The sequence below is a fragment of the Rhizobium sp. RM genome, from assembly GCF_013390595.1.
In the GTDB taxonomy this organism is placed as follows: domain Bacteria; phylum Pseudomonadota; class Alphaproteobacteria; order Rhizobiales; family Rhizobiaceae; genus Agrobacterium.
On the sequence record NZ_JACAWV010000022.1, the window covers coordinates 56,499 to 110,915 of the forward strand.

The 54,417-nt window shown below is 58.0% G+C and carries 60 protein-coding genes and 1 riboswitch (1 of these 61 cut by a window edge); of the genes, 33 read left to right on the forward strand and 27 right to left on the reverse strand.

Annotation, left to right across the window (positions count from 1 at the left end; genetic code table 11):
- Positions 1-1,015: 1,015 nt before the first annotated feature.
- Positions 1,016-2,032, reverse strand: coding sequence for a tRNA dihydrouridine(20/20a) synthase DusA (dusA, locus tag HWX89_RS16700; protein WP_138795020.1), 1,017 nt, complete (start codon positions 2,030-2,032; stop codon positions 1,016-1,018).
- 617 nt (positions 2,033-2,649) lie between these two features.
- On the opposite strand from dusA, the gene HWX89_RS16705 reads away from it, so the two are divergent.
- Positions 2,650-3,546 carry a hypothetical protein gene (locus HWX89_RS16705; protein WP_138795019.1) on the forward strand — a complete coding sequence of 299 codons (897 nt, stop codon included), beginning with the start codon at positions 2,650-2,652 and terminating at the stop codon, positions 3,544-3,546.
- A 329-nt stretch (positions 3,547-3,875) separates the two neighbouring features.
- Here the strand turns inward: HWX89_RS16705 and HWX89_RS16710 are convergent, their stop codons facing one another.
- Positions 3,876-4,958 (reverse strand): ATP synthase F0 subunit B, encoded by a 1,083-nt coding sequence (locus HWX89_RS16710; protein ID WP_138795018.1) that lies wholly within the window; start codon positions 4,956-4,958, stop codon positions 3,876-3,878.
- Positions 4,959-5,214: 256 nt separating this feature from the next.
- Positions 5,215-5,418: a CsbD family protein gene (locus HWX89_RS16715; RefSeq protein WP_138795017.1), complete on the reverse strand. Its 204-nt coding sequence runs from the start codon at positions 5,416-5,418 to the stop codon at positions 5,215-5,217.
- A 161-nt stretch (positions 5,419-5,579) separates the two neighbouring features.
- On the opposite strand from HWX89_RS16715, the gene HWX89_RS16720 reads away from it, so the two are divergent.
- Entirely contained in the window at positions 5,580-6,293 is a 714-nt protein-coding gene (locus HWX89_RS16720) for an SDR family NAD(P)-dependent oxidoreductase (protein WP_138795016.1), read from the forward strand.
- A gap of 61 nt (positions 6,294-6,354) precedes the next feature.
- On the opposite strand, the gene HWX89_RS16725 is transcribed toward HWX89_RS16720, so the two are convergent.
- Positions 6,355-7,155, reverse strand: a complete 801-nt coding sequence (locus HWX89_RS16725; RefSeq protein ID WP_246705199.1) for a DUF429 domain-containing protein — start codon at positions 7,153-7,155, stop codon at positions 6,355-6,357.
- Entirely contained in the window at positions 7,152-7,487 is a 336-nt protein-coding gene (locus HWX89_RS16730; protein WP_138795015.1) for a hypothetical protein, read from the reverse strand. The genes HWX89_RS16725 and HWX89_RS16730 overlap by 4 nt, the downstream gene beginning before the upstream one ends.
- Before the next feature lie 84 nt (positions 7,488-7,571).
- On the opposite strand from HWX89_RS16730, the gene HWX89_RS16735 reads away from it, so the two are divergent.
- The 4 genes from HWX89_RS16735 to HWX89_RS16750 all read left to right on the forward strand — a co-directional run bounded on the left by HWX89_RS16735 (position 7,572) and on the right by HWX89_RS16750 (position 9,722).
- The gene (locus HWX89_RS16735) at positions 7,572-7,730 is read left to right on the forward strand and encodes a hypothetical protein (RefSeq protein ID WP_178340807.1); all 159 of its coding nucleotides are present in this window, start codon (positions 7,572-7,574) and stop codon (positions 7,728-7,730) included.
- A 174-nt stretch (positions 7,731-7,904) separates the two neighbouring features.
- Complete coding sequence (locus HWX89_RS16740) at positions 7,905-8,495, forward strand: TetR/AcrR family transcriptional regulator (protein ID WP_138795014.1); 591 nt, start codon at positions 7,905-7,907, stop codon at positions 8,493-8,495.
- A gap of 188 nt (positions 8,496-8,683) precedes the next feature.
- Positions 8,684-9,169 carry a hypothetical protein gene (locus HWX89_RS16745; RefSeq protein WP_138795013.1) on the forward strand — a complete coding sequence of 162 codons (486 nt, stop codon included), beginning with the start codon at positions 8,684-8,686 and terminating at the stop codon, positions 9,167-9,169.
- 250 nt (positions 9,170-9,419) lie between these two features.
- Entirely contained in the window at positions 9,420-9,722 is a 303-nt protein-coding gene (locus HWX89_RS16750; RefSeq protein WP_138795012.1) for a MafI2 family immunity protein, read from the forward strand.
- A gap of 121 nt (positions 9,723-9,843) precedes the next feature.
- Here the strand turns inward: HWX89_RS16750 and HWX89_RS16755 are convergent, their stop codons facing one another.
- Together HWX89_RS16755 and HWX89_RS16760 are read right to left on the reverse strand one after the other, a co-directional pair.
- Positions 9,844-10,872 carry a methionine synthase gene (locus tag HWX89_RS16755; RefSeq protein WP_138795011.1) on the reverse strand — a complete coding sequence of 343 codons (1,029 nt, stop codon included), beginning with the start codon at positions 10,870-10,872 and terminating at the stop codon, positions 9,844-9,846.
- Positions 10,873-10,901: 29 nt separating this feature from the next.
- Entirely contained in the window at positions 10,902-11,885 is a 984-nt protein-coding gene (locus HWX89_RS16760; RefSeq protein WP_138795010.1) for a DUF1852 domain-containing protein, read from the reverse strand.
- A 222-nt stretch (positions 11,886-12,107) separates the two neighbouring features.
- A riboswitch (cobalamin riboswitch) is annotated at positions 12,108-12,310 on the forward strand.
- A gap of 99 nt (positions 12,311-12,409) precedes the next feature.
- Here HWX89_RS16760 and HWX89_RS16765 point away from each other — a divergent pair.
- Together HWX89_RS16765 and HWX89_RS16770 are read left to right on the forward strand one after the other, a co-directional pair.
- Positions 12,410-13,246 carry an acyl-CoA thioesterase gene (locus tag HWX89_RS16765; RefSeq protein ID WP_138795009.1) on the forward strand — a complete coding sequence of 279 codons (837 nt, stop codon included), beginning with the start codon at positions 12,410-12,412 and terminating at the stop codon, positions 13,244-13,246.
- A 2-nt stretch (positions 13,247-13,248) separates the two neighbouring features.
- Positions 13,249-14,136, forward strand: a complete 888-nt coding sequence (locus HWX89_RS16770; RefSeq protein WP_138795008.1) for a LysR family transcriptional regulator — start codon at positions 13,249-13,251, stop codon at positions 14,134-14,136.
- A gap of 150 nt (positions 14,137-14,286) precedes the next feature.
- Here HWX89_RS16770 and HWX89_RS16775 read toward each other — a convergent pair whose 3' ends face one another.
- Together HWX89_RS16775 and HWX89_RS16780 are read right to left on the reverse strand one after the other, a co-directional pair.
- Positions 14,287-15,891, reverse strand: a complete 1,605-nt coding sequence (locus HWX89_RS16775) for a hypothetical protein (RefSeq protein WP_138795007.1) — start codon at positions 15,889-15,891, stop codon at positions 14,287-14,289.
- Between the two features lie 238 nt (positions 15,892-16,129).
- Positions 16,130-17,041: an AraC family transcriptional regulator gene (locus HWX89_RS16780; protein ID WP_138795006.1), complete on the reverse strand. Its 912-nt coding sequence runs from the start codon at positions 17,039-17,041 to the stop codon at positions 16,130-16,132.
- Between the two features lie 75 nt (positions 17,042-17,116).
- On the opposite strand from HWX89_RS16780, the gene HWX89_RS16785 reads away from it, so the two are divergent.
- The gene (locus HWX89_RS16785; RefSeq protein WP_138795005.1) at positions 17,117-17,944 is read left to right on the forward strand and encodes an oxidoreductase; all 828 of its coding nucleotides are present in this window, start codon (positions 17,117-17,119) and stop codon (positions 17,942-17,944) included.
- A 168-nt stretch (positions 17,945-18,112) separates the two neighbouring features.
- On the forward strand, positions 18,113-18,673 hold the full coding sequence (locus HWX89_RS16790; protein WP_138795076.1) for a peroxiredoxin: 561 nt from the start codon (positions 18,113-18,115) through the stop codon (positions 18,671-18,673).
- A 231-nt stretch (positions 18,674-18,904) separates the two neighbouring features.
- Here the strand turns inward: HWX89_RS16790 and HWX89_RS16795 are convergent, their stop codons facing one another.
- The gene (locus HWX89_RS16795; RefSeq protein ID WP_138795004.1) at positions 18,905-20,242 is read right to left on the reverse strand and encodes an enoyl ACP reductase FabMG family protein; all 1,338 of its coding nucleotides are present in this window, start codon (positions 20,240-20,242) and stop codon (positions 18,905-18,907) included.
- A gap of 365 nt (positions 20,243-20,607) precedes the next feature.
- Between HWX89_RS16795 and HWX89_RS16800 the strand changes: the two genes are divergently transcribed.
- From HWX89_RS16800 to HWX89_RS16810, 3 genes are all read left to right on the forward strand, one after another.
- The gene (locus tag HWX89_RS16800) at positions 20,608-21,042 is read left to right on the forward strand and encodes a MarR family winged helix-turn-helix transcriptional regulator (protein WP_138795003.1); all 435 of its coding nucleotides are present in this window, start codon (positions 20,608-20,610) and stop codon (positions 21,040-21,042) included.
- Positions 21,043-21,095: 53 nt separating this feature from the next.
- Positions 21,096-21,842, forward strand: a complete 747-nt coding sequence (locus HWX89_RS16805; RefSeq protein ID WP_138795002.1) for an SDR family oxidoreductase — start codon at positions 21,096-21,098, stop codon at positions 21,840-21,842.
- 204 nt (positions 21,843-22,046) lie between these two features.
- Positions 22,047-22,601 (forward strand): hypothetical protein, encoded by a 555-nt coding sequence (locus HWX89_RS16810; RefSeq protein WP_138795001.1) that lies wholly within the window; start codon positions 22,047-22,049, stop codon positions 22,599-22,601.
- A 60-nt stretch (positions 22,602-22,661) separates the two neighbouring features.
- On the opposite strand, the gene HWX89_RS16815 is transcribed toward HWX89_RS16810, so the two are convergent.
- The 3 genes from HWX89_RS16815 to HWX89_RS16825 form a co-directional block, all read right to left on the reverse strand.
- Positions 22,662-23,111 (reverse strand): VOC family protein, encoded by a 450-nt coding sequence (locus HWX89_RS16815; protein WP_246705200.1) that lies wholly within the window; start codon positions 23,109-23,111, stop codon positions 22,662-22,664.
- A gap of 129 nt (positions 23,112-23,240) precedes the next feature.
- Entirely contained in the window at positions 23,241-23,639 is a 399-nt protein-coding gene (locus HWX89_RS16820) for a hypothetical protein (RefSeq protein WP_178340808.1), read from the reverse strand.
- Positions 23,640-23,809: 170 nt separating this feature from the next.
- The gene (locus tag HWX89_RS16825; RefSeq protein WP_138794998.1) at positions 23,810-24,502 is read right to left on the reverse strand and encodes a hypothetical protein; all 693 of its coding nucleotides are present in this window, start codon (positions 24,500-24,502) and stop codon (positions 23,810-23,812) included.
- Positions 24,503-24,560: 58 nt separating this feature from the next.
- On the opposite strand from HWX89_RS16825, the gene HWX89_RS16830 reads away from it, so the two are divergent.
- From HWX89_RS16830 to HWX89_RS16850, 5 genes are all read left to right on the forward strand, one after another.
- On the forward strand, positions 24,561-25,739 hold the full coding sequence (locus HWX89_RS16830) for a GGDEF domain-containing protein (RefSeq protein WP_138794997.1): 1,179 nt from the start codon (positions 24,561-24,563) through the stop codon (positions 25,737-25,739).
- Between the two features lie 234 nt (positions 25,740-25,973).
- Positions 25,974-26,840: a protein-L-isoaspartate O-methyltransferase family protein gene (locus tag HWX89_RS16835; RefSeq protein WP_138794996.1), complete on the forward strand. Its 867-nt coding sequence runs from the start codon at positions 25,974-25,976 to the stop codon at positions 26,838-26,840.
- 162 nt (positions 26,841-27,002) lie between these two features.
- A complete protein-coding gene (gene dcm, locus HWX89_RS16840) occupies positions 27,003-28,250 on the forward strand; it encodes a DNA (cytosine-5-)-methyltransferase (RefSeq protein WP_138794995.1) in 1,248 nt (415 codons plus the stop codon).
- Entirely contained in the window at positions 28,225-28,701 is a 477-nt protein-coding gene (locus HWX89_RS16845) for a very short patch repair endonuclease (RefSeq protein ID WP_286086212.1), read from the forward strand. The genes dcm and HWX89_RS16845 overlap by 26 nt, the downstream gene beginning before the upstream one ends.
- Positions 28,698-29,927 carry a type II restriction endonuclease gene (locus tag HWX89_RS16850; protein WP_138794993.1) on the forward strand — a complete coding sequence of 410 codons (1,230 nt, stop codon included), beginning with the start codon at positions 28,698-28,700 and terminating at the stop codon, positions 29,925-29,927. The genes HWX89_RS16845 and HWX89_RS16850 overlap by 4 nt, the downstream gene beginning before the upstream one ends.
- A 219-nt stretch (positions 29,928-30,146) precedes the next feature.
- On the opposite strand, the gene HWX89_RS16855 is transcribed toward HWX89_RS16850, so the two are convergent.
- Positions 30,147-30,950: an AraC family transcriptional regulator gene (locus HWX89_RS16855; RefSeq protein ID WP_210271438.1), complete on the reverse strand. Its 804-nt coding sequence runs from the start codon at positions 30,948-30,950 to the stop codon at positions 30,147-30,149.
- A 31-nt stretch (positions 30,951-30,981) separates the two neighbouring features.
- Between HWX89_RS16855 and HWX89_RS16860 the strand changes: the two genes are divergently transcribed.
- Both HWX89_RS16860 and HWX89_RS16865 read left to right on the forward strand, forming a co-directional pair.
- Entirely contained in the window at positions 30,982-31,914 is a 933-nt protein-coding gene (locus HWX89_RS16860) for an NADP-dependent oxidoreductase (protein WP_246705202.1), read from the forward strand.
- A gap of 236 nt (positions 31,915-32,150) precedes the next feature.
- Entirely contained in the window at positions 32,151-32,963 is an 813-nt protein-coding gene (locus HWX89_RS16865) for a carboxylesterase family protein (RefSeq protein WP_178340809.1), read from the forward strand.
- 153 nt (positions 32,964-33,116) lie between these two features.
- Here HWX89_RS16865 and HWX89_RS16870 read toward each other — a convergent pair whose 3' ends face one another.
- Positions 33,117-34,400 (reverse strand): cystathionine gamma-synthase family protein, encoded by a 1,284-nt coding sequence (locus HWX89_RS16870; RefSeq protein WP_138794991.1) that lies wholly within the window; start codon positions 34,398-34,400, stop codon positions 33,117-33,119.
- Between the two features lie 126 nt (positions 34,401-34,526).
- Here HWX89_RS16870 and HWX89_RS16875 point away from each other — a divergent pair, with 126 nt between their 5' ends.
- Positions 34,527-34,985 carry an Lrp/AsnC family transcriptional regulator gene (locus HWX89_RS16875; RefSeq protein ID WP_138794990.1) on the forward strand — a complete coding sequence of 153 codons (459 nt, stop codon included), beginning with the start codon at positions 34,527-34,529 and terminating at the stop codon, positions 34,983-34,985.
- Here HWX89_RS16875 and HWX89_RS16880 read toward each other — a convergent pair whose 3' ends face one another.
- Both HWX89_RS16880 and HWX89_RS16885 read right to left on the reverse strand, forming a co-directional pair.
- The gene (locus HWX89_RS16880) at positions 34,986-35,552 is read right to left on the reverse strand and encodes a pyridoxamine 5'-phosphate oxidase family protein (RefSeq protein ID WP_138794989.1); all 567 of its coding nucleotides are present in this window, start codon (positions 35,550-35,552) and stop codon (positions 34,986-34,988) included. It abuts the gene before it with no gap.
- Between the two features lie 53 nt (positions 35,553-35,605).
- The gene (locus tag HWX89_RS16885; protein WP_178340810.1) at positions 35,606-36,580 is read right to left on the reverse strand and encodes an MBL fold metallo-hydrolase; all 975 of its coding nucleotides are present in this window, start codon (positions 36,578-36,580) and stop codon (positions 35,606-35,608) included.
- A 135-nt stretch (positions 36,581-36,715) separates the two neighbouring features.
- Here HWX89_RS16885 and HWX89_RS16890 point away from each other — a divergent pair, with 135 nt between their 5' ends.
- Both HWX89_RS16890 and HWX89_RS16895 read left to right on the forward strand, forming a co-directional pair.
- Positions 36,716-37,612: a LysR family transcriptional regulator gene (locus tag HWX89_RS16890; RefSeq protein WP_178340811.1), complete on the forward strand. Its 897-nt coding sequence runs from the start codon at positions 36,716-36,718 to the stop codon at positions 37,610-37,612.
- 170 nt (positions 37,613-37,782) lie between these two features.
- A complete protein-coding gene (locus tag HWX89_RS16895) occupies positions 37,783-38,307 on the forward strand; it encodes a GNAT family N-acetyltransferase (RefSeq protein ID WP_138792315.1) in 525 nt (174 codons plus the stop codon).
- A gap of 23 nt (positions 38,308-38,330) precedes the next feature.
- On the opposite strand, the gene HWX89_RS16900 is transcribed toward HWX89_RS16895, so the two are convergent.
- The 3 genes from HWX89_RS16900 to HWX89_RS16910 are packed head-to-tail and all read right to left on the reverse strand — an operon-like array spanning position 38,331 to position 40,886.
- On the reverse strand, positions 38,331-39,434 hold the full coding sequence (locus tag HWX89_RS16900) for a flavin monoamine oxidase family protein (protein WP_138792316.1): 1,104 nt from the start codon (positions 39,432-39,434) through the stop codon (positions 38,331-38,333).
- Positions 39,431-40,138 (reverse strand): cupin domain-containing protein, encoded by a 708-nt coding sequence (locus tag HWX89_RS16905; protein WP_138792317.1) that lies wholly within the window; start codon positions 40,136-40,138, stop codon positions 39,431-39,433. Before HWX89_RS16905 ends, HWX89_RS16900 begins: the two co-directional genes overlap by 4 nt.
- 1 nt (position 40,139) lies before the next feature.
- Entirely contained in the window at positions 40,140-40,886 is a 747-nt protein-coding gene (locus HWX89_RS16910; RefSeq protein ID WP_138792318.1) for an SDR family oxidoreductase, read from the reverse strand.
- Positions 40,887-41,006: 120 nt separating this feature from the next.
- Between HWX89_RS16910 and HWX89_RS16915 the strand changes: the two genes are divergently transcribed.
- The gene (locus HWX89_RS16915) at positions 41,007-41,954 is read left to right on the forward strand and encodes a LysR substrate-binding domain-containing protein (RefSeq protein ID WP_138792319.1); all 948 of its coding nucleotides are present in this window, start codon (positions 41,007-41,009) and stop codon (positions 41,952-41,954) included.
- A 359-nt stretch (positions 41,955-42,313) separates the two neighbouring features.
- Here the strand turns inward: HWX89_RS16915 and HWX89_RS16920 are convergent, their stop codons facing one another.
- Positions 42,314-43,207 carry a LysR family transcriptional regulator gene (locus HWX89_RS16920; RefSeq protein WP_138792556.1) on the reverse strand — a complete coding sequence of 298 codons (894 nt, stop codon included), beginning with the start codon at positions 43,205-43,207 and terminating at the stop codon, positions 42,314-42,316.
- Between the two features lie 130 nt (positions 43,208-43,337).
- On the opposite strand from HWX89_RS16920, the gene HWX89_RS16925 reads away from it, so the two are divergent.
- On the forward strand, positions 43,338-44,204 hold the full coding sequence (locus HWX89_RS16925; protein ID WP_138792320.1) for an aldo/keto reductase family oxidoreductase: 867 nt from the start codon (positions 43,338-43,340) through the stop codon (positions 44,202-44,204).
- Between the two features lie 148 nt (positions 44,205-44,352).
- A complete protein-coding gene (locus HWX89_RS16930; RefSeq protein WP_138792321.1) occupies positions 44,353-44,805 on the forward strand; it encodes a hypothetical protein in 453 nt (150 codons plus the stop codon).
- A 387-nt stretch (positions 44,806-45,192) separates the two neighbouring features.
- Here HWX89_RS16930 and HWX89_RS16935 read toward each other — a convergent pair whose 3' ends face one another.
- Positions 45,193-45,525 carry a hypothetical protein gene (locus HWX89_RS16935; protein ID WP_138792322.1) on the reverse strand — a complete coding sequence of 111 codons (333 nt, stop codon included), beginning with the start codon at positions 45,523-45,525 and terminating at the stop codon, positions 45,193-45,195.
- A gap of 177 nt (positions 45,526-45,702) precedes the next feature.
- Between HWX89_RS16935 and HWX89_RS16940 the strand changes: the two genes are divergently transcribed.
- Both HWX89_RS16940 and HWX89_RS16945 read left to right on the forward strand, forming a co-directional pair.
- On the forward strand, positions 45,703-46,284 hold the full coding sequence (locus tag HWX89_RS16940; protein ID WP_138792323.1) for a TetR/AcrR family transcriptional regulator: 582 nt from the start codon (positions 45,703-45,705) through the stop codon (positions 46,282-46,284).
- Positions 46,285-46,371: 87 nt separating this feature from the next.
- Positions 46,372-47,103 carry an SDR family NAD(P)-dependent oxidoreductase gene (locus HWX89_RS16945; protein WP_138792324.1) on the forward strand — a complete coding sequence of 244 codons (732 nt, stop codon included), beginning with the start codon at positions 46,372-46,374 and terminating at the stop codon, positions 47,101-47,103.
- A 190-nt stretch (positions 47,104-47,293) separates the two neighbouring features.
- Here HWX89_RS16945 and HWX89_RS16950 read toward each other — a convergent pair whose 3' ends face one another.
- Together HWX89_RS16950 and HWX89_RS16955 are read right to left on the reverse strand one after the other, a co-directional pair.
- Positions 47,294-47,821, reverse strand: coding sequence for a GNAT family N-acetyltransferase (locus HWX89_RS16950; protein ID WP_502707609.1), 528 nt, complete (start codon positions 47,819-47,821; stop codon positions 47,294-47,296).
- A gap of 83 nt (positions 47,822-47,904) precedes the next feature.
- On the reverse strand, positions 47,905-48,435 hold the full coding sequence (locus HWX89_RS16955; protein WP_138792326.1) for a nucleoside/nucleotide kinase family protein: 531 nt from the start codon (positions 48,433-48,435) through the stop codon (positions 47,905-47,907).
- Positions 48,436-48,611: 176 nt separating this feature from the next.
- On the opposite strand from HWX89_RS16955, the gene HWX89_RS16960 reads away from it, so the two are divergent.
- The 4 genes from HWX89_RS16960 (at position 48,612) to HWX89_RS16975 (ending at position 50,883) form a co-directional block, all read left to right on the forward strand.
- Positions 48,612-48,917 (forward strand): hypothetical protein, encoded by a 306-nt coding sequence (locus tag HWX89_RS16960; RefSeq protein WP_138792327.1) that lies wholly within the window; start codon positions 48,612-48,614, stop codon positions 48,915-48,917.
- 65 nt (positions 48,918-48,982) lie between these two features.
- Positions 48,983-49,672 carry a Type 1 glutamine amidotransferase-like domain-containing protein gene (locus tag HWX89_RS16965; RefSeq protein WP_353505699.1) on the forward strand — a complete coding sequence of 230 codons (690 nt, stop codon included), beginning with the start codon at positions 48,983-48,985 and terminating at the stop codon, positions 49,670-49,672.
- 75 nt (positions 49,673-49,747) lie between these two features.
- Positions 49,748-50,422 carry an HD domain-containing protein gene (locus tag HWX89_RS16970; RefSeq protein ID WP_138792329.1) on the forward strand — a complete coding sequence of 225 codons (675 nt, stop codon included), beginning with the start codon at positions 49,748-49,750 and terminating at the stop codon, positions 50,420-50,422.
- Positions 50,423-50,490: 68 nt separating this feature from the next.
- Positions 50,491-50,883 (forward strand): GFA family protein, encoded by a 393-nt coding sequence (locus tag HWX89_RS16975; protein WP_138792330.1) that lies wholly within the window; start codon positions 50,491-50,493, stop codon positions 50,881-50,883.
- A gap of 13 nt (positions 50,884-50,896) precedes the next feature.
- Here the strand turns inward: HWX89_RS16975 and HWX89_RS16980 are convergent, their stop codons facing one another.
- Positions 50,897-51,835 (reverse strand): DMT family transporter, encoded by a 939-nt coding sequence (locus HWX89_RS16980; RefSeq protein WP_138792331.1) that lies wholly within the window; start codon positions 51,833-51,835, stop codon positions 50,897-50,899.
- A 70-nt stretch (positions 51,836-51,905) separates the two neighbouring features.
- On the opposite strand from HWX89_RS16980, the gene HWX89_RS16985 reads away from it, so the two are divergent.
- Positions 51,906-52,793, forward strand: coding sequence for a LysR family transcriptional regulator (locus HWX89_RS16985; protein WP_246705203.1), 888 nt, complete (start codon positions 51,906-51,908; stop codon positions 52,791-52,793).
- 18 nt (positions 52,794-52,811) lie between these two features.
- Here HWX89_RS16985 and HWX89_RS16990 read toward each other — a convergent pair whose 3' ends face one another.
- Positions 52,812-53,561, reverse strand: coding sequence for a GntR family transcriptional regulator (locus HWX89_RS16990; RefSeq protein WP_138792332.1), 750 nt, complete (start codon positions 53,559-53,561; stop codon positions 52,812-52,814).
- 150 nt (positions 53,562-53,711) lie between these two features.
- Positions 53,712-54,417 carry the 3' portion of a sugar phosphate isomerase/epimerase family protein gene (locus tag HWX89_RS16995; protein ID WP_138792333.1) on the reverse strand. It continues 425 nt past the right edge of the window, so 706 of the gene's 1,131 nt are visible here — the last part of the coding sequence; the start codon falls outside the window, past its right edge — the gene reads right to left on this strand; its stop codon occupies positions 53,712-53,714.

Sequence of the window (54,417 nt, forward strand, 5' to 3'; positions counted from 1 at the left end):
TCACGCCTATCCAATACCAGCGAAAAAACCACGGACTGAACATAAACAAAAAAACGAGGGCGGGCAGGCTAATAATGAAAACTGCGGCCGTCTCGCCGAAAAGTCCTAACAAAAGAAAGTATGCCAGAAGGAGCGGGAGACTAGCCGCAGCATACCAGAAAATCATCAGTACTATGGTCGGGAAAGGTCGAAAAGGCGAGTATAGTGATCGACTGAGACGAAGGGTCCAGAGCTCGCTACGATGGCGATAGTATGTAATCAATTGCCAAAGTTCCCGGCTCATTTACTGCTTGCCCCCTGCTTTCCCCAAATCCAGATATCTTCATAAGAAGGGTTGCGCTGCAATAGATTTTCGCACTCTATCGGTGCAAAAACCGTGGGGCCAATGCAGCCGCCAAAATCCGTATCTGTTTGGAATTCTTCGCTTAGCCGACGGCGTCGGTATCCAGTAGGGCGCCTATTCATTACCAAAGGTAATGAGAAACGGGAAAATCGATAAATGTAATATTCCTTCCGGTTGCGACTTGCCCATTATAATCGGTCGCGAAGCTGCTCATGCGGATAGCACGAATGCCGACAAGCGATCACAGATCACGAAGGCGCGACACGTGCGATCGGAACACCGGTTACCCTGCAGGGCTAAACAGGAACAGACTTTCCCGTCTTGGTAGCTACGTGCTGTCAGGTGCTTCTGAAAAAATCGCCACCATTCAGGAAGAGCCCCACCTGCCCGTCGCAAAGGCTGGTTTCTGTGGCGAGATGAGAAGCGGTCCATTGCGCCAGACGCTCTGACCGGACGGAAGTCCGTAGCCGCAGGCTTCGCCTTGCCCACCTGGCCGAGTAGCAACACGGATCGCAGCAAAGTTCTCGGAACCCTGCCAGCATCCGGCTAGTCCAGAACTTTCCCGCCGTGGTAGCTCCGTGCCGTCAGGCGTTTCTGAAAATCGCCGCCCTCAGGGAAGAGCCCCACCTGCCCGTTCACAACGCTGAATTCGACAGTAAGGCGACTGGCGGCTCAGCCAGCCAGTTCTTTCGCGGGGTTGAAATCGATGGCGGCGAAAGCGGCCTCGATGACTTCAGGCCCGGCACCAGGGCGCGTGGCGTCGCTGGACAGGATCTGGCGGAAGCGGCGTGCGCCCGGCATGCCCTGAAACAGACCAACCATGTGGCGGGTCACGTGGTTCAGGCGTCCGCCAGCGGCGATATACTCAGCGGCATAGGCCATCATCGTGTCGCGCAGCGCCATCCAGTCCGGTGCGCTTGCCGCATCGCCATAGATGCGGTGGTCGACATCGGCCAGAATGGACGTGTTGTGATAGGCGGCACGGCCAAGCATCACGCCATCCATATGTTCTAGATGCGCCTCGGCCTGGTCGAGATCGGAAATGCCGCCATTGATGCCGATGAAGACATCGGGGTTTTCCTGCTTCATGCGGTAAACAAGGTCGTAGTCGAGCGGCGGAACCTCACGGTTCTCCTTGGGCGACAGTCCCTGCAGCCAGGCCTTGCGGGCGTGAACCCAAACGGCATCGGCACCGGCCGCAACAACACGCTTCAGGAAGTCTGGCAGCACCACTTCCGGCTCCTGATCGTCCACACCGATCCGGCATTTGACGGTCACAGGCACGGAAGAAACAGTCTTCATCGCCGCCACGCAACGCTCCACCGTCTCCGGTTCGCGCATCAGGCAGGCGCCGAACGTGCCGGACTGCACACGGTCCGAAGGGCAGCCGACATTGAGGTTGATTTCATCATAACCGTAATCACCGGCAATACGCACCGCCTCGGTCAACTTGGCCGGATCAGACCCACCAAGCTGCAACGCCACCGGATGCTCCTGCGGATGATAGCCGAGCAGTTTCTCCCGCAGCCCATGAATAATGGCATCGGCAACAATCATTTCAGTGAACAGCAACGCACGCTTCGACAACTGCCGATGCAGAAATCTGCACCTCGTGTCAGTCCAATCGATCATAGGCGCAACCGCGAAGATCGGAGATCCGGATTGTACGGCGTCTTTGTAGAAATTCAATGTCTTATGACCGTTTGTTAGTGTATCGCTTCATCAGCGTTTTTATCTCGATGCATCGTTTTCAACATCAGACGCAATACCGTCGTTACCCGACAGAACTGCTTTGCCGACGAGAAACACGCACGAAAACAATGGATGGCTGCGCCCTATATACAGCGCTGTCCCCCGGAAAAAAAGGCGGTCATATCGTTTTAAGAAAAGCCTAGACATTCGACCGCAAGCGCGAGGCCGAACCGTGGTACGTTTTTGGGAAACTGAAATAGATAAGCCTAGTGCCATTGAACGGTGGTACGCTGACTGATTTATGTTGTCGGATGCGATAGACCGTTACGTCAAAGAGAAGGGAAAAGTCGGCACCACGAATGCATAGGTTCTCCGAACCATTAAGACACTAAAGATTGCGTCCATGGACTGCGCAGACATACGTAGTGATGATCTAGTGACATTCGCGAACAGCTACCTCGCGCTTCTTTCGTCGATCTTCAAAGTCTTACGGTGCATTGATGAACCGACCTTTTCTTGTGGATCAGGTTGTATCTTTTTCCCGTGTTCAACTTTGATTTTGCTATTTTAGGATCTAATTATACATTGATAACGAAATCGAGGAAGGAATTGGCATGAAAAGAGTGAACCTTCTCGATTATTTCGAGTTGGCAGAGAGCGTGATGTCTGCAAAGTCAGGGTTGAGCACAAATTCTTCGACTGAAGTTGCCTCGATCTATTTTGCGATCTCCGGATTGCCACCTCGGCTAAATACCTTTCTGAGCGATGACAACGGTTTTTCTGCCTCTAAACATGCTGCATCGGAACTTTTGACAGCGGTAAATGGGTGGATTGATGAGAAGGTCTTCCCGGGTGGAGGTTTTTCGACCGAGAAATTCGATAAGAAGCTAGATCCATGGGAGTGGGGCCAATTAAGAAAGAAAGTCGAGTCATTTCGCACGGTCTTCGAGGCGGAATGCCATGGTGTTGATGTTTATTCAGTTGGCCAAATATCAATTTATAAAACGCAGACCTTAGTTTCGAACGGCGCAAAAATAATTCCAGAAGAGTACCATGTCGACATTCCGACCGAGGCGCTTACCGAGTTTGATAATGCTGGTAAATGTTTAGCATTCGACTTGCCGACATCGTGCGGTTTTCATGCGTTGAGGGGGCTGGAGCTAGTTATGGATGCTTACTTGGCTGCGTTTGGCGTCAATACGAAGCGGCTGAGAAGCTGGAATATGTATATCCAGGCGGCCAAAAAACTGATCGATGATGAGAGAGCCTCTTCGAAACCGTCTCCAAAGGTCGCCGCTATGCTTGATAGAATGCGAGAATTAGATCGAAACCCTCTTATGCATCCGCGGGACACCCTTGATACCCTTTCGGCTGATCAACTTTATAAGCTGTGCGCAATTACCGTAGGCGAAATTGTTCGCGACATACGAAGAATCAAGAGTGGTGGCGCGGTGGCAAAAATCGCAAACAATGCTGGCGCATCACTTCCATCCATGCAACTCGGAAAATAGAAAATACAACTTATAATGCCCGTCGTTTTCTGTCGCATCTGGACCGCCAGATTGCGGCATTTCTTTCTGCCCGTGTGGGCTTAATCGGCGATAATAGTTTGGAGCGTCTTTTTAGACAGGCCGGGTCTTTCGACTGATGCGGGTCTTTGTCATACGCTCAGCAAACCCGTATATCGAACAACGAAAAAGGCCAGCGCGTTTCTGCACCAGCCTTCTCTTGCTTCTGTTCGCCGCCATTACATCCGTGGTCGACTTTGAAAGCCGCGGCGCTATTGCGCTGCTATGGTGTCTTTAACGTCTGGGCGACCATTCGGTTCCAGGGTGCGCAATTACTTTCTGTAGGCAATACCGCCCCAGACACGGCCTTCGTCCCTGTGACGACCGCCATGCACCGCACCGATGTAGGCAGCGGCGGCGGATACGAGAGCCGAAGCAGCCAGGAGGAAAGCGGTCAGGATACCGGCAACCCGTGCCTTTTCAGCGGCGTCGACGGCTTTTGTCTTGGCGTCCTGCAGAGCTTTTTCCGCCTCCGCCTTGAGATCATCGATCCGCTTCTGCGCCTCGTCGACCTTTTGCTGCGCCTGTGTCCTGACTGCCTGAACACGCTCAACTGTCTGGCTTACGCGCGTCTGAGCATCCGTTGGACTGATGCCAGTCCGCGCTGCAATCTGGTTTGCGAGCCACGCGCGATCGGCGTCGGAAATCTCTCCGGTTGCCAGCAGGTTGCTGAGAATACCGCTCACCTGACGCTGAAAATCTCCAGCGCCCTGATCTCCGCCAATCGCCGGTGTATCGGTGCGCAACAGAGTGTCCGTCAGGTAGTCGATCGGGTTCGACTTCAATCCCTGAGGAAGAGCTTGTTCGATACTGGGAGCCGCAGCCTGTCCTGCACCCTGCGCAATGCCACCAACAGCGTTGCCAGCACCTGATACGACACCGCCGGCCAGCTGGCCAACACCTTGCGCTGCGCCTCCCACGGCAGAACCTGTTGCCTCAACGGCAGTCTGAGCCACGCTACCGACCGCCTTTGCACCGCCCGACACCACGCTGACGGCCAGTAACGCCGATACGACAGTGCCAAGACCCCAGACGACCAGTCCGTTGATGCCATCGCGCGTTGTAAGTTCGTTCCGGTCGGCCGAGCCAGCCGGACGTCTCATGCGTCCGGTAATGTAGCCGCCCAACATGTAGGAGCCGACCATCGAGATAACGACGAACAGTCCGGTGATGATCAGCCATGTCATGCTGATCTCACCGCCATCATCCGCCGAAATCGAGCTCAGGCCCAATCCACCGGCAAAAGCCGTGAGAATGGCAACCGCCCCGGACGCGATGACTGTGCCCGCGAAGATAGCTGGCCAATCGACATAGCTACGGTTCGGGTTGGTTTCAATTGAGGTTGAATCTACCATCAGCGTAACCCCAGCAGAGAGAGAATAAACAGCACAACGACGACCAGTCCAACCAAGTAAATGATTGAATTCATGAGACCCTCCTACGGTAATCTTGTTTTCAAGACGCAGCCGATCAAATCGATGCTTTAGAGCTTCCTGCGCTTGAGGTTTTGTCCGGTCGAGTGACCGTGTTGAAAACACCTGTCGGCATCAAACGTTCCGGAAAAAGAAACCGCCAGTCATCAATGACCGGCGGCCTGTATTCTTGGTGAGCTTACCAGCCCTGACGACCGTACCAGTCATCGATGTCTTTCTTGGTCTGGTCCTTCGCGTAACCGTAGCGCTCCTGGATCTTGCCTTCGAGCTGCTCACGCTTACCGTTGATGACGTCAAGATCGTCGTCAGTGAGCTTGCCCCACTGCTCCTTGACCTTGCCCTTCACCTGCTTCCAGTTACCTTCGACGCGGTTCCAATCCATTGAAATGTCTCCTCTTTATGTTGTGACGAGTAAACGCGGCAGGTGCGGGTTGGTTCCCTGAAAAGGGACTTTGCGCTTTGGTACACTGTTCCTGCTGACAGACGTTGGATTTATACGAAGGCCACACCCGAACCATTCCACCCCCACCGCGTTAAACGCGCATGGACGCTGAACATGCCGTTTTCGGATCGCTGCCCGATGGTTTTCATGCGCTGGTTGTTGGTGCGACTGGCGGGATCGGTGGTGCTTTTTGTGATCTCTTGGAGCGGCAGCCGCGTTTGGGGGCGCTAGTGCGGGTGTCCAGAAGCGGCAGCGGGTTTGATCTGTTGAATGAGGACAGCATTGCCGAACAGGCGGCGTCTCTTTCACAACGGAAATTTCACCTGATGATCTGTGCAACCGGCGTGCTGACCACGGATGGGCGGGCGCCGGAGAAGGCGTTGCGGCAGCTTGACCCTGAAACAATAGCCATGCAGTTCCGCGTCAATGCCATCGGCCCTGCCCTCGTGATGAAGCATTTTCTGCCGCTTCTGGATCGCCAGCAGCGTTCGATTGCGGCATTTCTCTCTGCCCGTGTGGGCTCGATCGGCGATAACAGGCTGGGCGGCTGGTATGCCTACCGGGCGTCCAAGGCGGCCTTGAACCAGTTTGTTCGCACCGCATCGATTGAGCTTGCCCGCACGCATCCGCAGGCGGTGCTGGTATCAGTGCATCCGGGCACCGTGCGCACATCCCTGTCAGGCCCCTATTCCGCCGGCCACAACACCGTTAGTGCGGCGGAAGCAGCCGTGTCGATCTCTGGCGCGCTGGAGGCGCTGACACCTGAGAAAACAGGCTCCTTCATTGCTTATGACGGTAGGGATATTCCGTGGTGAGGCTCTCGCCGCTTTCCGCACCGCGGCGAAGACGGATACTCCCTCGGCCGATGACCAGAGCCTAGGGCACTGGCACCCAGATTGCCGAGATGTCATCACCATAGGCTCTTGCCCTGCCATCCAGAATAGCGGCGCCAACCCAGGCGCAGATCACCGCATCGAGCATGTCCTCGAAGGCCTTCATTTCGTATCCGCGCGCGTCCGGCGCAGGCAATGGCAGAGCAGCCAGCACACCCTGCACGCGGCTCTCCAGCAGGCTTATGATCTGCCCCCAGATTTCAATGAGTTTCTGCCGCCGCACCGTCGGCGGTTCGCCCGGCCAGTATTTTGCGACCTTGGAAGCCTTGTAAGGCAATCGCCTCTCGGCAGCCGCAAGTTCTATCAGGGCCGGATGCGGATAGACTTCAGCGATGGCGCGGCCTTCGACGGCGCTTGTCGCCAGCGGGTAACCCAGCGCGGCAAAGCCCGCACGCAGCGCATCGCTGATCTTGCCGGGGCGGGTGGCGCTGGGCGTGTGCGTGCTGGCGTGTCTTGCGCCATAAACCGTTGAAATCATGTTGTCGGATGGTCTACGCGTGATGATGGGCTGCAGGGAAAGCGGCATGTCGATGGCCACCATATCGACGGGGCAACCCGCCCTCGCCTCCGCCACAGCCAGAAGCGCCGCAGCATCCGGCACCGAGCCGCGATGGCGTGCAATGGGCTGAGAACCGGCCTCCCGCAGCAGGCCTTCATAGGACGCGGCGACCTCGACCAGCCGCCAGCCGGAACCGTCATCGCTAATCAGCGCTACGCCACTCGGTTGCTGTTCCGTCCACGCCGCATCGATGCCCAGCACGGCCCTCTTTTGCGCTGCCATCATCTGCCCGTTTCATCCGGCACCACTTCCGTCAGCCTGAGGCTGATACCGCTCTTGACCACCACGTTAAGCGTGCGGATCAGGTCGGCAGCCTCCAGCAGCGCATCGCGCCGTGCCGCCTCTTCCTGACGGTCAGATCCGGCCGCCACCTCGGCCAGACGGATAATCGCATCCTGACGGGTGCCGCTTTCGGGAATGCCCGCCTGACGTCGCAGATCACGGATCGCAACAATCGAGCGGAACAACAGGTCGTCGATGATCTCCGTGGAGGCGCGGTTGATACCGTTTGCATTGCGCAGCAGGTCAGCGACGATCTCACCAGGGTCATGTTTCAAGCTTAGAAGACCTCGCTATCCAGTCATTGCCGAAGACGACGTGAACGAAGCTAAGCGAGGAGAAGAGTCGCGGCAACCACGCACGTGGAAGATGCGGATGTTTTTGCAACCGGTCTGCGGCTGCCCCTGGGGGGGCAGGTCTCGGCCAGCCGATGCACCGTTCTCATCGGCGTTTCCCTGGAAGGTCTCGAAGAGGGTTACAACCTCAGAAAGAAAACGCCACTGGTTATGGAACTCGCCTGAACGATCGCCGAGGTTGATGGAATCGTCAGGCAAACCCTTGGAACGTAAAGTGCCCTAGGCTCGATTTTCGGTTCTGCACCTCTTCAACCAAGTCCGTCCAGGCCACGGGCCTCCATCCCATAAAACCGGTTTCGCAGAATTGACAGGCTCCCTACCAGAAGGTAGGTTGCGCGCATGAGCAATGTCGGTTCCACTTACGATCACATCCTCGCCTGCGCGCAGAAACTCATCGTTTCCGGCGGGTACAATGGTTTCAGCTACGCGGATATTGCCGATATCGTCGGCATCCGCAAAGCCAGCATTCACCACCATTTCCCCAGCAAGGTCGATCTGGTTCAGACACTTGTCAGCCGCTATCGCATCGCTGCCGAAACCGGCTTTGCCGGGATCGAGCAGAATGTGCCCCACCCGCTGGACCAGTTGCGCACCTATACCGACCACTGGGCAAAATGCATCGACGATGGCAGCCGGCCCTTTTGCGTCTGTGCCCTGCTGGCCAGCGAGCTCCCTCTCCTGCCGCCCGAGGTTGCCGTTGAGGTCAAAGCCTATTTCCAGCTTCTTTCAGGCTGGCTGACCCGAACATTCGAGCGCGCCGCAAGCCAGGGTGTCATCCACATTTCACGCGCGCCAGCGGTCGAGGCGGAATTGTTCATGGCCACCGTTCACGGAGCCATGCTTTCAGCACGCGCCTATGGCGATGCGACCAAATTCTCGGTCGTCACCTCCGCCGCATTCGAAGACCTGAGGCCGAAACACCAGGGATAACCGTGAGACATCCTTAGAGAGGCGAACGCTGGCGCCGCGCGCCAATATTCGCGCACTCTCAGCCTACCAACTAGAAGGTTGATTGTCTCTTTGGCGCCTGCTGATCGGTATCTTTCCGCGCGGAGAAAACAGAGAGAACCGGGGAGATCCCCTCCTCAAGACCCGAAATCAGATCGAAAGGAACTGACATGTTTGGAATAACACCACTCGGCTGGCTGCATACGCTGGGAAGCCTCCCGGCCATCCCTGCCGCGGCATACATGATTTTCCGGTTTGGACGCATCAAGCCAGACAGTCTGGCCGGCCGCATCTATTTCATCTGTATGCTGATCGGCAGCCTGACCATTTTCCTCGTTGCGAAGGCGCCCGTCAGCCCGGCCATCGCGCTTGTCACCTTGCTGTGTCTGATCGGCGGCTACACGGTTCACAGGCTGACCTTCCTCGGCCGCCTTCAAAAGTACGTGGAAACGCTGCTTCTGAGTCTCACGGTCTTTCTGCTGATGGTGCCTTCCGTCTCGGAGACGCTGAGACGCGTTCCCGACGGCCACCCGATCGCCGCCAGCCCCGATGCAATCATCCTGAAAATCGCCCTCGCCACCGTCGCCGCGACCTTCCTCCTCGGCCTTGCCGCACAGTTCATCTATCTCGCCCGCTACGCCGGCAAACCGCGCTGAAAAGCCGTATGGGCAGGTGGCTGCCGCATCCTCAAGCCACCTGCTCCGGTCTTAAGGTGCAACGAACCGAACACTTTCACACAGGTTGATTTTGGTCATATCAAAGGTGACCAACGGATAAGGTTCGGTTTCGCGCAGGTCGAATGCGAATGCTTTGCCGTCGCCACCGCCATTCGTTGATGGATGCTAGGTCCTGTTGACAAAGTCAGCAGTGGTAATGCGATAAGATCACTCCTATCGGAGTGATTACATGTCCAAACTTGATCGAGAAATACGACTTCGACTTGGTGTGCAACGCGCCTTGCTTGGAGCTGTATCATCGACGCTGGCCGCCGTTACGTGTGGCTGGAGTGGCAACGAGATTGTCCTCGAATTCTTGGTCGATCCCGATTTCAGCGATGATGACCGCGAACGCATGGAGGTCGTCGCCTCCGAGGTCATCGCGGATTTTGGTTATGAAACAATAATGACTGTCTTCACCTCCCCACCGTTGGAGGGACCGAAGGTTCCGGTTGATACGCGATGGTGGGCTTACAGGCGATTTGAGCCATAGCTGGGTCAGGTCGTCACGGCCAAGTTCGGACAAGGCCGCAACGATAATCAGGTTGAGGCATTGCCCGGCATCCTCAAGCCACCTGCCCCGTTTTGGGCTTGCCCCTGTAGAGCGGTCAGCGCTAGGCCGACAGTTCTCTTCGGACGATTTCCGCCCCGGCGCCCAGGGCATTCAGTTTGCCTCTTGCGATCTGACGAGACAGCGGAGCCATGCCGCAATTGGTGCAGGGGTAAAGCTTGTCGGCATCAACGAACTGCAGGGCTTTTCGCAGCGTATCGGCGACCTCTTCCGGGGTCTCGATTGTGTTGCTTGCCACGTCGATGGCCCCGACCATGACTTTTTTGCCGCGAAGGAGTTCGATCAGATCGATTGGAACGTGCGAGTTGTGGCACTCCAGCGAGATCAGATCGACGCCGGATTTCTGCAGCTTGGGGAAGGATTCCTCATATTGCCGCCACTCCGACCCGAGGGTCTTTTTCCAATCCGTATTGGCCTTGATGCCGTAGCCATAGCAGATGTGGACGGCCGTTTCGCACTTGAGCCCTTCGATTGCCCTTTCGAGCGTGGCAACACCCCAATCGTTCACTTCGTCAAAGAAGACATTGAATGCGGGCTCGTCGAACTGGATGATATCGACACCGGCGGCTTCCAGTTCCCTCGCCTCCTCATTGAGGATCGTGGCGAATTCCCAGGCCAGCTTTTCGCGGCTTTTGTAATGCGCATCATAGAGCGTATCGATCATCGTCATGGGGCCAGGCAAGGCCCATTTGATGGGCTGCGTGGTCTGCTGGCGCAGAAACCTGGCGTCTTCCACGAACACTGGTTTTGGGCGAGACACAGCGCCAACGACCGTCGGAACGCTGGCATCGTAGCGATTGCGAATCCGGACCGTCTCGCGTTTTTCGAAGTCGACGCCGCCGAGGTGTTCGACAAACGTGGTGACAAAGTGCTGGCGCGTCTGCTCGCCGTCGCTGACGATATCGATCCCCGCCTGCAACTGATCGTCGAGGGACAGACGCAGGGCATCCCGCTTGCCCTCGATCAGTTCGTCATCCTGCAGTTTCCAGGGCGACCAGAGTTTCTCGGGTTGTGCCAGCCAGGAGGGTTTGGGCAGGCTGCCGGCGGTTGACGTGGGCAACAGTCTTTTCATGTTATGCGACCTTATGTTCATGGGGTTCGTCAGCGGGCGTGATTGGCCGACCATTGTTCGAGAATGGCCCTGTAGTGTTTGATGAAGTGCTCCTCGGCAAAGCGTCCCTGTTCGACAGCCAGCCGGCTACGTTCTTCGCGATCGTAGATAATTCGCGTCAGGGAATAGTCCTGGTTCTTCAGGCTGGGCTGGTAGCAGGCCCCCGCGGCTGAGTTGGCGTTGTAGATTTCGGGCCGATAGATCTTCTGGAACGTCTCCATCGTGCTGATGGTGCTGATGAGTTCAAGATTGGTGTAATCGACCAAGAGATCGCCGACGAAATATAGGGCGAAAGGCGCGACGCTGTTCGGCGGCATGAAAAATCGAACCTGCAATCCCATTTTCTGGAAATAGAGGTCTGTCGAAGACAGTTCATCCTGCTGGTATTCGATACCCAGTACCGGATGCTGATTTCCGGTCCGACGATATGTTTTGCTGCTCGACGCACTCAGGCATATCACCGGCGGCTTCTGAAAATGCTGCCTGTAGGCATCCGAGTTCAGGAAACTTTTGAAAAGCTTGCCGTGCAGATCACCGAAATTGTCTGGCGTGCTGAACTCGGACCGCCCCCTGTTGTGCTCGGGCAGCACCACGCTGAAGTCGTAATCCCGGACATAGGAGGAGAAATTGTTTCCGACGATACCCTCGATGCGGTCGCCGGTTTTTTGATCGATGATCGTCGTCTTCAATATCTCGATCATCGGGAATGCGTCGCCGTGGTCTTCAGCGCCGACATTCATCTCGACGGATATGATATCGAGCTCGATAGAATATCGATCGCCTCTGGGGTTATCCCAGTGCGCCAGGGCGTTGAAACGGTTGTCGATCATCCTCAAGGCGTTGCGAAGATTGTCCCGCCGGTTCTCGCCCCTTGCCAGATTGGCAAAGTTGGTGGTGATCCGGGTGCTTTCAGACGGGCAATAATCCTCGTCAAAGGCAAGACGCTTGATCGTGAAGGTGAGATCTTTGGTCATGGCGTTATGGTGTCCTCATCCCGGGACAGAACCTGAATGAAGTGCTCTATCGGTTCTCTCGGTCAGCAGATGTCATGCTCTCCGTTGTTGAGAGCCATGCCTGACTTATGCCTGAGCCGCTGATCTGGAAAAATTGGTATTATCTCATCGAAGCATGAGCCAGCTTCATGAGTGGATGGGAGGTCGCGGCGGCAGATGCCTTGACCATTTCAGCGACATGCGACATTGGTTCGTCATCGTGGTTCTGCGGATGCAAATCCGGAGCTAAGAGGGAATTCGGTGAGGGTTTTGCCTGAAACCGAAGCTGCCCCCGCAACTGTAAGCGGCGAGCGAAAGTCCATCGAAGTCACTGAGGCCTGCCTCGGGAAGACGGACCGAAGCAACGACCCGCAAGCCAGGAGACCTGCCGCGATAGATAACGTCCACGGGCGGGGTGTCCCGGAGTGCCGCTTTCGCGATGGGCATTCTGCTGCCGTCGTCTCTGCGTCATGCCACTGCCCGGCCGCAACCTGATGGCAAGGCCGATGACTGAGACTTCTAAAACAGGAAAGCGTGCGCAGCACCGCTCCACAACCCGCCTCATCGATATTGTCTTTCCCGGAGACACCAACCATCACGGCACCCTTTTCGGGGGAACCGGTCTTGCTCTCATGGATCGCGTTGCCTTCATCGCGGCCACGAGGTTCGGTCGGGCACCCTTCGTCACCGCCTCCTGCGAGCGTATTGATTTCAGGCAGCCGGCCCGCATCGGGCACGTCATCGAATTCAGCGCGAAACCCGTCAAGGCAGGTCGCCGCTCCCTGACGGTCGAGGTGGAAATGGTGGCGGAAACCATTGTCGGCCGGGAGCGAAACACCTGCACGCGCGGGGTCTTCCATATGGTGGCTGTGCCGGAGGGCGAGCATGCCGCGCATTACGCCTTGCCTGCCCTGCTCCCGGAGGAACCGCCAGAGACGAGCGACGTGGTTGCCATGGTCGAGATCGTCTTTCCGGATCAGGCAAACAGCGTCGGCCGGATGTTCGGGGGCGATGCAATCGCCTACATGACCAAGGCCGCTTTCGTCGCAGCGTCGCGCTACTGCGGCCAGATGGTGGTGCTGGCGTCATCCGAGCGCATCGACTTCACGCGAGCAATCGAGATCGGTGAAATCGTCGAGGCAGAGGCACGGGTCGAACGCGTGGGGAAGAGTTCGATGTCCATCCAGACAAAACTCTGGTCCGAAAACCTGATGACGGGCGAGAAGCACATTACCGCGACCGGACATTTCACCATGGTCGCGGTCGACAGGGACCACCGGCCAGTTCCTGTCCGCGACGGCGCTTCTGCGGTGGGCGCGCTCTTTGACAAGGGGTGGGAATAATCATGCTCGACAGGCAACATCTTTCGATCCTTCGTGAAGTCGACCGCCTGGGCAGCCTGACGGCTGCGGCGGAAAGGCTGAACGTCTCGCAGTCTGCGCTCAGCCATACGATCCGCAAACTTGAAGAGCGCTACGGTGTGGCGATGTGGGAAAAATACGGTCGCAACCTGCGTCTCACCGAGGCCGGTCGCTACATCGTCCGGCTGGCGCAGCGTGTTCTTCCGCAGATCGAAAGGGCTGAGAATGTGCTGTCGGATTATCGCCATGGCCAGCGAGGCTCACTAAAGATCGGCATGGAATGCCATCCCTGCCATCAGTGGCTGATGGGGGTGACCAAGCCCTATCTCATGGGCTGGCCGGACGTCGATCTGGAACTCACGACATCCTTCGCCTTCGGTGGCGTGGCAGCCCTGACAGGCTACGAAATCGATATCCTGATCACACCCGACCCGATCGAGGCACCCGGTATCCAGTATCTGTCGGTGTTCGATTACGAACTGGTGCTCGCCGTTCCGGCCGGTCACCCGTTGGCGCAGAAACCTCACGCCGAACCTGCCGATCTGCTGGATGAGACGCTGTTTACCTATCCGGTACCGCCGGAGCGGCTGGATGTCTTCACGCAGTTCCTCGTGCCCGCCAATGCCCGCCCGCGCCACCACCGCAATGTCGAGACAACGGAAATGATGCTTCAGCTCGTCGCGGCAGGTCGCGGCGTCAGCGCCATCCCGAACTGGCTCGTGCGTCGCGAAGCCGCAACACTCGGTGTCCATCCCGTCAGTATCGGCCAACCCGGCATCCGCAAAAGCATTCATCTCGGTTTCAGGGACGGTGACGACACTGTCGATTTCATCGCAGGATTTCTCGCAACATCACGTCAGACATCGGCTTGACGCGTTGGTGGCATGAATGAGCGCTTGGGGGGGGAAGGCGACATTAGTCTGTATGAAGTAGGCTAACTTAGGAGGCTGTCCGGTGAGAGCCCGTTAAGCGCATAAAATCCAGATACGCTATTGCCTTTTATCAATCATTGTTCGTGCCATTTAATGAAGAGCCGTGCCCTCCAATAACGCCTGGAGCCGTAATCTGATGTCATCATCAATTTCGGCTTCACACAGCAAAGTTAGGGTAGCAACGGTTTCCTGCGGCCAGTCTTTCTGATCCCACTCGGACAAAGCTCGAATTGACATGTTGCGGTTTCTCACGACCGGGCTGAGTAAACCTGCAGCAATAAACGCCCAGCCCTTGCCGGGAAATTTCCCCAAATCCTGCAATATGAAACCCAAAGCACTGTGCGACGAGTACTCCGGACCGAGGCCGAGTTCGTTTCCTGGACCTGTCGCGATTTCATCAAGCGGAATTTTCTTCAATCCAAGGTCCAGTACGCGATCGATGCGGTCAGCATCGGAAGTACGCATTAGATCCCACCAATAGTCTTCACCGGCTTCAGTGCGTCTATAGAAGTATGGCCAAGGATCGATCCCGAATTCCCGGCAATCCCTGCTCGCACTCCAAAACTGTTGCCCGTTTCCAGATTGCAGAGCCTCGTGAATAATCGTGTGCCATTTTCCCTTAACAAGCAGATCGGCGAGCTTTGTGGACATTAGATCCACCTTATCGGCAGACCAATCTTGCGCCAGCTTTTCGTCCCCGGATTGATGCGCGTCGAGCCGATCCTTCAGCTTCGAGAGAAAGGAGTAATGCGAGGCAGAGTCGAATTTGTCGGTTCCGTGCTTCAGCAAAGCCGCAACAGCGGCGCAACCATGCTCATAGTCGGATAATCCTTCGGTAGGACCGCCTTCCCCGTCCAGCAACGTTTCAACAATATCAACAGCCGAGTTGAAGAGGTCATCGTCAATACGGTCAGCCTGAAGTGCTAAATGTAGATCGCCGGATCTGGCACAAATACAGGCCAAGTACTCATACATGACGTTGTTTTTAAAGCCTTCGCGAATGAGCCAGTCTTTGATTTCGGGATCGGTTGTCTTGGCTAATCGCTCGACTGTGCCGATTTTTCCCCATCCTTCTGCCGCCTTTGCAAGCTTCCAAAGGACTTTATCGCTGTAGCCTTCGTTACCTGCAATGGCGGCTGCGGCGTAGAGTGTGAATTCATCATGCCGCCCCAACGTCAGGAGAATCTCGGAGTCGTCGTGTCCCCTAAGAAGGCCCAGCAACGCTATAGAGAATTTCACCGGCTCCCTGTCGGTAGCTTGTGTCGCGAACCAGTGGGCAATCTCATAAAGTCGATCGGCATCCAAAGACTTCTCAAGCCAAATTTTTTCGGCCAAATCGTCAATAACACCTATCACATGCCCATCCTTGAGGTGAGAATAGAGGGCCGTTATGTTGCTGTCAGATGCGTTCTCAGTTGCTCTTCTCAACGTCTCATAGAGTTGTAACACCGCTTGTTCCCCCGATTTGGAAGAGCCATGGCGACTCATTATTCCATCCATGGCTCCCGGCGCGAATGAGATCCTGTTTGGATCACGGGGTTGCTCGTCGGGAAGGCGGTAACCTTCTTCGGACAAACCTGTTGGCTTTTCGGGGTCAATATGTGTGGCGATATGCGTGTAGATTGAGAGAGTGCTTCGCCAAGGCGGATTCCGTTTGCTAGGGGGCCAGACCTTCTTCTTAAAAATGTTAAACATTGCCTAGTGACTATCCAGTTTCATTTTGCATGCTATCTCGATTACAATTTGTTCATAGAATTGCAACGCAGTCTCCCTCAGCATCTTGATCACCTATCCTCAATGACTGCGGGGCAGCGATGGTAATCTTGCGACGCTGGACAATGTGTTCGCAATGGGCCGAAAGGAGCCACCGGCCAGGTCGGATTGGGCAAGAAGGTGATTGCGCCTAAGCGACCAGGGTTTCCGGGGCCCGTCGTCACGTCGCTTCGCCCAGATGTGCCCTCATCCAGCGGGCTTCCTCGGTGGCACTGCGCCCGAAATACTGGCGAAAATCGCGGCTGAAATGGGCGGCGCTCGCATAGCCGACTTCGGCTGCAACCGTGGCCACGGGACCATGGTTGCGGGCGATCATCAGGCGCGCTTCGTGCAGCCGCATCGCCTTGAGGTAGCGAACCGGCGATGTGCCTGTCAGGGCCTTGAAGTGGGCGTGGTAGGACGGAACACTCATTCCGGCCTCGGCGGCCAGAGCCGGCACGGAAAGTTCCGAGGAGAACGAGGCGCGAATGCGCGCGAGACTTTCAACGATCCGGCCGGTGGTCCCCCGCTGACGCAGGGCCGCCCGTAGAGCATTTCCCTGCGGGCCGACGAGCACCAGATAGTGCAGTTCCCGCTTCAAGCCGGGCCCGAGGATTGCACTTTCCTGCGGATCGGCGAGCACCCGAAGGGTCCTGCTCAAAAGCTCCCGCATCCTCGGTGTTATCGGGCTTGAAACAAGGCTGCGGGCCTGCTCCTGCACGGGGTTTCCCCGCTCCTCCAGCATCACGGCAATCTCTGCGGCGAGAGGCAGGTCGAATTCGACATAAAGTGCCAGCAAGGGCCGTTCAGGGCTGGCTTGCGACGCCATCCGGAATGGAACTGGCACCGACACGCCGAGGTAATGATCGGCATCGTAGCGATAGACCTGCCCGTCCAGAAAACCCTGTTTTGCACCTTGCAGCACAAAGACCGCACCGGGGCGATACAGCACGGGCACGTCCTCCAGAATGGCTTCGGAGCGCAGGATGCGCATGCCTGCCAGCGCGGTGGGAGTGTAGCCGGGGCGCGACGCGAGCTTAGACGCCTGCGCTGTGAGATCGTCAACATCAATAGGATTGAGCAATTCTATCATAGGATCTGCACTATTTTGCCTCGAACGCTCAGACTATCTGTCAATTCATCGAAAAGCAAAAGTGAGGGCTCTTTCATGACTGCCAGGACTTTCTTCATCACTGGCGCCAATTCGGGGTTCGGGTTCGCCGTGGCCCGGGCAGCACTCGAGGCCGGGCATGAGGTGATCGGCACGGTTCGCTCGGAGGCGGCGCGCTCCGCTCTCAGCGAGCGTCTTCCCCGATCCCATGCCGTATTGTGCGACGTTACCGATTTCGACCGCATCGAGGCAACCGTCCAGCAGGCCGAGGACGATTTCGGCCCGGTCGACGTCCTGATCAACAATGCCGGTTACGGGCACGAGGGAGTGCTGGAAGAATCCCCGCTGTCCGAGATGCAACGCCAGTTCGACGTCAACGTGTTCGGCGCGGTCGCTGTGGCCAAGGCTTTCCTGCCGCGGTTCCGTAAGCGGGGCTCGGGCTTCGTCGTCAACGTTACCTCCATGGGTGGTTTAATCACCATGCCGGGTATTGCCTATTACTGCGGCAGCAAGTTTGCGTTGCAGGGTATATCCGAGGTGATGCGTGCCGAGATGGCGCCATTCGGGGTGCATGTAACAGCGCTCTGCCCCGGCTCCTTCCGCACCGACTGGGCCGGACGCTCCATGGTCCGCACAGAGCGCTCCATCGCGGAGTATGACGCGCTGTTTGATCCGATCCGCGAGGCGCGACAGAACAAACACGGCGCGCAACTCGGCGATCCGGACAAACTTGCCGATGCGGTCCTGACCCTTGTCGCCTCCGAAAACCCCCCACCGCAACTGCTTCTCGGCAGCGATGCCCTTGGTCTGGTCCGCACGCGGCTTCAGGCGATGCTGCAGGAGATAGACGACTGGGAACCGCTCACCCGTTCGACAGACGGTTGACGGAACGGAGCGCCAGACCGCGCCATATCTCGGCCCGAGGCTGCGACCGCTTCGGGCCGAAAGCCAGCCAGAAAAAAAGCCGGCTACGCATCAATTCTCACACATTGCGACGGCATGGAAATTGTCTAGTTTTGCTGAACTGACAGACAGGAAGGGCAACGGGCGGTGATGGTTGAGCGCGATCAGGATGAGGCATTACTGACACCACACGATGACGGGGCAGCGAGGCATTTGTCTGGCATGGAGTTGCCTGACGTCGTGCTGGAGGCAACGGATGGTACGGCCGTCAATCTTCGCGGACCGGGCTTGTCGGTGGTCTATGCCTATCCTCGGACAAGCCCGCCCGGAGGCAAGGCGATTGATGGATGGGATGCCATTCCCGGTGCGAGAGGCTGCACACCGCAATCCTGCGCCTTCCGGGACCATTTCGCCGAATTGAAGGCCCTGGGAGCAACGCATCTGTTTGGCCTTTCCACGCAGACCACGGACTATCAACGGGAAGCGGCCGAACGGCTTCACCTGCCCTTTCCCCTCCTCTCCGACCATTCGCTTCGTCTGGCATCAGCACTTCGCCTGCCAACGTTTCAGGCTGGCGGCATGACATTGCTGAAAAGGCTGACGATGATTATCGAGACAGGCGTGATCAGGCACGTCTTCTACCCCGTTCATCCGCCAGAAAACAACGCGGATGCCGTGATTGCCTGGTTGAAAGCCAATAGAAATTCCTGAACGGATCGATGCCAGCGTTGCCAGCCCCGGCTTTCAGTGTCCTTGGAATTATGCCGGCCGATGGCATGTTTTTAAAGGGCGGACGCAAGGAACGGGTCCAGCTTTCCCGGGCTCGTATCAACGCGAGCGCCGACACGACTGTCGCGTAATATCCATCAAAAAAGACCCTTCGAGATGTGGTTCGCGAAGGGTCTGATTCATGTCTGGAGATTCTCGTTAGATGGCGGCTTATCACGCCGCCTTGCTGCGCGCCCGATCGTGGGTCGCGTTGAGCTGTCGAGCGACGATATCGTGATTGAGCCACTGCACCGGTCCGGTAGGTGCGCTGGACGATCTGAAAATCAACTGCCCCGTTGCTTCCACCACGAATGTGCTCAGGTGGTCACTGATCAGTGACTTGCCATCGCGGTGCATCTGCGTGATTTCGTGTGACGTGCCGATGGTGAGATCGGCCTGAGCCTGGCTGTTCGGCATCGGCCATGCCGAGAAATTGTAGAACGGGATCATCACATCGCTGGCCTGCATGGTTCTGATCTTGTCCATAACGTCGTCGAGGGTGACGTTGTCGGCCAGCAGAGCCTGGCATGCCTGCCATTGTTCCCGCGCCCATTCCGCGCCGCCTTCTTTTTTCAAAGCCAGGAGAAGCGGTATCAAAGGCAGTTCGATACCCGTGAACACGTCGGAAGAGTTCGTCCGGATTTCCGGGCAATTATAGACGGATGCCTTGATGCCAGCCGCCCATGCCCGCTCGGCTATACCCTCGAGCCGCATCTTTGCGTAGCCCTGCGTATAGTTGGTGTAGGTCTGCCAGCGATATTCGCCATCGATGAGGATTTCGCTGCCGTGATAACCGTAGGCCGTGTAGCGGACCTGGCAACCAGACGCTTCGACACGCTCACGAATGGCAGAGCTGAATTCGATCAGGTGGCCGAACGTATCTGCCGACACCGCATCGAAATTCTTCAGGATCAGCTTGCCCAGATCACTCTCGATGAGCGCCTGAGACGACATGTGCCTTGCCCCGGTGCCCTTGTAGATACGGTTAGCAAGAACCAGGAACACCTTTGCTTTCGGTATGCCGCCCGCCATCGTGTGCGCGAAAAACACGTTCTGACCCTTGCCGATCATCCCGTCGAGTTCGGCCATCACCTGCGTCAGCGCATCCGTGAAACGCTTGGCGGAAATGTTCTGACATTGCTCGATGTAGCTCCAGTCGAGCTTGTCGTCTTCCCAGCTCGTAAGCGACATGTCTGCCAGAAGATCGGTTGGCGTTTGTCCGCCTTCCGGGGCATCGAGATCAAAACCTGCCATGAGCGGGATATTGATGATCTTGCCGCCCAGCCGCTCTTCGGCCGCTGCCAGCTCTTCCGCGTCAAGCGGACGCAGAGTATTGTCTTCGTTGCGACGGCCGACCGTGATGCCGACAATCTTCATTCCCGCCTTGCGCGCTTCATCGAGCAGTCCCGTGGCATAACCACGTCCGAAAAGTTCGCCAAAAAGGACGAAGATATCACCGCTCTTGAAAACAGTGTTTTTGGGAAGCTGCTGCTGAGAGGACGAGTTTTTCATTTTTCAAACATTCTTCATTCAAGACTTCGAGCGTCGGCTAACCGACTTCTGGATCATGAGATGCCTAAATTCGCGCGTCTTGGGAATTCATATTGGGTTACAGAGCATCGCATAACGTGAGCGCCACCCGCACTGTTCCCTGCCCCGCCGCCCGATTGCAGGCGATCCGCGCACTGTTTTCGTGAAAATGGCACACTGTCTGCGGCGCCTGAAAACCACGTCGGAAAGGCCGTCCGAGCGGGAGATGCCACATCTTCACCTCGGTTCGAGACATGTGCACGCTCGATTCGCACAAGGCATGGACTAGGGAGATATCCTCTCGCCCGAGGCTTACGTTTACGATGCGGAAATGCTTAATACCGGGAATGACAGAACCCACAGTCGAACAAACTGAACAACTCGCCATCGCTTTTGAGCGCTTCACCCGCCGGTTCAAGGTCGCCGAGGCGGCCGCCGCGATGCATAACGGGCTTAATGCGCTCGACATCCAGGTCCTTCTGTTCATCAACGAACGTCCCGAATGCAGCCTGGGAGACGTTGCGCGCCACATTCAGGTCGCGCTGACGACAATGTCGTCCTCGGCTGACCGGCTGGTGCGCCGGGACATGATCGAGCGGAACAGGCCAGAGACCGACCGTCGATCGGTCGCTCTCACACTCACACAAAATGGGAAAGACGCTGTCGCGGGTTACATGGACGGTTACAGAGCCTCCTGCCGGGCAATGCTGGAGGCGCTCGATGATACTGATCGGATCGCGTTTCTTCGTCTGACGGACAAAATCGCAAAATACGATAATTGAATAATACGAGATTCGTAGTATATCGCTGACACCGAAACTGTCAGGGATATGAAATGAGCAAGGCACCGTCTTCCGCACTCGTCACAGGCGCAAACAAGGGCATCGGCCTCTCCATTGCCCGGCAGCTTGGCACAAATGGCCTGCTGGTCTGGCTTGGATGCAGGGATTTGTCGCGCGCAGATGCGGCGGCGCACCAATTGCAGAGTGAAGGCATTGAAGCGCGTGCAGTCCAGCTCGATGTGACGGATGAGGCAAGCGTTGCCGCCGCCGTTCAAACCATCGACGGCGAGACGGGCAGTCTCGATGTTCTGGTCAATAACGCCGGGCTCATGTTCGGACCACCGCCTTCCCTAGCGGAGGAATCGATCGATGAGATCAGGCGGATGTTCGAGACCAACGTGTTTGGCGCATTGCGCGTCACTCAGGCCTTCTTGCCGTTGCTGCGCAGATCAGAGGCGGCGCGGATCGTCATGATGAGCAGCGGCCTCAGTTCGCTCGCAGATTCTCTCGATATGCGAAGCGAGACATGGAATGTGGGGTTCGGCGGTTACTGCGCATCAAAGACGGCGCTCAACATGCTGACCGTGAAGCTGGCAAAAGAACTCGATCGCGAAGGGATCAAGGTGAATGCGGTAGATCCGGGCCTGACATCCACTGATATGACGGGGAACGGCGCCGGCCACCCGCCTGAAATTGGCGCGCGCCCGGCCGTCGCACTGGCAATGGCTCACGCGTTCGGACCATCGGCCGGTTTTTACAGCTGTTCGGCACAGGGCGAACTGGTTCAGAAAAACTGGTGAGATGCGGGTCGATACCGGAGAGCGGGACAAATCCGTTTCGCCTCCCGGTTTTCTGAACGCCCTGCCCTGTATTGAAAACGGAATATAACGTCCGCGGTGGCTATTATGTCTGGTTAGGGCCTACGGCGCTGAACGAACATCGGCCGTTGCGTTTGACAAGACACATCATTTACGATGGGGCATTGTTGTTTCCAGAGATTGATAGTGACCTTTCCGAGCATGTCTTTCCATCTGCTCGCCCCTGTGGCCATGCTCGTTGGCGCCTATCTCCTGGTCCGTTGCATCGCCATGCTGGCACGGATGATCTTTCCAAAGGTAAGGGTTCGGTTTTCGGCGGGTGAAGCCCCATGCAAACTGACGATACCCCGGCCGGACCGCTACGTTATCAACGTTCTGATCCCGCCTTTCACCTTCATCACCGGCGTGTCCCATTTCTCCGCCCGGTTTTCCGTCACTACATTTCCCGGCAAAGTACCGCTGGATTATCGATCCTACGGACGCTCGCTTTTTCGCGTTCAGAGAACTGATATGGCGGGGAAACAATCCGTGCCGCTCGGTTCATTCGAGTGCACGGCGCCAGGCGAAATCGTGATTACCTGCGACAATCCCGAGACGATACGCCCGAACTATCTGCTGGAAGTGTCTTCCCATGTCTCCGCGCTAAAGCTTGTCGCCCTTATCCTGGCAACGATCATGTCATCGGCCATGACAATCGGCGGCCTCATCATCTCCATCCTATGGATAAGCGGAAAGATCTGAGCGCCTCAGCGCCTTCAGCGGTCACGAAGAGGCTCCCGCTCTGCGCCAGCGCTAGCCGTATCATTTGATCGCCTGCTCAAGTTCAAGCAAATTGCCCTCGGGATCACGTGCGTAAGCGATCAAGTATGGGCTCTCAGGCGTCCCGAAATCCGTAATTTGTCCGATTTGCGATCCCCCGGCCTCGATTATGCTGGAAAGGGTGCTGCGGATGTCTTCCATCCGAAATGCAAGGTGCCCAAAGCCGGGTTCGTTGACCCTTGGCTCGCCACGATGATGCGTAATTCGATGCTCGTGAATCTCCAGAAAAGGATGTTCCAGTTCAGGGAACTTGAGCCAGATTGTGAGAATTTTAGAGTTGGAAAGCCCATTTCCTCGCGAGACCTTTTCACCAGATAACGTCTTAGGTCCGCGAAGGACTGTGCATTTCATAACGTTCACGTAAAATGCCGCGAGCGGTTCCGCGTTTCTGGCAACCAAGTTGATATGAGCTAGTCTCAACGCGCTTCGCATCCTCGTTTTGTATCAGCTTCGCTGCACGCGGTGAAACAATTCCGCTTTGGGCCAACGCATCACGAACGGCCTGACACCGGCGAGATATCTGCCACACGCTCACGCTGAAGACCGCTCATGGCGACGCTTTCAGATGTATGTATCGAAAGCGTCGGCCTCACTTTGAGTGGTGAAGGTGAATGTGACCAGTTCACTGTCATCGGGTTGGCGAATACCAATCGCGGTGACAATCAACCTGGCGATCTCATCCTGAGCTTCACTTCCCGACCGGGACAACTTCACCGTTTTCTCGATGGCCGGTGCGAATACCTCGCTGATGACGCCGAGGCGCATATTGTGTTTCATGATAATATCCCGGTCCTCGATGATCGCGGCCTGCTCATCCTTCGGAATTCCGGCATTGTCCATTGCGCTTATCGTGGCATTGGTCGCGAGCTTGATCGGGCCCTCCTCGAGCCACCGCTCAACCATCTGATGGAACTGGCGCATACGCGCAGCGGGGATTGTTTTCTGTACAGTAATCGACATCGGCGTTCCTTTATCAGCTTCCATGCATACTCGATACCAGCTCCCCGTATAAGGGCCGCTCGCACTCAGTAAGAACTTGCGTGAGCAGCGTGTAGGGCGTCGAGCAACAAGCTTCAATTGATTTGTGCTGAAGGTCAGTCGCCATGGAATTGGGCGAACCAAGCTTACATTCAGTAAGGGCCGAAACTATCGCCTCTTCGGAGTTCAACTGCGGGGTCATGGGGCCGCACAGTTATCGTGCGCTCGCTTCGGTAAGTTTTGCCGAGATCGGAAACAATTTCAATTTCACACATCACTTTGGCCGGAGCAACGATGGAAACCCTTATGGTTGCATCCGCAAGCCATGTTGGCGGCATCGCATTTGCCTCCATCATTCGCAAAACCGCACCCCCATAATATTCCTCTGAAAGGGCAAAAGCAGGATGATCGGGTGTCTCCGTTGCATGCGTCAGTTTGAGTTGAAGTTGACGTTCGCCGAGGTTGTTGAGTACGGAAACGTATTGGCCTAAAGCCCAGTAGCCATTGAAATCATTGTAACGACTTACAAATGATCCAAGAATGCCATCGCAAATCCCTTGGAACTGCTTTCTTCTGGACATATGAAAACCAGCTCCCTTCGCCACCAATCTGAGGATGTAGCGTCTTCCGGTAGCAGCAACTTTCTCTTGATGGCAAGCTTTCAGTCCATTCGACGCCGCCACGGACAGTTCCACGGTCGTGGCAACCCGGTCATATCGCGGAAGCGCCGATGGTAGCCGCCCCTGAGGAGCTACGCCCAAGGTTGAGGTCGAATGGAATTCAATAAACCGCCAGCTACCAACCAAAGGGCGAGTTTTTAGCAACGTAAGTAAGAGATTCGTCACGGAAACCCCATAGGCTCCTCCCCGACAGGAAAAGCGATAGCGGCTATGGTTTTTGGGCATGATGCTTGATTACAACTCACTTTTGATTGCGCTTGCCGTCTCGGCCACGTGTCTTGGTGTGACCCTGCTCGGTAGCTGGTTCGCGCGCCGCTCCGAGACCTTTCTGCTGAGCTGTACGCTCGGGCTCGTGCTCATCGTCAGCGGCATCATTACCTACGGCCTTTATGTGGACGATCCTGTCGTTGCGTTCGGCGTGATGTCGTTCATTCTTCTTCACGCGGGCTTCGCGATCATTTGGGGAGCAGGCTGCCAGTTTCGCAGCAACAGATTGCCGCTACGACCCGTTCTTGCCTGTGCCATCGCGGCAATGCTTGTCTCTATTCCGCCGCTCGTGATCGGTTACGACGGGATCGCATTTATCGCCCAGAATTCGGCGATTGCCACGATGCTCTTCGCGACCGCCTGGCAATATTGGCGCGCACGCGAAGAAGCGCTGGTTCCCCTCACCGGAATTTGCATCCTCTATTGGCTGACGGGGGTGTCCTTTGTTCTGTGCGCCGCCGTTCTCGTTGCCGATGGAAAGGCCGTACTGGGCGTCGCGCCAAGCAATTGGGCCGAGGATCTCAGCATCGCCATCTGCATCGCCGGGATGACAGGCATCGGCGCCCTTTCACTAGCGCTTCACCAATGGCGGCTCGCGGCGCGGCACCGTCTGGACGCCATCACAGATCCGCTAACCGGTCTCCTGAATCGCCGTGCGCTGTTCGAGCGCTGCGGTCAGCGTATGATCGGACCGGAAACGGCAATCCTGGTCTTCGACCTCGATCATTTCAAATCCATCAACGACACGTTCGGGCACGCCGCTGGCGACCGCGTGCTGAAAATCTTCGCTGCCGAACTCGCGGCCAACTGTGGAGCCGGTGATACCGCTGCGCGCCTCGGCGGCGAGGAATTCGCTCTGATTTTGAAAGAAGTCATGCCCAATCGCGCCGAGATGGTGGCGGAAGGCATTCGCAAAGCATTCGCTGATCACAGGATTCACCTGGAAGGCGAAACCCTCACATGCACGGTCAGCGCCGGCGTTGCCTTGGGGCGCTCCGCGCCAATGGATTTCGACGCGATGCTGAGCGCGGCGGACAAGGCGCTCTATATCGCCAAGCGCGCGGGCCGAAACCGGATCGAGGTTGCAAGCCATCTCCACGCTGTATCGACAGGTTCTGCTCGCACCGTCTCATAAGCGACTGCGCCCGAGGCGGGCAATGCGGTATGACCTTCTCCATTAACGTCGGCTACGGGCTGCCGCTAATCTCTACTTCACCCGCCTTCCCTCTCTTATGACTTGGTGCACACCGGCTTCTGCGCAAAACGACAATGGCTCGAGAGTGGCGTTTCGGGCCGAAAGCAGGCATTGCCGACATCGCAAAACTGCCTATTCTGCCAACCTGAAGACATCAATCGGGTTGGTTTGCTGATGACACCAGACGAATTGAAGATCGTGCGGCGGGCCTATGCCATGCAGATTGTGGCGGCTGTAAGGGTTGTCGATGCCCGTGTTGAGAAAGCTTTTGCCGAGGTGCCGCGAGAAGATTTTCTTGGTCCCGGGCCGTGGCCGATCTTTCGTATGCGCAAGGCCTATGTGCAAACCCCGACCGCCAATCCCGTCTACCTCTATACCGATGACGTTGTCGGTATCCTGCCCGAGCGCCGCATCAACAACGGGCAGCCATCGCTCCACGCCTTGCTACTTTCGCAGGCTACTCTCAAGGCCGGTGAGCATGTCGTGCATGTTGGCGCCGGTGCGGGATATTATTCGGCAATTATGGCCAACCTCGTCGGCGCGTCCGGCAGGGTGACGGCGATCGAGTTCGAGCCGGAACTTGCGGCCCGCGCCACCGCCAATCTCGCCCCATATCAAAACACCTCGGTGGTTCACGGCGATGGCAGCGCTGCGGCGTTCGATCCCGCCGATGTGATCTATGTGAACGCTGGCGCAACACGGCCAGCAACGATCTGGCTGGACCGCCTCAAGGACGGTGGGAGGCTGATCCTGCCACTCACGACCGATCTTGGCTTCGCCAACAGCAATTGGAGCAACATGCATCTTCGCGGGGCAGTGTTTCTGATAACGCGCAGGGGCGAGGAATTCCAGGCACAATGGATTTCACCCGTCGCCATCTTCCCCTGCGAAGGTATGCGCGACGAACACTCCGAAAAAGCGCTCGCGGCGGCATTCGAAAGCGGAGAACACAGAAGGGTCACACGGCTTTATCGAACGGATGATCTGCCGGAAGAACAATGCTGGCTCCGCGCTCCCGGCTGGTGCCTGGCCTATGCTTGAGGAAAGGGCATTGTGTAGCGCCGCTGACGGAGGCTTTCTTTTTAAACGTTCTCACCAAACTGAAATAGATGTGGATGCGTCGTTTAAATGATGTTGTTCCTTATATGTTCTCGTGTCACTATGTCATAAATGTTCCCAGCGATTCACGCCGAAAGGACTATCATGACACCTTTTTCCGAACTCAGGCAGCAGGCAGGCCTTTCAATCCAGGAAGTGGCCCGCGAGATGGGGTTCGACGAGCGGACGGTCTACCGTTGGGAGAGTGGGGACACATCTCCACGAAAGCCGGTGATGGAGCTACTGCGAAAAAAAATAGCCAGTAAGAGCATTGCTGGGGATGGTGCTTTCAGTTTCATTGATCTGTTCGCCGGCATCGGTGGCTTCAGGCGTGCTTTTGAGCCGCTCGGCGGAAGATGCGTCTTCACCTCGGAATGGGATACCTTTTCACAGAAAACATACCGCGCAAATTACGCAATCGATCATGAACTGGCCGGGGATATCACGGCTATTCCAGCCACGGATGTTCCTGCTCATGACGTGTTGCTGGCGGGATTTCCATGCCAGCCCTTCTCCTTGGCGGGCGTGTCGAAGAAGAACTCACTGAACCGTCCCCACGGCTTCCAATGCAATATGCAGGGCACACTGTTTTTCGATGTAGCCCGCATTATTCAGCATCACAGGCCGAAGGCCTTCCTGCTCGAGAATGTCAAGAATCTCAAGAGCCATGATAAAGGCCGGACCTTTGACATTATCATGCGGACGCTGCGGGAAGACCTTGGCTATAATGTGCAGACACGCATTATTGATGCCCGTGCTTGGGTTCCTCAGCATCGGGAGCGTATCTTCATCGTCGGGTTCCGTGATGACAATGATTTCGATTTTGACGCTATGATGCTACCTGCGGCCGAAAATAATCCATCCCTGCGGTCAATCCTGCATCCGGAAGACGGCAGCGAGGAGACCTGTGACCGCTTCACCGCCGGCCCCGACAGCAAAGTACTCGACCGTTACACGTTGTCTGATCATCTCTGGACCTATCTGCAGAACTATGCAGAAAAGCATCGGCTTGCCGGAAACGGGTTCGGATTTGGTTTGTTCGGGCCGGAAGATGTCGCTCGCACCCTCTCTGCGCGATATCACAAGGATGGTTCGGAAATCCTGATTCGGCAGGAGGGTAAGAATCCACGCCGTCTGACGCCGCGGGAGTGCGCCCGTCTAATGGGTTTTGAAACGCCTGGCGGCAAGCCGTTCGAAATTGTTGTATCTGACACGCAGGCCTATCGCCAGTTCGGCAATGCCGTCGTTGCGCCGGTAGTCCGATCCATTGCTGCTCACATGGTGCCTTTCATTCTCGGCAATGAAGGTCGTCCTCCGGTCGACGCTGATGAGGAAATCAGACAAGTTGCCTGATATTGTGGACCAGGAGACGCGGAGTCGGATGATGTCCGGCATCAGGGGCGTAAACACAAAACCCGAGTTGGCTATTCGAAAAGCTCTGCATAGACAGGGCTTTCGCTTCAGGTTGTATGCCCGCGATGTTCCTGGTCGCCCTGATCTGCTGCTGCCAAAATATCGCGCGGCAATCTTCGTTCACGGCTGTTTCTGGCACGGACATGACTGCTCGCTTTTCCGTATGCCTAGAACAAGAACCCAGTTCTGGCAGGCAAAAATAGATCGTAACCGCAATCGTGATGTGGAAGTGTCAGTCCAGCTGGCTGATCTGGGTTGGCGACAGCTTTCAATCTGGGAATGCGCGTTCCGCGGCAAGGCTCAGATTGGTCTCGATGAGACAGTTGTGCGCACTATTCAATGGATCAGGTCGGACCTTGCAATTTCAGAAATTCGCTCGGAGATTTTATGAAACAGGGGGCCCTGTCAGATTATTTTGTCGGCGTTGGCGCGAAGACGCTGAAAGGTACGGAAGTCGATCCGAAAGTTTCGCACGGGCATGAACTTCAGGGTGTCAATGAATTCAGGGCCTTTCTCGGGTCCCCATCCGAAAAAACAAGGATTGACGTAACCTATGTCTGGCTCAGCGATGAGGAGCCGCCCGTCAGCCTTGCCCTGACCGGAACGTGGTACGACAGCCGCAGGGGGAAGACACACCGGGAGCCAGAGTACCGACTTTATTATCCGGCAGCGTCAGAAGATGTCGTCTATCGTGCCAGGGCGGGCGACACACTCTTTCTTTGCATGCCTCGCGACGGGACACTCATTGCCCTCTTCTGTGCGCACGGCAGCTCAATCGAGCAGCAGCTTCTCTGGCTTTTCGGCCTTGGTCTGACGGCGGACAATGTTATTTCGCAGCGCGATTATCGACATGACGGCGGGCGCGGACTAGACCTTGTCGGACGCTATATTCTGGAACTGATCAATATAGAGGTTATTGCGACCGAAGATCAGTTGCTGGATCAGCTACTGAAAAAATTCGGATCCAGATTTCCCGGTACGCGGGAGTTTTCCGAGTTTTCGCGCCGGCTTGCCAAAGAAGTCGACGCCAAAGCTGATCCTGATCTGGCACTGCTAGAATGGATGGACCTTGAAGAGCGGCTGTTCATGACACTTGAACGGCATATAGTATCTGAGCGGCTTCAGAGAGGTTTCGTTACCGATGGCAAGGCGAACGTTGATGACTTCGTGAAATTCTCACTAAGCGTCCAGAATAGACGGAAATCCCGAGCTGGGTGGGCGTTTGGTAACCACATTGAAGCCCTTCTGAAGCAGCATGGCGTCATATATAAACGCGAGGCCACGACTGAAAAGCGTAATGGGCCAGATTTCCTGTTCCCGGATGAAGGTGCCTATCATGACCCATCCTGGCCCCTTTCAAGGCTCACGATGCTTGGAGTGAAGACAAGCTGCAAAGATCGATGGCGGCAGGTACTGAGCGAAGCGGACCGGATCGAAGAGAAACACCTTCTTACCCTTGAGCCAGGAATTTCCGTTACCCAGACCGATGAGATGAAGCGCGCAAAGCTGCAACTGGTTTTACCTGAGCGGGTCCACGGCACTTATCATGCAGTACAGCGCGATTCACTGATGAAAGTATCAGACTTCATTGAACTGGTGCAGTCGCGGCAGGCTTAGTCGCCTTAAGGCCTTTCGATATGGTTCTGCCGGGCCAACTGCCACGCGCAAGTTTTCAGGGCGTTCTGTGCCGATTGACAGGTAGATAGTGGAATTGGCGAGTATCTGACGGACACCGCGATAGGACACTGCAAATGTGTAACTCGCAGGTTCTTCAGACTCGTCGCGTGCGGTCGTATTTTTGTCATGCGGTTCATGCATGCCCCGACTGATCGCCTCTCAGGCGTCCTGCAAAAATGCCGTCGGGTTCAGCGCGGTTACCTGCCGGAAGGCGTGGGAGAAGGCGGCGGTGCTGGCGAAGCCGGCCTGGTCTGCCACGCGTGCGATGGGTTCTCCCTCGGCGAGCCGCCGCATGGTCCAGGCGATCCGGGCCCGCTGGCGCCATGCCTTCAGTGTCATCCCGGTTTCTGCGGGAAAGAGCCGGCTTGCGGTGCGGACCGATGTGGCAGCGCGAGATGCGAGTTCGCCGAGGTCCATCAGGTTGGCGTGGTCGGCAAGGGCAAGCTCCGCCACGCGCCTGCCCGTCGGGCTTTTCGGCAGGGGAAGGAATGTCGGTGCATCATGCATGGCTGTCAGTTCGTGCAGCATCAGCCTGACGATGAGGGATGCTTTTTCCGATTGAGGATCGGCGGCCACGGCGGCATCGAGCAGAGATCGCAGCAATGGCGTAACCCGCGAAGCGAATGCCCGTTGCGGAAAGGCTGAGGGAACCCACTCCCGGATGGCGGATTGCTGCCAATGCACCATCCACAGTTCCGCATCCGTCATGATATCCAGCCGGTGTGAAACACCTGCGGGTATCCACGCCGCAAGCTGCGGAGGCACCAGCCACATCCCCTCATCCGTATGAACCTGCACCATGCCCGAGGCCGCAAACGTCAGTTGCGCCTCATCATGGGAATGAAGCGGCAAGGCCTCTCCACGGCGTTTGGTCATGCGGTGAATGGTGAAGGGTAGCGGCAAAACGATTGGCCTTTCCGCGATGCAGGTTGGCGTCACATCGAAGAAATCATCTGTTACCATCTTGCCAATGGACGATCAAGGAAGAGCGCGGATGGGAATGAAGATGCAGGCTGTGGTCATCGCCGAATATGGCTCAAACGATGTCGTGGAGTTTACCGAGGTCGACCGGCCGGAGCCACAGGCGGGCGAGGTTCTGGTCAAGGTTCTCGCCGCGGGCGTCAATCCGGTGGACTGGAAAATCCGCAATGGTGCGGGCCAGCGCATGGGAATGACCCTCCCCATCCATCTCGGCGGCGAGCTGGTCGGCGCGATCGAGAAAATAGGAAGCGGCGTCGACGGATTTTCCGAGGGAGAGACGGTTTTCGGAATGGTCCACACCGGCGCCTTTGCGCACTACGCTGTTGTAAAGGCGGGTAACATGGTTCGCGCACCCGCCGGGCTCGACCCGGTTGAGGCCGCAGCACTGCCGCTGGCCGGTACGACGGCATGGCAGGCCCTGTTCGATGTGGCCGACCTGAAAGCCGGGCAGCGCCTGCTCATCACCAACAGTTCCGGCGGCGTCGGCTCGCTGGCGGTGCAATTCGCCAAGGCAAGGGGCGCCCATGTCACGGCGGTCGGCTCGGCGCGTAACGAAGATTTCATTCGCAGTCTCGGCGCAGACATCTTCGTCGACTATACCAGCCAGCCTTTCGAAGCGGTCATCAGCGACATGGACGTCGTGTTTGATACGATGGGTGGCGAGACCTTCGGGCGGGCATTCAAAACCCTGCGCAAAGGTGGCTTCATGGTGACCGTTGTTGCCTTTCCCGATGGCAGCGAAGCCGAACGCTTCGGCGTCAGCGTCAAACGCTCCTTCACCGTGCCAAGCGCGCAAACCCTCACCTCGATCGTGGAGTTGGTCGAAGCAGGCAAGGTAACGCCGCATGTCCATAAGGTCCTGCCGCTTGCCGAGGTCAGGCAGGCACTTGCACTGTCCGAAAGCGGCCGTGCGCGTGGCAAGATCGTGCTGTCCGTTTCGGATTAAAAAGGAAAATACCCGATCTGCTGACCGGGGACGGTCATCTCCAGAAATACTGAATCGCGCTTCAAGTCGATGTCAGCTTGATGTCAGGTGTGTTGTCTACCGATATCTTTGTCGGAGCTAATAGAGTTCCGGTCGAGTGCCTGGGAGGAGTATTCGACTGTGAACACGATGGTGACGCTCGTCATCGTCAGGCGTTCACGAAGTCGACAGGCAAATGTTTTGGAGAGGAAAACATTATGTCCTACAGAGACAATTTTTTACACGCTTTACAGACGGTTATCGTTGCGGCGATGGCGACTTTGATGTTCGCTTTTGGAGTTAAGGCCGAGCAGACAGAGCAAAAGTTAAAGAAAACCATCGAAGTAGAACTCGATTATTTGCTCTACTTGCCGAAAGATTACAAAAATCTCGCAGCGACCAACAGCTTTCCGCTGGTTGTTTACCTGCACGGCGGCGGCGCAGAAAATCTGGCCAAAGTTGGTGAGAATTTTCTGCCCAACCTCATCAACCAAGGCAAAGAATTTCCTTTTATAATGGTGTCTCCGCGCAACCCGCGCGAAGAAGAGTTTTTTCCCCAGGAGCCCCTGGCGACCTTGGTTGAAGACATTGCCTCCACCTACAAGGTCGATCGCGACCGCATTTATCTCGTCGGCAACAGCCGGGGCGCATTCACCGCATTTCAGATGATCCAGAATTATCCGGACACTTACGCGGCGGTCGTCGCCGTGTCCGGCGGCGGCATCGCCCATTACCTCGACCGTGTACGGGCATGGACACCGTTCTGGGTTTTCCATGGCAACAACGACGAAACCGTGAAGCTTTCCGAGTCCGTCGCGATGGTTCAGAAGCTCAAGGATCTGGGCGGAAATCGTGAAATCCGCTTCACTGTCTATGAAGGCGTTGGCCACTCTCAAGCGGATGATTTGGCGTTTTCGGACCCGTCGCTTTACGAATGGCTGCTCAAACAGAGCCGGGTACAACCGAAAGACGTCACTCCAACAGCAAAGTCGACAGATACCGCGGTCAAGCCCGCGGCTGTTATCAAGTAACTCTGCGCAGAGTACCGCGTGAAGGGGGCGTTTCGCCCCCTTTTTCCTATGTGGCGGGCACCGCAAGTTTCGACTGCTGTTCGATCCCGGTGATGTACCATCCGAGCCGGAAGCCCGGTGTCATTTTTACATGCTTGAAACGCCCGCCTGCCCTCACGCCTCATCCAGCGCAAGCGTCAGATCGGCGATGAGGTCGTCAGGATGTTCGATGCCGATGGAGAGGCGGATGGTGGATTCCAGCACGCCGATGCGTTGGCGCACATCGGCCGGTACGCCGGAGTGGGTCATGGTTGCGGGGTGTGAGGCGAGCGATTCCGTGCCGCCGAGGCTGACGGCGAGCTTGAAGATTTTCAGCGCGTTGAGGAACTTGAAGGAGGCCGCCTGCCCGCCGACGATATCGAACGAGAAGGTTGATCCTGCCCCCGTGCTTTGCGCCGCAAAGACCTTTCCCTCCGGTGAGGCCGGATCGCTGAACGGCAGATAGTGGATCTTGTCGACCTTGGGGTGAGCCTGCAGAAATTCGGCCACCAGTCTGGCGTTGCTGTCGGCGCGCTCCATGCGGATCTGCAGCGTTTCCAGCGAGCGGCCGAGCATCCAGCAGGAGTGCGGATCGAGCTGCGTGCCGATGGCGCCGCGCAGCGCCTTTACCTGTTTCATCACGTCCTTGCGGCCAAGGGCTGCCCCGGCAATGAGGTCGGAATGGCCGCCGACATATTTGGTCAGCGAATAGAGCGAGATATCGGCGCCGTGCTCGATCGGCCGCTGGAACACCGGGCCCAGAAGCGTGTTGTCGCAGGCGATGATCGGCCGGTGCCCCTGCTTCTCGCCGATCATATCGGCAATTCGGCGCACCATAGGAATATCGACAACGCTGTTTGTCGGGTTCGCGGGGGTTTCGATGAGAATGACGGATACCCTGCCCTTTTGCATCGCAGCCTCTGCGGCGGCGGTGACCGAGGCCTCGCTGACACCATCGGCAAAGCCCACGGCCGAAACGCCGAAATTGTGGAAGGTCTTTGCCAGCAGCGTTTCCGTGCCGCCATAAAGCGGCTGCGAGTGAAGCACGGTGTCACCCGGCCGCACGAAGGCAAACAGCGTCGTTGAAATGGCTGACATGCCGGAGGAGAACAGCGCGCAGCTTTCGGTGCGCTCATAAACCGCCAGACGATCCTCGACGATCTCGCTGTTGGGATGGTTGAAGCGCGAATAGACGAGGCCAGCGCCCTTGCCCGCCGGAGGCTCCTTGCGGCCGGAAACATAATCGAAGAAATCGCGGCCGTCTTCCGCCGTCTGGAACACGAAGGTCGATGTCAGGAACACCGGCGGCTTTACCGCGCCTTCTGACAATTCCGGATCGTAACCGTAGTTGAGCATCTGCGTTTCAGGGTGAAGCGCGTGGTTGCCGATATGGGTTTTAGACGGATGCGGCGCGGTCATGTCCGGTGTGTCTCCTCAAACAGGCATTGAACTGAGACAAGGTTACACCCAATCGGGCCGAAATACCTTGCATTCTGCAGCGCTGCTCTGTCTGATGGCGCAATAAATTGCGGGGAATGGCCTATAATGTCGCAGAAAATTGCCGATACGATCGACAGACGCATATTGAAAGAACTGTCTGCCGACGCACGCATCACCAACAACGAACTGGCTGAACGCGTTGGCCTTTCGGCATCGGCCTGCCTGCGGCGGCTTCGCCGGCTGGAGGACCTGGGGGTGATCAAGGGCTATTGCGCCATCATCGACCCGGCCACCGAAGGCTGGACCATGACGGCCCTTGCCTCCATTCGCCTCAGCCGCCAGCATGACGATGAAATCCGCATGTTCGAAACGGCCGTTCTGGATTGGGACGAGGTGCTGGAATGCCACCTCGTCACCGGTTCGCGCGATTACATGCTGAAAGTCATGTGCGGCGGGCTGGAGGATTACGAGCGTTTCATCAAGGAAAAGATCGCCAAGCTGAAATGTGTCGATACCATTGAGACCAGCTTCGTGATGAACACCATCAAGGCCCGCCGCATCTGACTAGCGTGATGCATACTGCTCCAGTTCGGCCAGCGTGAAACGCGGCGTGATGTGCTGCGGGCAGTTCCAGTCAAACGCTTCCACCGTGATGAGCGCCAGACGCTCCACCCTTGCCGGGTAATCCGGCATCGTCAGCCGCTCTGCCAGATCAGGATCTTCGTCCGCATCGATAACCCGCATGTGGCCGAAGATTTTCAGGCGCCGCCGGTGGGCATAATCCATCAGAAACAGCGAGACGCGGTCATTGGCGCTGACATTGCCGGTGGTGATGTATTGCCGGTTTCCGCGAAAATCCGCAAAACCCAGCAGCGTCGGATCAACCGCGGTGAGAAAACCCGTCGGCCCACCGCGATACTGCACGTAAGGCCAGCCGGTTTCCGAGACGCTGGCAAGGTAAAACCCATCCCTACCCCGGATGAAGGCGGCTTCCGCCGGGCCAAGCCGCTGGCTTTCACCCGTTTCCGCGCCGTTGCGTGCGCCGATCCGCGCCCATTGCTCCGCACTGCCGTAATGTTCCTGTGCGGCCGCCACGGAAGGTGTTGTGGCGATATTGAGATATCTGCTCATTCCGTTTCATCCTTTCCTGGCCAGTTCATCTCTGCGGGCGGCCGAAGCCGGCTTCAATCCTGCAAGGCCCAGTCCGCCACTTCCCAGCGGGTCTGCCCACGGTCGGAAACGATGCGGCCGAGGCCGGGGAACGGCATGTGCGTGGCGGCAATCAGTGCGCCTTCTGCGGCAGCACGCGGGAAAAACCGGTCGCGCATCGCCCTGGCAGCGTCACGATCCTGCTCGAACAGGAAGAACACATCCGTGGCAGCGGGATGCACCACCGGGAAAATCATGTCCGACACCATGATCATGCTCTTGCCGCCGTCTTCCACCCGCACGCCGATATGGCCGGGCGTATGGCCCGTCAGGTCGACGATCGACACGCCGGGGACGATTTCACGTTCGCCGTCAATCGCCTGCAGCCTGGGGTAAAGGCGCACCACCTCATCCGCCATCTGGAAGCTGGTCTGCAGGTAATCCGGTGCACCGGCGCGCTTGGCGGGGTCGGTCCAGTGCTTGACGTCGCGGCGATCGATATAAAGCTCTGCCTTCGGATAGTTGTTTTTGCCGCCGGCAATCAGACCGCCCATGTGGTCCTGGTGCATATGCGTGACGATCACGGCGTCGATCTGGTCCAGCTTCAGGCCGAGCGTGGCAAGCGCCTGCGGCAACTTGCCGGTCTCGCCGATCGAACCTGCCGCACCGGCATCGATCAGGATGCGGCGTTGTCCATCATCGATCAGATACTGGTTGAACAGGAACCGCACGCCGCTTGGCCGGGCGGTAGACTGGGCGACGGCTGCCTGCTCCACATCGGCCGGGCTGCGGCCGGGAAAGAAGTTGTAGGGCATGTCGGCATAACCGTCCGTCAGCGCTGTCACCGTAAAGCGACCGATGCGGATCTGCGCCAGCGGCGTGACGCTGGCCAGCGCCTTGGCGGGTTCCTGCGCTGCAACGAGGCCTGGCAATGCGCTGCCGATCAGCCCACCGCCAAGAAGGCCAAGAGGAAGAGCGCTGGCGAAGGCACGGCGTGAAAGTTGGGGCATGGCGTCTTTCTCCTGATCTTTGAACAATGGGAGGAGCCGTTTGCGTCCCCTCGACGACATAAAGCTATGATATCCATAAACGATGGGGTATCCTGCCATTTCAGGAAGTTTCCTCTCATTTTCCGGAAGGATGAAATGGACCGGTTTGATGCGATGTCGGTGCTGCTGGCGGTGGTAGATGCGGGCAGTCTTTCAGCGGGGGCGCGGCGCCTGCACGCACCGCTTGCCACCGTCAGCCGCAAGGTCGCCGATCTTGAAAAACACCTCGGCGTGCGCCTGGTGCTGCGCACCCGCCGTGGCCTGACCCTGACGGATGAGGGACGCAGCTACGTTGCCGCATCACGGCGTATTCTGGAGGAACTGGACGCGGTGGAGCGTCAGGCAAGTGGCGATTATGGCGCGCTGCGCGGCGGGCTGCACATGACAGCCCCCGTCACCTTCGGCGAGCGCCATGTGCTGCCAATCGCGCTGGAATTTCTGAAGGAACAACCGGAAATCAACCTGCGGCTGACACTCGCAGACCGGCAGATCAGCCTTGCGGATGAGCATGTGGATGTGGCGCTGCGCATCGGCCATCTGGCCGACAGCGCGCTGATTGCAACCCGCGTCGGCACCGTGCGCCGCGTGGTCTGCGCCAGCCCCGATTACCTGGCCCGACGCGGCATTCCGCTGAAACCCGAGGACCTTGCCCAGCATGACGGCATCAGTTTTCAGGGCTTTGCCAGCGCGCCCGAGGTACGATTCCGCCGCGATGTCTCGGCATTCACCGTCGAGCCCCGCCCCAAACTCGCCGTCAACACCACCGAAGCCGCCATCCAGGCCGCCGTCTCCGGCATCGGCATCATCCGCGTTCTCTCCTACCAGATCGCCGACCAACTGCGCAGCGGCGCCCTGCAGGAAGTGCTGGCAGACTATGCACCAGACCCCCTGCCGATAAACATCATCTACGCCCCAGCCGACCTCCAGCCACTGAAAGTGAGACGTTTTCTCGACTGGATCACACCTCGTTTGCGGTCACGGATGGCGGGGTAGTGTTATTCCGCCAAGGGAATGAGATATCGGCATGATCCTCGCGCTCTGCAGATTATTTCAGACCAGAGCCTCCCAAAAAATGTGCCGCGCCTATCCATTTCTCCACGTAGTCGTGGTTACAGTCCGCACTCCATTCTCTTTTAACCCGCTGAAGTATGAGTGGATGAGCCATGGCTGTAATTCTGAGTACGGATCGACTGTATCTGCGCGAAATAGACGATTCTGACCTCGTTTCATTGGCTGATATCTACGCCGACGATGAGTGTATGAAGTTCTACCCGGGCACAAAAACAGTGGCTGAAACAAAGGCATGGTTTCAGAAACTGGCTTTTGAGAGTTACCGGGCGGATGGGTTTGGACTATGGGCGGTCGTTGACCGTCTGACCGGGCAAGTCATTGGTGATTGCGGCATCACGCGACAACAGACGCCGGCAGGTATGGAGCCCGAAATCGGTTATCATCTCTGGCGTGAATTCTGGGGGAAAGGGCTCGCGACTGAAGCCGCAACCGCCTGTCGTGATTACGCCCTTGAGACACTGGGTCTCAACCGGGTCGTCAGCATCACGACGCCCGAAAATATCGCCTCCCAGCGGGTCGCTCAAAGGGTTCACGACCGAAAAGAAATCTATCAGAAACGGTCAGGAGACAGCGGTATCCTGGTGGACCGTTTTCTCTACATCAGCGACAAGAGATAACGGCTTCGTTCAGCCTTTCACGCTCATCGGATTTCCTGATTTGAGAGATATGCAGCGACGGTGCGTTGCGCGGCTGTGATTGCGCCGGAAAGATAACCCGGCTCCGAAGGGCTCGTTTCGCTTCCAGCCAGGCTCAGGCGCTCTCGCCATGGTCCCGTTACCCAGGCATCGTTCATGATGACGGGATGTCCCCCTGCGGTGAGATCAGCCTTCGTTGCCGTCAGTGCATCGGCAGCCCAGTCCTTGAGAAGCGTGGCAACCGGGTTTCGGGCGGCGGGACCGAACAGCCGCGCCATTTGTTCGATGCAGGCATTTTTCAGGACATCGTCACCGGCGGCAGCGCGCTGTTCAGCCGGCACACCGAGAAACCCGAACACGGCGGCTTTGCCCGAGGCCGTTGTTGCATCGTGAATTTCGACCATGGGCCCAACCATGCTCTGCGCTGTGCCTGACAGACCAGCCGAGCGCCAGAATGGCGTGGCATAGACAGCGAAGAACTTGGCATGCGGCGCCATCCACGTCGGTGTGTCGCGCCACCTCCCTGAAGTTGCCGCCTGTTGCGGCGGATCGAAGGTCACGGAGGCTTCAAGCAGTCGCGGCGGCAAGGCCACGATGACGTGATGCGCCTCGATCTGTTTCGGGTGCCCTTGTTCACCCTGAACGGTCAGACGGATCGCGCTTTCTTCGAGGTTCATCGACGTGACCGTGTTTGCCAGAAGAATGCGGTCAGCAGGAAGTTTGGCGAGAAGCGCGCGGACAATGGCTGCGGTCCCCCCTGCCAATCGCATGGATGTGCTGTCCTGCTCCTGTGGGCTGAAGCGTCTGGGAGCCTCCCGGGACATGCGTTCGAAGACGACGTCGCCATCGCCATTTTGTGCAAAGGCGGTGAGGTTTAATTCGGTGACGAGAGAGGTCATCGCCGGCTGCATCATCGGCCAGTACCAGGACGGACCGAGATCGAAACCATCGTCGGATGGCAGGCCGTGTGCATCTGCTGACAGGATGCGCCCGCCAGCCCGGTCACGCGCCTCTATCAAGAGGAAATCCCTGCCCGCCCTGTTCAGCAGATGGGCTGCGTAAAGGCCGGCAAGCCCGGCGCCGACAATGGCGACATCACACGATTTCATTGCTGTTTTTCCTTCGCGATACCAGTGTCTTCGAACTGGCAGACATCGTCATGGAGAAGCGTGCCGGTTTTCATCCACACCCGGGCCCCGGCGCTACCCGCACGGACCTTGAGCGCTTCACCCGCCGGCAGGCGCAACCAGCTCCAGCGGCCGTGAACCTCGCCGCTTTCCAGTATCTCTCCGGCCAGCACCAGAAGTTCGAGGCCCATGCGGTTTTCAACTTCGATATCCGCGCCTGACCGCCAGTCTTCGATGACGACACGCTCATCCGTCGCCTCAAACAGCAACCGGGACGACGACGCGCCGGCACGGGCGGCGATCGACCTGCCCTCGCCGGGACGCCGGACGATCCGTTCGCGGTCACCCACCTTGAACTGCCAGAGCTTGACGAGGATCACACAACCCGCATCGCTGCCGGGCGCGTGCCCCGTGCCGGGCGGATTGCGAACATAGGTCCCGGCCGGAAAGTCACCGCTCTCATCCTGAAACACGCCATCCAGAACAAGAAATTCTTCGCCGCCGGGGTGCTGGTGGTGCGAGAAGCGACTGCCTGCGGCATAACGCACAATAGAGGTTGCCCGCGCCTTCTCGCCGCCGATCCTGAACAGCATACGGCGGTCAACACCCTTGATCGGGCTTGGAACCCACTCGACACGGTCGGCATTGACGAGCGCGCGTCTGGAAAGGTCTTCGTTGATCAACATGTCAAAGCTCCGATCGACCGCCATCGATGACGATTTCAGCGCCCAGCATGTAGCTGGAGTCATCACTTGCCAGAAAACGCACGGCGGCGGCAATTTCTTCCGGTCTTCCCATTCGGCCCAGAGGAACCTGCGTGCCGACACGCGCCGCATAGGTCCGGAACTCTTCCTCCGACTGGTTTCTGCTGCGATGGATCGGTGTCTCGATCGATCCGGGGCTGACTGCGTTGACCCTTATCCTGCGTTCCAGCAGTTCCGCGGACATTGTTCTCGCAAATGAACGCACCGCCGCCTTGGAGGCCGAAAGAACCGCACGGCCTGGGGTTCCGACCTGATTGAGCCAGGAGGTGTTGAGGATGATGGAACCGCCGTCGCGCATGATCGGCAGGACCGCCTGAACGGTGAAGAAGACGCCCTTGACGTTGGTATCCATCACCGTCGCATAGGCTGCCTCATCGGCCGTGGCGAGCGGCGTTCCAATTGCAACGCCGGCATTTGCAAAGACGATGTCCAGCCCCGTGAATGCGTTGCCAACCGCCTCGCTCATCTGCCTCAGATCATCGACCGAGGCGACGTCTGCGACAACAGTGAGGACATCGTCACCAAGCAGAGACTTCGCAGCCGCAAGCTTTTCAGCCGACCGTCCGGTAATGGCAACGCGCGCACCGCTGTCTTTGAGCATTCGTGCGGCCGCGAGGCCAATCCCACTCGAACCGCCGGTGACGAGTGCTGTCTTTCCTGAAAGTGTCATGTGCGAACCTCTGTTGCGAAATTCATAAATGAGCCGGTGCCCTTGTTTTGACGAGGCAAACGAACGATATCGCATGGAAAGAAAATCTTTGTCGTGATGTCACGGCGGAACGGCAGGCAGATGCGCAACCTCACCCGGCTCAAATCACTTCAGGCCCTTGAAGCATCGGCAAGGCACGGCAGTTTTGTTGGCGCGGCAACAGAACTCGATGTCACGCCTCCTGCGGTCGGCCAGCTTGTCCGCTCTCTGGAAGACTGGGTGGGTCACCCGCTTTTTCGCCGGACAAAATCCGGCGCGGAGAGGCTTGCTCCGGTGGATGAGGCAAAAGAGGCGCTGGAGGACATTGCTCAAGGGCTGGACCTGCTTGAATCGGGTCTTCGCAAGCTGCGCGGTCGCAAGGCCCGAACCGTGGTCGTCGTCACGGCATCACAGGCGCTGGTCGCCAACTGGTTGCTCGGGCGACTTGATGACTTCACAAGCAACCACCCCGATATCGACATAAGGCTCGATGTCGCGGACCGCCTGATTGATCTTGCGCAGGGAGAAGCGGATATCGGCATCCGCTGCGGCCTGGGTGACTGGAAGGGCGTGAAATCCTCGTTCCTGATGGGCGAAGAGATCGTTGCCGTCTGCCATCGCTCGCTGCTGCCAGCCGACAAAGACGTGACAACCGGCTGGATCATGGAGCAGACACTTATCCACGATGGTACGCCGCATGCCGGTGGAGACTTCCCGACGTGGAGCGACTGGCTGGCCCGCGCAGGTGTCAACGAGCCTCCTCAGGAGGGTGGTTTCAAAATCAATTCCACGGCTGCGGTCATCAATGCCGCCGTTGCTGGCAAAGGCGTTGCTCTCGTCAGAAAAGCCTTGGTCACACAGGAATTGAGCAGTGGCCGTCTGGTTCACCTGATGCCGGAAGTCGCCTGGCCGGTGAAGTGGGCTTATTACGCGGTGGCCGCGCCCAAGGCGTTGCGCAGGCTTGAGGTCAGCGCATTTCACGATTGGCTGACGAGGTCGATGAATGTCGGCTCGGAGGAGAGCCATCTCCCCTCGGTCGATACCCCCTGACGTGTCACGCCGGGGGGCAAGGCTGTGTTCGGCGGGCGCTTGTGGTCCGCCGGTTTCGTTACTTCTTCTTCGCCTGGTCGTGGTGCCATTTGATGGAGAAGAACATGCCCGTTCCCAGGACGAGAATCTTCAACGGAAAGAAGACTATCGGGAACCAATCTACCCAGTCCATTTTGAATACTTTCAGGCTGTTACTGATGCTGTCTATCCTAGGATTTACCTCAAAACAGCCGCCTCGGCAGCGTCTTTTTCGCTAAAAGCCCTTCTGGCGGCATTATGCCGCAATCACCTCGACGGCTTATGCCGCACCCAGACCGTGGGCTACGGGATCATGAAAAAGGCGTGTCAGGCAGCGATCCTCAGACCCGCGGCATCGCCTTGATGAAATCGATGAAGGCACGCAAAGGCGACGGTACGAGGCGGCGGCCGGGGTAGTAGAGGAACGGGCCGGAGAAACTCAGCCACCAGTCTTCCATAACAGGCACAAGCGCTTTGCTCTGGAAATGCGGTTGCAGCCAGTCTTCGAAGAGATACATGAGCCCGAGGCCGGAAATTGCGGCGTCTATGCCAAGATCGGTGGCGCCGCCGGCCTGGACGACGAGGCTGCCGGAGGGCTCTATCGTCAGTACCTCCCCGTCCCGTTCGAACTCCCAGCCGGGAATGGCGCGGCCCGAAAAGCGGCCGCGAATGCAATTGTGCGACAAGAGATCGCGCGGGGTTTTCGGTGTTCCATGCGCGGCGAGATAAGCGGGTGACGCGGCAAGCGCGAAGCGCTGTTCGCGTGGGCCGATCGGCACGGCAATCATGTCCTGCTCAAGCCGCTCGTCATAACGGATGCCGGCGTCGTAACCGCCTTCGATGATATCGACGAAGCTTTCATCCGTGACGATTTCCAGCCGGATATCCGGATAGGCTGCCAGGAATGCTGGCACGATGCGCGGCAACACCAGACGGGCGGCACTTGCCGGAACATTGAGCTTCAACCCGCCGGCCGGGCGGTCCCGGTGGCTTGTCGCCTGATCGAGCGCAGATGCGATTTCGGAAAAGGCAGGCCCAAGACGTTCCATCAGCACCCGCCCCGCCTCGGTTGGCAGAACACTGCGCGTCGTGCGGTTGAGAAGCCGCACTCCAAGCTCGGCCTCCAGACGCTTGACCGCATCGCTCAGGGACGACGAACTCGTGCCGCTGATGCGCGATGCCTCGCGAAAGCCCCTGGCACGCGCCACCAGCAGGAAAGCCTCGACATCGGCCATTTCGCGCATTCCACTCTCCGCCTCACCAGTCGCCTATTGTCCGTCCAGACGGACAGCATGTCCGGATCTTACCGGATTGTGACGTTAATGTCAGGCGCTTACCTTGATGGTCGAAACAGGAGACAAAGCCATGACGACCATTGGAAAATCCGGCACATTCATTCTCGGCGACCGCGCTGTAAACCGCCTTGGTTACGGCGCCATGCAGCTTGCCGGAAAGGGCGTATTCGGCCCTCCCCGCGACCGTGCAGAGGCAGTTGCCGTTCTGCGCGAAGCTGTCGAAAGCGGCGTCAATCACATCGACACCAGCGATTTCTACGGCCCGCATGTCACCAACCAGATCATCCGCGAAGCGCTTCATCCCTACAGCGATGACCTCGTGATCGTCACGAAGGTCGGCGCCCTGCGCGGCACGGATGCTTCCTGGAACCCCGCCTTTTCGCGGCAGGAACTGACGCAGGCCGTGCATGACAATCTCCGCAATCTCGGCCTCGATGTTCTCGATGTCGTCAACCTGCGCGCCATGTTCGATGTGCACGGTCCGGCGGAAGGCTCGCTCGATGAGCCGCTGGAAGTGCTGGCAGAGCTGAAACGGCAGGGCCTGATCCGGCATGTCGGCCTCTCGAACGTCACGGCAAAGCAGATCGACGACGGCAAGGCGATCACCGACATCGCCTGCGTGCAGAACCAGTACAATCTGGCCCACCGTGGCGATGACGCCCTGATCGATAAGCTTGCCGCAGACGGCATCGCCTACGTGCCGTTCTTCCCGCTCGGAGGCTTTTCGCCGCTCCAGTCCTCGACCCTGTCAGATGTCGCAACCCGCCTCGGCGCAACACCCATGCAGGTGGCCCTCGCCTGGCTGCTGAAACGTTCACCCAACATCCTGCTCATCCCCGGCACCTCATCACGCACCCACCTCAGAGAGAACATCGCGGCCGAGAGCGTTGAACTGCCGGACGATGCACTTTCGCAACTGGAAAACATGGCGGCGTGAGAAACACAAACCGGGCAGCGCGGGTGATGGCTCGCACCTCTCCGTGCTGTCCGGATAATATGCCCGATTGTGTCGCGGTCCGTTCCTCAGTGACGAGGAGGCTGATAAGCAATGCCGACGTCAGGAATTCTGTTCAGATGGAATCGGCATGCTCGCACCAACGCTCCGCACTTTGAGGAACATATCGCTCGCTCACCTCGCGGGAGCCTACGTAACGCTGCTGGTTTTTTTCATGGCAGGCGCTTCGGTTCCGGATCAGGTGTTGAAATCACCGTTGATAGCGTGGATGATGTTGCCAGTCATCTACCCGATTACGTTACCGTTGGTTGTGCCTTTCGCCGTATTGTCGCTTTTCATCATCAACAGGTACCGCCTTCAGGCTCGTTGGACTTTCACGCTGGCAGGTGCGGTATCGGGATTATGCTCGGTCCTGCTCATTGGGTATTTCATGCCCGGTTTCTGGAAAGAGGGCCCCTATATTCTTTGTATCTCGGCAACCGTGGGCGGCGCCGTTGCAGGGCAGATATTCAAGCTGGCGACGGGTTCTGCCTCGCGCCGACGAGGGCGTGAAAGATTTGTGGCTGATGAAAACTTTAGCTGAGCCATGGAGAGACTGCGACAAGGCAAAGTGTGACAGATGCACCCCATTGGACATACTGAAGCGTTTTGATTCGGGCAGTGGATGCACCGCGAACGGCAGTGCGGAGACCCACGACCAGCATGACCAGCGCCAGGGGTAAACCGAAGAACAGATAAACTAACTCTGGATAGGACTCGTTCGGGCGTCCCATTTCTTGCCAGGCCAGTGGTGTGAACGAGAGCACCGCCATCACCAAGACGCAAACCGCGCCGAGAACTACTCCAATATAACGCGACACTGCACGCTCCGATGCCCGGTGAAAATATTTCCCTGTGATTATAGAGGCTTGGTGACGGCGTCAATTTCGACACGAGCCCCGCCGCCTCCTCCCTTCGCCGCATCATGCGGCTAATCAACCTCTTTCGTTCCCCACGCATAATGCTCCACAATGCCCTGCTGGTTGCGGATGAGGTGGCCGGCCAGAATGGGGTCGCCGCCTTTCATGGTTTCGGCATCCGCGCCGCACAGATGCAGGAACATGCGCTGGTGGAGGACGGCGGCGAAATAGTCCTGGGGTGGCGGGGGTTGCGTTGCTTCCTCGCTTTTCCATCCTTCCGATACCTGCGTCGTCGCATCTTCCAGCGCCTTCAGAACCTCAGCCATCATGCCTTCGGTGGCCCGTTCGATGAGGTCGTTGATGTGCCTTTCGGCGGGCGTGAGGACGGGGCAGGAATTGCTCATGCGAAGATCTCCCATAGACGTGCGTGCTGTTCTGACTTGGCTTCACCTTAGAGGAGAATGTGTCGGTTTTGGGCGGTGGGCTGGTGGAGTTATACCGGATGAGAATTTTACCACTGCCCTCAAACCCGATCCAAAATAGTTATTGACCGATCTATCAATAATGGATATCCAGTCAGCATGGCTAGACCGAGAGAATTTGATCGTGATGCGGCGCTGGACAGTGCCTTGCGGGTGTTTTGGGCAAAGGGTTTTGCTGCGACATCGACCGATGATTTGCTGGGCGCGATGGGGATCGGCAGGCAGAGCCTGTATGGTGCGTTTGGCGACAAGCGTACGCTTTATCTGGAGGCACTGGATACCTATCAGCGGCGCACGGTATCGGGTCACCTGAAAAGGTTGAGCGATGCCGCCTCGCCTCTGCAGGGCATCGAAGACCTGCTGACCGGGCTGATCGCGGAAGATGAAAACGAGCGGGTGCTGGGCTGCATGGGCGTCGGTTCACTCGGCGAGTTCGGCATTACCGATGCGGAACTGAATGAGCGGCGTGGCAAATCCAGCCAGGTGCTCGACACGCGCATTGCCGAGCGTATCCGGCAGGGTCAGGCGTCGGGAGACATAGACCCAGCCCTTGATCCCGCCGAGGCATCCGCATTCGTGCAGATGACGATGACGGGGCTGCAGCTTGCGGCGCGCAGTGGTGCCGCAGCCGCCGATCTCAAGGCCATGGCGCGCTTTGCCGCGCAACGCCTGACACCATGAGACCGTAAGACACCGAAACTGGCCTCCCGCGACAGGAGGTTTTTATATGCTTAATTATGGATCGATCAGTCAATAAAGGAGACGATCATGACGACAGGTGAACGCAGGACGGCCCTCGTTTTTGGCGGCGCACGCGGCATTGGCGCTGCGGCAGTGGAAAGACTGGTGAAGGATGGTTTCGACACCGCCTTCACCTATGTCTCGCGGCCCGATAGCGCCAATGAACTCGTGGCGAAACTGCAGGCTGCCGGTGGTCGCGCCGCTGCCATTGAGGCCGATAGCGGCGATCCCTCGGCCATCCGCGCCGCCGTGGCAAAGACGGTCGATCTTTTCGGGCCGTTGGATGCCGTTGTCGTCAATGCCGGAATTCTGCGCCTCAACACGGTTGAGGATGTCAGCCTCGAGGAGCTGGATCAGATGCTGGATATCAATGTCCGGGGTGTATTTCTGTCCATTCAGGCGGCTGTGCTGCATATCAGGGATGGAGGACGCATCATCACCATCGGCTCCAATGTGGCAATCAGCACCGGTCATCGCGGTTCCAGCGTCTACCAGTTCACCAAGACAGCGGTTGCGGCAATGGTGAAGGGTATCGCGCTCGATCTTGCGCCACGCCGCATCACCGTCAACAACATCCAGCCCGGCCCGACCAACACGGATATGACCTCCGATCTGGTGGCGATGCTGTCGGAGAAAAGCCCTCTGAAACGCGTCGCCGACCCTGCCGAGATTGCCGGCGTTGTGGCCTATCTCGCCAGCCCCGCCTCGTCCTATATGACCGGTTCAAGCCTGACCATCGATGGCGGCCTGACACTTTGATCGGCCACCGGCACGCGGCAATCCCTAGCGCCTGTCAAAAAAAATCGGCAGGCGCCGGAACCGAATGTCGCGATGCGCATTGATTAGCCGGACAAGCCTCCCCCTCTTTGTCCATCCTGCCCGCAATTTTGCGGGTCTCGGCACCCCTTGAGACCCTCCCGTCGGAGGGTTTCTTTTTGAGTTTTGCCCGTCACGCCCCATCCAGCAGAATGGCCATGCAGATGGTATCGCTGAATTGCCCGTCCACGCAGACACTACGTTTGAGCAGCCCCTCTTTCACGAAGCCGACCTTTTCATAAAGCGCGATGGCGTTGGTATTATCGGAGCGGACGGAGAGCTCGACACGAAGAAAACCTTCGTCGCGCGCCCTGCCCAGAGCCGCGGTCATCAGCCGATGCCCGATCCCCTTCCCGCGAAATTCAGGAATGATGCCCATGCCAAGGCTTCCGCGATGGGCGTGCGAGGGAAAGAAATGCCGCGAGATATCACACCAGCCGACCACGCGGTCTGCCGCCACCGCGACCATGTGAGGATTGCGTTGCTCGATCATTCCGAGAACGAAGTCGCGCGTTTGCGGCAGAGGAAACGCCTCGAACATCGTCAGATATTTCCGTTCCCGTGCAACCGTATCGAGCGCGTGGTGATATCCCTCGATATGGTCGGGGGTAATCGACGTGATGTCGATCTGCCCCAGGGCATGTGTATCGGCCATGTCCACCCTCATTGGCATGTCGCAAAATCCTGCCGCAAGGTTAGTGGTGAAATTTCAGGCGATCAATGTGCGATGCAGCCGCCTCCCGCCTAATGGGATATCCGGCATTTCGACAGAATGTCATCCACGACGGCAGCCAGCGGCACTGTCGCATCGATATCGATGGCGTTGCGGGGAATGTCTTCCTTGCTGGCCAGCAGTTGCAGCACGAATGTCCGCTCATCCGGCCTGCCGCCAAACTCGTCGTCCGGGCGCACGGCCAGCCGCTGTATCAGGGTTTCGGCATCGAGACTGAGGACGAACACGCCATCGAACAGGTCGATGAAGTGATCGAAGTTTCTGGAGCCGCCGCAAAAGAACGACACGTAACGGCTCTTGTCGGCAATCAGCGATGTTACCTTGGCGACATCCCACAGGTGGTGGCGATGGGTGAAGGCGAAGTCGGCGCGATTGTGCTCCAGGGCCGAAAGATCGATAGGCTCTCCCGTGGCGGGATCGCCCTTGTAGGTCAGTTCCCGGTCGCCATGCACGACATGGTAACCGCGCCGCTGCAGCTCCGTGGCGACGGAGGTTTTTCCCGCGCCCGATACGCCTTCGATGAGGTAGTTGCGGATACCCATATCGCCTCGTCTCAAAAACAGCGGTTCTGTTCTCCAGCCAGGATCTTTGCCATGACTGTCGGCCGAACATGCTTCAGCTTTATGACGCCGCGTTCAACGCATTTCTCGCAAAACTGGCGTTGACCGTTCTCATTCCTGAGGCGACACTCCGGCCAGTCACAGGATGGGAGGAACAGATGGCAGAACTAGACCGCTGGCGACACATGCGGAGCGCACCGAAAGATGGCAGCCGCATTCTGGTGACCATTCGCCCCTCCGAACAGGGGCCGGGAACGGTCGACCTCGCCTACTGGTCGAATGGCGACAGATATGGTGCCGAAGCCTGGCGTTCCTCCGATTCCGCACCGGGCCGGATCATCGAATATGCCGATCCGGAGCTGAAGTGTTGGATGCCGATGCCCTCGGCCAATCTGGAACAGATGACATTGCCGTCCCCCTGGGAGGGTGAGGATGCGCAGGAGCTGGACGGATCAGGCATCTAACCCGGTCCTTGAGCGCGGAGCGCCGCATCACAATGCGTCCGAGGTCATTTTGCGGAGAGGCCGCCGTGCTCAATCTTGCCTTCTATTGCGATCAGATCATCCCTGAAAACCGGGCAATCGACGAAAGGCTGCTGGCGGTGATGGCCGAAAAGGGCCGCGGACGGCGCATCGCCTATATTGCATCCGGGCCGGAGCCGGACAGGCGGTTTTTCCTCGAGCGCGTCGACTATTACGCGCAATACGGGCTCGATCTCTGTATCTTCCACGATCTGGATGAGACGCATGGTGCAGACGTTGAGGCGGCACTGTTTCGATGTAACGCTATCCACCTGACCGGCGGCCATACGGCAGATTTTCTCGCCCGCCTGAAACGAAGCGGGCTGATGCCACGCCTCAGACAATGGGCTATCGACGGCGGTGTGCTGATTGGCACGAGTGCGGGCGCCATTCTGCTGACGCCCACAATTGCCACCGACGCGCTGTTTACGGACACCGCACCGGAAGAAGCGATGGAGGAAACGGCACTCGATCTCGTGCCCTTCGAGTTCTTTCCGCACCTTGATGAGCGCCCGACATTTCTGGCCGATCTGATCCGTTACAGCCGCTTCACGCCAAGACCCATTCTGGCGTGCCGGGATGGCGACGGGCTGGTGGTGAGCAATGGCCTGCTGGAATGCATCGGCCACCCTCTGTGGATCAAGAAGGGTGAAACGCGCCCTGCCCGCACCATGCCGTTAAGCGCCATCAGTGCGTAGACGCGAAGCGGCAAGACGATTATGTCAGCGGAGCGCTGCCTGCCGTATCTGTCTTTCCCATGATGAAGGTGAACCATGACGTTCGAGACCAAGCTCAAGCCGCTCTCGCCAGATGATATCGATCTGGAGACCCTGTTTGCCGATGGCCGGATGGCAAAGCAGATCCGCTTCATTCTCGAGGTCGAAAAGCTGAAAACCGTGCTGCGCATGACGCCGCTGCTCGATGCCTCCCGCCGGGAAAACGATGCCGAACACACCTGGGAACTGGCGCTGATGGCCGTTCTGCTGGCTGAATATGCCGACGAACCGGTCGATCTTGCCCGCGTGGTGAAGATGATCCTCATCCACGACATCGTCGAGATCGATGCTGGCGATACCTTCATCTACGACGCCAAGGCCGTGACGGATCAGGAAGCGCGCGAAATAGCCGCCGCCGACCGGCTGTTCGGCCTGCTGCCGGAAGATCAGGCAGCGGAGTTTCGCGCGCTCTGGGACGAGTTCGAGGCGAGAAAGACGCCCGAGGCGCGTTTTGCCAGAGCGATGGACCGGCTGCAGCCTTTGCTGCACAACTTCTTCACCAGCGGCGGCACCTGGCATTCCGCCGGTGTGACAAGGGATATGGTGATGGAACGCAAGGCCGTCATCGCCGGTGCCTCCAGCCGCCTGTGGACGGCGGCGCAAAGCCTGATCGACGAGGGTGTGCGCCGGGAGTTTCTGGCTGAGGCCGCGCCTGTTGCTCCGCAGGAATAGTCATCAAACCCTGGTGTTTTCGGGATTTGCACGCAAGACTGCCTGAAGGAAGCATGGGAGACTGAACAATGCGTTTGTCCGGCGGGTGTTTTTGCGGCGCGGTGGAATACGCGGTCGAGGATGCGTTCGTCTATGCCGCGATGTGCCACTGTTCGGGCTGTCGCCGTGCGACGGGATCGGCTTTCAAGGCCTTTGCCGGCATTCAGCGCGAAAAGCTTGTTGTGACCAAAGGCAACGCCGATCTGATGATCTATGGCCAGCCGGACAATCACGATGCCCACTGCGGCATCTGCGGTTCGCTGCTCTATTCCCTCGTCCGTGATGCCGCCTGGGTGCATGTGACGATGGGTACGCTGGTGGACGCGCCCTCCATTCGCCCCACCCACCACATTTTTGTTGGGTCGAAAGCGCCCTGGTACGAAATTACCGACGACCTGCCGCAATATGACGGTTTCAACTGAACGCCCGGCATCCCTATTTGCCGCTTCTGACCGACCAGATCGCCCCGGCCATCAGGGCAAGCCCGACAAGCTGAATGGCGGACAGCGTATGGCCATAGACCTTCCAGTCAATGATGAAGGCCGTGAGCGGATAGACGAATTGCAGCACGGCAATGCGGCCGGTGCTCAGGCGGGCAAAACCGGCATACATCACCGCATAGGCAAGCCCGGTGTGAATGGCGCCAAGCCCGACCAGCCAGGCAATCGCCGCACCATCCGTCGGCCAGCCATAAAGTGCCGGCCACCAGAGGGTGAAGGCCGCGCCCACCAGGCATTGCCACCATGACAGCGCAAAGGACGTGACCGAGGTCATGGACTTCGCCACCAGCGGCACACCGGCATAGATGAACGAGCCGAACAGACTCATGCCGAGGCCGAGCAGAAAGCCGTGGCTCAACGTGGCGGCACCCGCCAGCCCGTCCACCACGCCGGTGCTCAGCACCAGACCGGCAAAGGCGACAAGGGCGGCGAAAACCTGCGCCGAAGATACCTTTTCGCGCAGCAGCCAGGCACCCAGCGCCATCGTCCAGAACGGCTGGATGTGAAACACCACGGTCGAGATGCTGATGGAGGTTCTGGGAATGGCGGCGAAATGCAACGCCCAGCTCATGGTCATCAGGATGCCGGTGACAAGTGCGCCGAACAGCGCACGGCCGCGCAGCCTGATTTCCGGCAAACGCCGGGAAATGGCGCCCCAGATCAGAAGTGAAAGACAGCCGAAGGTGCAGCGAAACACCACGGTGGTGATGGGGTCCTGCCCCGCCTGCACCACAAAAACCCCGACTGTGCCAAGGATCAGCCCGCCCAGCACCAGCAGCATGGTGCCCTGACGCTCACGCGCCGAGGGTTCCCCGGTGAAGGGTGCGGGGGTGGATGACAGAACGGATGGTGCGGTCGGTTGCTGCGTGCTCATGGCAAGACAATCGCGCGAAGAGACTATCCTGAAAAGCGAATATTCATTAGGATAAGCATTCGATTTTCGAATGAGAGAAGTTGCCATGCACGACCTGCAGATCGACTGGCTGCGCGCCTTTATCGCGGTGGTGGATTCCGGCTCGATTACGGCGGCATCCCGGCAGGTTTCCCGCTCGCAATCTGCCGTCAGCATGCAGCTTAAAAAGCTGGAGGATTGTGTCGGGCATACGCTGCTCGATCGTGGTCCGCGCACTCTCTCGCTCACGCCGGCCGGTATCGATCTCCTGTCTTACGCCCGGCAACTGACGGAACTGCACGGGCGGGCGCAACTGGCCATGCGCGGCGCCACCATTTCGGGCAAGGTCAGCATAGGCGTGCCGGACGATTATATCTCCAGCCATTTTGCGCTGATGCTGCGTTCGCTCGCCACCCGCTTTACCGATGTCGAGATTACGGTGGTCTGTGAACCGTCCAGCTCGCTCCTGCCGCGCATCGATCGGGGCGATCTGGACGTGGCGCTGGTGACACGCGACACGGCCGCACGCGGTGAACCGGACAGAGGCCGCTTCCTGTTTCACGAACCTCTGGTCTGGGTCGCCTCCGACCAGCACGAAGCCTGGCGCAGAGACCCCTTGCCGCTGGCGCTGCACGAACTCGGCAACAGGTTTCGAAACGAGGTTCTGGCCGGCATCGAGGCGCTGGGGCGTGACTACCGCGTTGTCTATGGTTCGCCCAACATTACCGGGCAACTCGCCATCGTCGAAGCCGGCCTCGCAGTCGCCGCAGTCGCCCGCTGCAGCGCCCCCGCCCACCTCAAACTGCTGGACACCCGCCACGGCCTGCCCGACCTGCCCAAAATGGAAGTTGCCCTTGTGCGAAGCCGGGATTCCAGACGCTCCGCAGCGGTGGAAGCGATCTATAACGAGGTGCTGCAGACGCTTGATGCGCAGGCGTGAGGAGCCCCTGGCCCGAAATCAGGAGAAGTTTTCCAGTACAGCCATGAAGGTGTGGCGGTCGCCCTGCCCTTCGGTCAGGCGCACACGACCCTCGATATCAGCCAGATGGTGGTCCATCAGGCCCTGTGCCTTGCCCAGATCCTTGGCTTTCAGGGCTGAGACGATCATGCGGTGATGATCTGCGCCGCAGTCGTCCTGTTTCTCTTCTTCGTAAAGCGCCATGACGAGCGACAGGCGGGCGACGATCTTCGACAGCACCTCTGTCAGCACGGCGTTGCCGGCCAGTTCCGCCAGCACGATATGGAATTTGCCCGACAGCACCGTCTTCGACTTCTCGTCGCCGTGATGGTGGATGTGTTCTTCCTCGTCGGTCAGCTTTTCCAGCGCATCCAGTTGTTCTGCCGTTGCCCGTGCCATGACGAGTTCGAGAATGACATGCTCGATCTTGCGGCGGGACTCGAACAGAGCCTTCGCCTCCTCGATGCCGGGTTCCGCAACGAAGGTGCCACGGTTCTTCTTGCGCTCGAGAAGGTGATCGCTTTCGAGAACGCCGAGTGCGCCGCGCACGACGGTGCGGCTGACACCGAAATGATCGGCGATCGCATCCTCAAGGATCTTGGTGCCGGGTTTCAGCGCGCCTTCGCCAATTGCATTGGCAAGCGTGGTGCGGATGCGTTCCGAAACGTCGTCATTGTTGTTTTCGGCCGCATCAGCCGCGCCGCTTGTTTTTGGCGCAGCCTTGGGGCTTTGACGGCGCGTCTTCTTCATGTGCTGCTCCAGATGCGACCGGCCTTTACCGATCTGATTATTTCCATGAGAATATTTCTGCGTATATCCGAACCGCCGCAAAATACAGCCCATGTTCTTGCTATTTGGTTAGGACCGGCGGCATTCGCCGCCAGCCCCGAGCGGGCCGTTTCAGGCCGCGTGTTTCTTGGTTGAGGGCTGCGACAGCGCAATGCCGTTTTCTGTGCAGACCGTTTCGATGTGCCGGGCCGAATTCCGGATGAAGGCGATCGCCTCGTTGAAACCGTAGGACTGCGTCTCGTAGGTCGGATAACCGTACTGGCTTGCCTCATAGGTTTCCCAATCCGGGATCTCGCCGGCCGAGACACGGAGTTCGAAGGCATCGACCATGGCGAGATAGGCGTCCTGCTCTTCGGCCGTCAGGTCCGGGTGGCTGGCCCGCCAGACCGGATCGTGAAGCTGAATGCACTGGCGCGGATTGGCCTTGCGTGGTTTGTCTTCCACCGAAGCGGCCACTTCCAGTGAAAGGTTCAGCGCCGGATTGGCCTTGGCAAGAATGGGAATGATGACCGAAAAATCCACGATGCCACGGCCGACAGGCCGGGTCTGGAAATCGAAACCGCCGGGCGCACGCCCGACATAGGCATCCTTGATATGGGTCTGGCGCACATAGGGCGCGACGCGCCTGGCGGCGAAGACCGGATGTTCGGCGCGCTGCAGGCCATTTGCCGTGTCGAATACCACGCCCATGCAGTCCTCGCCCACGGTCTCGATCATCCGCAGGATTTCGAAAGAGGTGATCTCGTCATGGGTTTCCATGTTGAGATGCACGCCATTGGCGCGCGCCACCGGCGCAAGGCTCAAAAGCACCTTTTCG

Excerpts from the sequence above, each read along its gene's own strand:
- HWX89_RS16705 (WP_138795019.1), top strand. The coding sequence starts at position 2,650 with ATGAAAAGAGTGAACCTTCTCGATTATTTCGAGTTGGCAGAGAGCGTG.
- HWX89_RS16710 (WP_138795018.1), bottom strand. The coding sequence starts at position 4,958 with ATGGTAGATTCAACCTCAATTGAAACCAACCCGAACCGTAGCTATGTC.
- HWX89_RS16715 (WP_138795017.1), bottom strand. The coding sequence starts at position 5,418 with ATGGATTGGAACCGCGTCGAAGGTAACTGGAAGCAGGTGAAGGGCAAG.
- HWX89_RS16720 (WP_138795016.1), top strand. The coding sequence starts at position 5,580 with ATGGACGCTGAACATGCCGTTTTCGGATCGCTGCCCGATGGTTTTCAT.
- HWX89_RS16725 (WP_246705199.1), bottom strand. The coding sequence starts at position 7,155 with ATGATGGCAGCGCAAAAGAGGGCCGTGCTGGGCATCGATGCGGCGTGG.
- HWX89_RS16740 (WP_138795014.1), top strand. The coding sequence starts at position 7,905 with ATGAGCAATGTCGGTTCCACTTACGATCACATCCTCGCCTGCGCGCAG.
- HWX89_RS16745 (WP_138795013.1), top strand. The coding sequence starts at position 8,684 with ATGTTTGGAATAACACCACTCGGCTGGCTGCATACGCTGGGAAGCCTC.
- HWX89_RS16750 (WP_138795012.1), top strand. The coding sequence starts at position 9,420 with ATGTCCAAACTTGATCGAGAAATACGACTTCGACTTGGTGTGCAACGC.
- HWX89_RS16755 (WP_138795011.1), bottom strand. The coding sequence starts at position 10,872 with ATGAAAAGACTGTTGCCCACGTCAACCGCCGGCAGCCTGCCCAAACCC.
- HWX89_RS16760 (WP_138795010.1), bottom strand. The coding sequence starts at position 11,885 with ATGACCAAAGATCTCACCTTCACGATCAAGCGTCTTGCCTTTGACGAG.
- HWX89_RS16765 (WP_138795009.1), top strand. The coding sequence starts at position 12,410 with ATGACTGAGACTTCTAAAACAGGAAAGCGTGCGCAGCACCGCTCCACA.
- HWX89_RS16770 (WP_138795008.1), top strand. The coding sequence starts at position 13,249 with ATGCTCGACAGGCAACATCTTTCGATCCTTCGTGAAGTCGACCGCCTG.
- HWX89_RS16775 (WP_138795007.1), bottom strand. The coding sequence starts at position 15,891 with ATGTTTAACATTTTTAAGAAGAAGGTCTGGCCCCCTAGCAAACGGAAT.
- HWX89_RS16780 (WP_138795006.1), bottom strand. The coding sequence starts at position 17,041 with ATGATAGAATTGCTCAATCCTATTGATGTTGACGATCTCACAGCGCAG.
- HWX89_RS16785 (WP_138795005.1), top strand. The coding sequence starts at position 17,117 with ATGACTGCCAGGACTTTCTTCATCACTGGCGCCAATTCGGGGTTCGGG.
- HWX89_RS16790 (WP_138795076.1), top strand. The coding sequence starts at position 18,113 with ATGGTTGAGCGCGATCAGGATGAGGCATTACTGACACCACACGATGAC.
- HWX89_RS16795 (WP_138795004.1), bottom strand. The coding sequence starts at position 20,242 with ATGAAAAACTCGTCCTCTCAGCAGCAGCTTCCCAAAAACACTGTTTTC.
- HWX89_RS16800 (WP_138795003.1), top strand. The coding sequence starts at position 20,608 with ATGACAGAACCCACAGTCGAACAAACTGAACAACTCGCCATCGCTTTT.
- HWX89_RS16805 (WP_138795002.1), top strand. The coding sequence starts at position 21,096 with ATGAGCAAGGCACCGTCTTCCGCACTCGTCACAGGCGCAAACAAGGGC.
- HWX89_RS16815 (WP_246705200.1), bottom strand. The coding sequence starts at position 23,111 with ATGCGAAGCGCGTTGAGACTAGCTCATATCAACTTGGTTGCCAGAAAC.
- HWX89_RS16820 (WP_178340808.1), bottom strand. The coding sequence starts at position 23,639 with ATGTCGATTACTGTACAGAAAACAATCCCCGCTGCGCGTATGCGCCAG.
- HWX89_RS16830 (WP_138794997.1), top strand. The coding sequence starts at position 24,561 with ATGATGCTTGATTACAACTCACTTTTGATTGCGCTTGCCGTCTCGGCC.
- HWX89_RS16835 (WP_138794996.1), top strand. The coding sequence starts at position 25,974 with ATGACACCAGACGAATTGAAGATCGTGCGGCGGGCCTATGCCATGCAG.
- dcm (WP_138794995.1), top strand. The coding sequence starts at position 27,003 with ATGACACCTTTTTCCGAACTCAGGCAGCAGGCAGGCCTTTCAATCCAG.
- HWX89_RS16845 (WP_286086212.1), top strand. The coding sequence starts at position 28,225 with ATGAGGAAATCAGACAAGTTGCCTGATATTGTGGACCAGGAGACGCGG.
- HWX89_RS16850 (WP_138794993.1), top strand. The coding sequence starts at position 28,698 with ATGAAACAGGGGGCCCTGTCAGATTATTTTGTCGGCGTTGGCGCGAAG.
- HWX89_RS16855 (WP_210271438.1), bottom strand. The coding sequence starts at position 30,950 with ATGGTAACAGATGATTTCTTCGATGTGACGCCAACCTGCATCGCGGAA.
- HWX89_RS16860 (WP_246705202.1), top strand. The coding sequence starts at position 30,982 with ATGGGAATGAAGATGCAGGCTGTGGTCATCGCCGAATATGGCTCAAAC.
- HWX89_RS16865 (WP_178340809.1), top strand. The coding sequence starts at position 32,151 with ATGTCCTACAGAGACAATTTTTTACACGCTTTACAGACGGTTATCGTT.
- HWX89_RS16870 (WP_138794991.1), bottom strand. The coding sequence starts at position 34,400 with ATGACCGCGCCGCATCCGTCTAAAACCCATATCGGCAACCACGCGCTT.
- HWX89_RS16875 (WP_138794990.1), top strand. The coding sequence starts at position 34,527 with ATGTCGCAGAAAATTGCCGATACGATCGACAGACGCATATTGAAAGAA.
- HWX89_RS16880 (WP_138794989.1), bottom strand. The coding sequence starts at position 35,552 with ATGAGCAGATATCTCAATATCGCCACAACACCTTCCGTGGCGGCCGCA.
- HWX89_RS16885 (WP_178340810.1), bottom strand. The coding sequence starts at position 36,580 with ATGCCCCAACTTTCACGCCGTGCCTTCGCCAGCGCTCTTCCTCTTGGC.
- HWX89_RS16890 (WP_178340811.1), top strand. The coding sequence starts at position 36,716 with ATGGACCGGTTTGATGCGATGTCGGTGCTGCTGGCGGTGGTAGATGCG.
- HWX89_RS16895 (WP_138792315.1), top strand. The coding sequence starts at position 37,783 with ATGGCTGTAATTCTGAGTACGGATCGACTGTATCTGCGCGAAATAGAC.
- HWX89_RS16900 (WP_138792316.1), bottom strand. The coding sequence starts at position 39,434 with ATGAAATCGTGTGATGTCGCCATTGTCGGCGCCGGGCTTGCCGGCCTT.
- HWX89_RS16905 (WP_138792317.1), bottom strand. The coding sequence starts at position 40,138 with ATGTTGATCAACGAAGACCTTTCCAGACGCGCGCTCGTCAATGCCGAC.
- HWX89_RS16910 (WP_138792318.1), bottom strand. The coding sequence starts at position 40,886 with ATGACACTTTCAGGAAAGACAGCACTCGTCACCGGCGGTTCGAGTGGG.
- HWX89_RS16915 (WP_138792319.1), top strand. The coding sequence starts at position 41,007 with ATGCGCAACCTCACCCGGCTCAAATCACTTCAGGCCCTTGAAGCATCG.
- HWX89_RS16920 (WP_138792556.1), bottom strand. The coding sequence starts at position 43,207 with ATGGCCGATGTCGAGGCTTTCCTGCTGGTGGCGCGTGCCAGGGGCTTT.
- HWX89_RS16925 (WP_138792320.1), top strand. The coding sequence starts at position 43,338 with ATGACGACCATTGGAAAATCCGGCACATTCATTCTCGGCGACCGCGCT.
- HWX89_RS16930 (WP_138792321.1), top strand. The coding sequence starts at position 44,353 with ATGCTCGCACCAACGCTCCGCACTTTGAGGAACATATCGCTCGCTCAC.
- HWX89_RS16935 (WP_138792322.1), bottom strand. The coding sequence starts at position 45,525 with ATGAGCAATTCCTGCCCCGTCCTCACGCCCGCCGAAAGGCACATCAAC.
- HWX89_RS16940 (WP_138792323.1), top strand. The coding sequence starts at position 45,703 with ATGGCTAGACCGAGAGAATTTGATCGTGATGCGGCGCTGGACAGTGCC.
- HWX89_RS16945 (WP_138792324.1), top strand. The coding sequence starts at position 46,372 with ATGACGACAGGTGAACGCAGGACGGCCCTCGTTTTTGGCGGCGCACGC.
- HWX89_RS16955 (WP_138792326.1), bottom strand. The coding sequence starts at position 48,435 with ATGGGTATCCGCAACTACCTCATCGAAGGCGTATCGGGCGCGGGAAAA.
- HWX89_RS16960 (WP_138792327.1), top strand. The coding sequence starts at position 48,612 with ATGGCAGAACTAGACCGCTGGCGACACATGCGGAGCGCACCGAAAGAT.
- HWX89_RS16970 (WP_138792329.1), top strand. The coding sequence starts at position 49,748 with ATGACGTTCGAGACCAAGCTCAAGCCGCTCTCGCCAGATGATATCGAT.
- HWX89_RS16975 (WP_138792330.1), top strand. The coding sequence starts at position 50,491 with ATGCGTTTGTCCGGCGGGTGTTTTTGCGGCGCGGTGGAATACGCGGTC.
- HWX89_RS16980 (WP_138792331.1), bottom strand. The coding sequence starts at position 51,835 with ATGAGCACGCAGCAACCGACCGCACCATCCGTTCTGTCATCCACCCCC.
- HWX89_RS16985 (WP_246705203.1), top strand. The coding sequence starts at position 51,906 with ATGAGAGAAGTTGCCATGCACGACCTGCAGATCGACTGGCTGCGCGCC.
- HWX89_RS16990 (WP_138792332.1), bottom strand. The coding sequence starts at position 53,561 with ATGAAGAAGACGCGCCGTCAAAGCCCCAAGGCTGCGCCAAAAACAAGC.